Source organism: Streptomyces sp. NPDC093568, assembly GCF_044764945.1.
Taxonomy (GTDB): domain Bacteria; phylum Actinomycetota; class Actinomycetes; order Streptomycetales; family Streptomycetaceae; genus Streptomyces.
Genome location: NZ_JBIWJD010000003.1, coordinates 1 through 57,671, shown reverse-complemented (window position 1 = coordinate 57,671; position 57,671 = coordinate 1). Strand labels below are relative to the sequence as shown.

The following is a 57,671-nucleotide window of genomic DNA, read 5'->3' as shown; positions in this document are numbered from 1 at the left end:
ACGAAGGCCTCGCTGTGGACGTAGCCGGTGTGGCGCGGCGAGTCGACGAACTTCAGTCCGCCGGACAGATCGGGCCGGTCGGCGCGGATCATGCGGGCGAACCGCTCGGCCGTCGGCAGCCCGGCCTGCGTGTCCCGGATGAAGGAAGCGATCAACTGGGCCTGCCCGTCGAAGAGTTGGTAGGCACCGGAGTTGGTCTCCACGAACCCGACACCGAACAGGCCCTCGTGCTCGCGGGAGAACGAGGACAGGTAGAGGTCGGGGTGCTGCTCGTCGCCGAAGTACTTCTGCGCGACGGGGACTTTGTGGACGTATCCCGTGGCCAGCAGGATCAGATCGAAGTCGTCGCTGGTGCCGTCGGTGAAGTGCACCGTCCGGCCCTCGGTGCGCGCGATGCCGGGCTTGGCCGTGATGTCCCCGTGCTGGAGGTGGTGGATCAGCAGCGAGTTGAGGGCGGGGTGGGTCTCGAACAGCTTGTGGTCGGGCTTTTGCAGGCCGAGCCTGCGCGGGTCGCCGTTGAGGAGCCGCAGCAGCCCGCCGAACAGCTTCTGCTGCGCCCACATCGGCAGGTGGGGTCCGCCCGCGGCGATGGTGTCCACGGGCCGGCCGAACAGATGCTTCGGTATGAACCAGTAACCGCGGCGCATGCTGATCGCCGCGTGATCGGCGGCCCGCGCCGCGTCGCAGGCGATGTCCAGCCCGGAGTTCCCCGCGCCCACCACCAGCACCCGCTTGCCCCGCAGTTCGGCGCTGCTGCGGTAGGTGACCGTGTGGCGGACCTCGCCGGTGAAGTCGCCGGGCAGGTCGGGGAGGTTGGGGTGCCACTGCGCCCCCGTACACACCACGACCTGCCGGTGCATGCTGGCCCGGCCGTCGGCCCGGGTGACCGTCCAGGTGCCGTCCGGGTTCTTCGCCACGCCGCGGACCTCGGTGCCGAACTCGATCCGGTCCCGCAGTCCGTACGCCTCGGCGAACGACGTCAGGTAGGACAGGATCTGCCGGTGCGGCGGGTAGTCGGCGAAGTGGTCCGGCATCGGATAGCCACCGAAGCCGGAGAGCGTCTTGCTGGAGATGAAGTGGGCCGACTCGTACATCGGACTGCCCGGGTTGTCGATGTCCCACAGCCCGCCCGGTCCGGTGTGGCGCTCGATGTGCGTGTACGGCAGGCCGCGCTCGGCCAGCGCCCTCGCGACCGCCAGGCCCGCGGGTCCGGCACCGATCACACAGGTGTCGTACTGGTTCTCACTCACCAGTCCGCCTCCTTTCTGGGATGTCTCAGATGTTGTTTGCCGGGAACCTATGCACCCGGCGACCAGCGGGAACTGACCCCTGCGGCCACAGAGGGGACCGCAGCGGCCAGCGGCGGGCCGCTGATGCCCGGCCACGCCCTCGGCCGTGTCGGACGACCCGGCTGAAGTGCTCACCCGGTCTCGGTGGAGGAGAAGGGTGCGAGCCCCTTCTCGGGCGATGCCGCCGTGCCGGCCACCGTCATCCGGAGCAGGGGCAGGGAGGCGACGGCGGTGCCGAGTGCGAGGACGATGCCGAGTACGTCGGCCCCGGCGGCGTCGAGGACGGCTCCGACGGCCAGGGGTCCGATGCCGGTGCCCAGGGCGCCCGCGCCACTGAGGGAGGCGACCAGGCGTCCGGTCGGGTCGATGAGCGCGGCGGCGGCGAGCATCTGCACCAGGACGGCCAGTTGGCAGGCCTGCCAGAGGACAGCCGCGACGGTGAAGAGCACGGGGTCGTGAGTGAGGACCAGGAGCGCCATCGCGAGGGCCTGTGCCGTGACGAAGGCGGCCATGGACCGCATCCGCCCGAAGCGCCGAGCCGCAACCGGGCCCACCACCGCGCCGGCGAGCGCCACGACGCTGGAGATCGCGAGGACCGTCGACACGGCCGAGTGGGACATCCCGGTGTGCTGACGGCCGAGGACCGAGGCGTACGACCACGCGCCCTGGGTGACGGTCCACAGCAGCGCGGTCCCGAGGAGCAGCACCACGGACGGCTTGCCCGCGGTCGTCCCCGCCCTGCCGACGGGCCCGGTGTCCGCTGTGGCGGGACCGTCCGGGAGCCGTCGTACCAGTGGCCAGGCGGCGAGACAGCACAGCGCCATGAGCAGGAAGCCGGTGCCCTCCCCGACGTCGTGGTTGGCCGCGGGGACGCCCATGATCAGCAGTGCTGTCACGCCGACCACACCGCAGATGGTGACGGCGGACGCCTTGTCCGCGTCGTCGGTGGCGGCGAGCGCCGCCATGGCGGCCGCGTAGACCGCGCCGAGCCCCGCGCCGAGGGCCAGGTTGGCCAGGATCAGGGTCACCGGGTCGACGGCCGCCGCCGCTCCGAGGAAGCCGGCTCCCGCGAGGGCGAGGCCCAGGCGGGTCATCCGCACCCGGCCCGGCCGCGCGGCCCGCTTGGCCAGCAGCAGCGTCACCACCGCCGTGGCCATCAGTTGGGTCGCGGCCACGATCCCGGCGCCGGAGTCGGAGAGTCCGAAGCGGGTGGCGAAGTCGTCGACGAAGACGGGCATCACGTTCGCGCCGCCGTTGCCGAGGGTGACTCCGGCGATGAGCGCCACCGCCACCCCGAAGGTCAGGGCGGAGGCGCCACGCGCGTTCACCGGACGCTCCTCTGCGAGGAGTTGGGGACTACCGCCGTTCCTCTGCGCGGCGCCGAGTGTGCAACAAGCATGAGAGCCTCACGAGTCGGGTCGGGTTGGGTGTGATGGACGCCCTGCGGTGGTCAGCCGGCCCAGACGTCTTCCACGTAGTGGCCGGACTCGGTCAGAGCGGCCAGCCAGGCGGTGGCCTCCTCAGCGCCCGCGCCCGTGCGGTCGCGGTAGATCTCCCTGAGCGCCTCGCGCACCGCCGGGGCCATGCGACGGCCGTCTCCGCAGACGTGGACGCGCCCGCCGGCCTCCAGTACCGCCCAGACCTCGTCGCTCTCCTTCGCGATGCGGTCCTGGACGAAGCGGGCACCGTCCTCGGGGGCGCAAGAGAAGGTGGGTCGCATGCTGACGGCTCCGGCCGCCTCGGCCGTCTCCAACTCGGCACGGTGGAGGTAGTCGACGTCGGGGTGGTCGCAGCCGAAGTAGCACAGCAGCGTTCCGGTCGACCGGGTGTGGTGGCGGTCGAGGACGGCACCGCGGAAGGGCGCAAGACCGGTGCCCGCGCTGACCAGGATCACCGGCACCGACTGGTCCCGGGGCAGGCGGAAGTCCTCGGCGCAGGGCAGCACCCTGGCCTGGACGGTGTCACCGGCGTGCACGGTCTGGAGGTAGTGCGAGGCGATGCCGTGGAACGTGCCCTCGCCGCCCCGGTGCGGCGCGGCGAGCAGCGACACCATCAGGTCGACCTCGCCCGGTGCCGCTTCGGCGGACGAGGAGATGGAGTAGTGGCGCGGGCGCAGGACGGGCAGCAGTTCCAGGAAGCGTTCGAAGGGCAGCTCGCAGGCGCGGTAGCGGTCCAGCAGGTCCAGGACGCTGCGTCCGGTGGCGGTCACCTGCTCGCGGAAGGCCTCCGGGTCCGCCGCCGCGAGTTCGGCCAGGGGCCGCTTCTCGGGCGGGCAGGCGGTGTGCTCCGCGAGCACGGCGACCTGATCCTGGGTGGCCGCGTCCTGCAGTTCCACGAAGTCGGTCAGCAGGCGGCGCAGGGTCAGCGGCCGGTCGACGGGCAGGGCGCCCCGGCTGCGGCGACGGGCGCGCAGTCGCACCGTGCGGTCCAGGTCGAGGCCGAAGCGGTCGGCCACCCGCCGTACGAGGGCGTCCGGGTTGCTGGGCAGCACGGCCAGGTGGTCGCCGGTGCGGTAGGTGACGCCCTCGGGCAGCCGCAGCCTCAGGAATCGCTTGGAGCGGCCCAACCCGTTGTCCATGTCGACGAGTTCGTACGCGTCGAGCACCTCCATCGGCTGTACGCCGTGGCGTGCCGCGAGGCCGCCGATGACCGAGTCGGTCGCGTCCTCCAACTCGTAGAGTCCTGCCTCCTCGTCAGCGGCCGGCTCCTGCGCCGCTGCGGCGGCTCCGTACCGCTCCAGCAGGACGGTCCACAGGTCGCCGGTCCACCGGTCCACCGTGCCGGCGAAGTCACCGGCGGCGTCCGCGGCGCCGCGCTCCAGCAGCGGGGTGGCGCCCGCGGCGGTGAGCTTCTCGTCGATGAAGGTGGGGACGCGCTGGTAGGTGGCGGCCCAGTTGCGGTCGCCGACGCCGAGTACGGCGTACTGGAGGCCGTCGAGCGCGCCGGGCTCCAGGCCCTCCAGCCAGGTGACGAATTCCGTGGCGTCGTCGGTGGGCCTGCCGTTGTAGGAGGCGGCCACGATCACCACCGGTCCGTCGCCGGCGGAGAGTTTGCCCACGGCGTCGTCGAGGGGGGCGACGGACGGGGCGAAGCCGTGCTCGTCGCCGTCGGCCGCCAGGTCGCGGGCGATGCCGGCGCAGGTGCCCAGGTTGGAGCCGTGCAGGAGGGTCAGCGCGGTGCCGGTTGCGCGCCGGACGCCGGGTCCGTCCTGACCGGCGGGAGCGCTGCTCGCGACGACGGCCGCGGCGGCGGGCAGGCGGCGCTCCCCGGCGGCACGTCGGGCCAGGTTCAGGGTGAACTCGTCGGGCTTGAGGGTGAGCGACTGCTTGATCTTCAGCTGGTAGTTGGTGTGGTCGATCAGGCGGTAGCGGTGGATCAGCAGCGCGAGGACCAGCGTCGCCTCGTGCAGCGCGAACTGGCGGCCGATGCAGGCGCGTTCGCCGCTGCCGAACGGCTTGAACAGGTGGACCGGCCGCTCCTCCTCCCGCTCGGGCAGGAACCGGTCGGGATCGAACAGCTCGACGTTCTCGCCCCAGGCAGGGTCCCGGTGCAGTTGCGGGATGAGCACCTGGATCGACTCGCCCTTGCGCATGGCGTACTTCCCGCCGATGACGGTGTCCTGAAGCGGCTCCACGGCGTACGCGGGCGCCGTCGGCCACAGCCGCAGGCCCTCGTTGAGAACCTGGCGGATGTACGTCAGCTTGCCGATGTCCCCGTAGTCGGGCTCGGGGGCGTCCAAGTCGCCCCACAGCGCGTCGACCTCGGCCTGGGCGCGGGCGAGGACCTCGGGGTGCTTGGTCAGGTAGTACAGGGCGAAGGACAGGGCGCCGCTGGTGGTCTCGTGCCCGGCGATGAGGAACGTGATCGCCTGGTGACGGATGTTGACGTCGTCCAGGGGCTCGCCCGTCACCGCGTCCGGGGTGTGCAGCATGCGCCCGAGCAGGTCGTCGGTGCTCGGGTCTCCGGATGCCCGGCGCTCCCGGATCACGTCGTCGACCAGGTCCTTCATCAGACCCACGTCGGCGCGGAACTGCTCGGCCTGCTTCCACTTGAACAGCTCCGCGCCCGGGATGGACTCCCCCTTGGCCTGGGCGAAGCCGAGCGCTCGCGACAGGGCGGTGACGAAGGGGTGCGGCTCCTCGCGGCCGAAGGAGTCGAAGTCGTAGCCGAAGCCGCACAGGCCGATCGTGTCGAACGTCAGCCGCGTCATGTCGCCGGCCACGTCCACGGGCTCCCGCCCGGCCGCCCGGTCCCACTTCCCGATCAGCTCCCGGGCCACCTTGAGCATCGTCGCGTGGTAGCCGCGCATCGCGCCGAGCGAGAAGGCCGGCATCAGGATGTCGTGCGCCTTGCGCCAGTTGGGCTCGTCGTTGAACGCGGTGAAGAGCCCGTCGCCGCCGATCTCGCGAAGGATCACGAGGTCGGGGTGCACGTTCTTGCGGAACCGGCTCTCGTCCGCCAGCTCGGTGACCAGGTCGAGGCCGGAGGCGAAGTTGATCTCGTTGCCGAAGATGCGGAGCTTGAACAGCGGCCCCAGCTCCTTGGCCTCCTTCATCACGTAGAGCAGGCCGTCGGCGCCACCGGGGATGTCGAAGGCGTGGCCGACCAGGGGCAGGGCGGGACGCTGAGGGATCGGCTCGGTTCCGCACAGGATCTCGTGGGTCATGAGCTTGCCTTTCGTTCGGCGCAGGCTGTCGCTGGTCAGAACCGTACAGGCGACATTGTCACTCGACAATGTCGGTCGATCGTGTTGACCGACACAGTCGATTGACGGAACCATCGGAGACCTTGAAACGTCCGGCCGGTCCAGGGCCTGGAATCCGACCTTGTCGATCGACCTGTTCGCCAGACTGAGTCGCATAGGATGCCGACATGGCTCATGTGTCCGCGGCGGAGCGCCGCCCCCAACTGATCAAGGCCGCCATCGACCTCATGGCCAGGGAGGGCGTGGCGGCAGGCAGCACTCGCGCCATCGCGGCCGAGCTCGGGGTGGCTCAGGCGACCGTGCACTACACCTTCGGCACGAAGGAGGATCTGTACCGGGCCGTCATGGAGCAGCTCACCCAGGACCTGGTCACCCAGGTGGAGCGGGCGGCGCCCACGGACGCGGCCTTCGAGGACACGATCGTCACGCTTGCCGAGGCGCTGTGGCACACCGTGCTAGAACAGCCGGCGTCGTACCAACTGCTCACGGAACTGTCCATGTTCGCCCTGCGCACACCCCATCTCCAGGAGGCCCTGCAAGGTCACTACCGCGACGTCTTGACCATGACGGCGAAGCTGATCAGCGAGGCCGCCGCCCGCACCGGCCACCAGCTCGCCCAGCCCGCCGAGACGATCGCGAGGTTCTTCCTCGCGGGCTTCGACGGGCTGACGATGCAGCACCTGTCGCTGCCGGACGAGGACGCCGAAACGGTCTGCCTGCGGGCTCTGATCTCCGCCGTGCTGGCCATGGCCTGAGGACACCGGCGAACGACGCGGGGCGGCAGGCGATCACACGGCACCTGGCCGACGTGCGGAACCGCGCCCCGCACGCAGACTCGTACTGAATTCGAACCGCTCTACCGGGTCTTCAGTTCCCCGATACGCGCCACCGTCGTTCCGCGCTTGGGGCATACCCACACCGCCGCGTCCGCGCGGAGAGTCGCCGACAGCGGATGGGTGTCCGGGTGTGTCGGGCACTGTGGCCAGACCGCCGACACACCTTCGGACCACAGGGCCTCCACCGCCCAGTCCTGCACCTGATCCGCCAGGTGCGCGAGCAACTCCGCGGTGGTGCCGTCCGGATGTGGAGTCAGGCCCTGGCCTGAACCGTCCGGGGCCCAGAGCGTGATCCCGAACCCGTCATCCCAACGTATCTCCGGCTGCACCGCGCACTGTGCCCGGAGGTCCCGCAGAACCGTGTCCACGGCTTCGGCGAATTCCATCTTCCCTGGACTCCTCATCACCTCGGGGAGCACTCCCTCACAGCCTCCTCGGCCGTTGAAGCCTGCGGATGAAGGGGGCGCGCTACAACGTACAGGGCCTGTCCGATGAGTCCGACTCCCGCCCCGCGCAGGCAACTTGTCATCGCGTGGCGATGCCCACGTTCAGTCTTCTGCGGCCCGTAACCTTGCGGCGCGGTCCCCGCGGCCCACCTCTCCTCTGTCACCGAGGCAGAGACTGTTCGGCCCAGATCGTCTTGCCGGTGGCGGTGTGGCGGCTGCCCCAGCTCTCGGCCACCTGCGCGACGAGCAGCAGTCCGCGTCCGCCCTCGTCGAAGACCCTGGCCCGCCGCAGGTGCGGGGCGGTGCTGCTGCCGTCGGAGACTTCACAGATGAGCACGTCGGCGCGGATGAGCCGCAGGTCGATGGGGGCGCTGCCGTACCGGATGGCGTTGGTGACCAGCTCGCTGACGATCAGCTCGGTGGCGAACTCCAGCTCGGCCAGCCCCCAGTCCGCCAGCTGTTCGCTCGCCATCCGGCGGGCCCCGGCGACGGTCGCGGGGTCCACGGGCAGTCGCCAGACGCGGACCTGGTGCGCACCGAGACCGGAGGCGCGCGCCAGCAGCAGGACGATGTCGTCGGCCGGCGGGTCGGGCCGTACCTTGCGCATGACCTCGTCGCAGGTTTCCTCCAGGCCGGCGGCAGAGCAGCGCAGCGCTTCGGTGAGCAGCTCCAGTCCGACGTCGATGTCCCGGCCGGGCGCCTCGATCAGGCCGTCGGTGTAAAGGGCGAGCAGGCTGCCCTCGCCCACCTCGAATCGAGCTGCCTCGAAGGGCAGTCCGCCCAGACCCAGAGGTGGCCCGGCGGGCAGGTCCAGAACTCGTACGGTGCCGTCGGGGGTGACCAGTACGGGTGGAGGGTGCCCGGCGCGGGCCATGTCGCAGTGGCCGGCGACAGGGTCGTAGACGGCGTAGAGGCAGGTCGCCCCGACCTCTCCCGAGGCTCCTTCCGGCTGGCCCCGGGTGTCCGGGCCTTCCTCCCGGTCGAGCCGGATGACCAGGTCGTCCAGCCGGGTGAGCAGCTCGTCGGGCGTGAAGTCGGCGTCGGCGAGGGTCCGTACCGCGGTGCGCAGGCGGCCCATCGTGGCCGAGGCGTGCACGCCGTGGCCGACCACGTCGCCCACCACCAGCGCGACCCGTCCCCCGGACAGCGCGATGACGTCGAACCAGTCTCCGCAGATCTCGTCCCCCGCACCGGCGGGAATGTACCGGTAGGCAAGGTCCACCGCCTGCGCTCGTGGCAGCCGCTCGGGCAGCAGACTGCGCTGGAGAGTGATCGCGGTCCGGCGTTCCCGGGTGTAGCGGCGGGCGTTGTCGATACTCACCGCGGCCCTGGCGGCGATCTCCTCGGCAAGCACCAGATCGTCCTCGCCGAAGGGGTCCGCCGTACGGTGCCGCAGCAGGTGCATCACGCCCAGGGTGACGCCCCGGGCTCGCAGCGGCACCATCATCACCGAATGGATCCTGAACCGTCGCATGCTCTCGGCACGGGCCGGGGAGGCCGTCGCCCACCCGCGCAGCTCCGGGTCGCCGGCACGGTAGTGGGCACCCTGGCCGGTGCTCAGCGCCCGGGCAGGCGGGGAGCCGGGAGGGTAGGCGTCGAGGTCGCCCGCCCGCACCACGGATTCCGGGCAACCCGCGAGCACCGAGCGTTGCGCGATCCGACGGCATTGCACTTGCGTGTCGAGCGGGATCGGTTGCGGCTCGTGTCCCTGGACGACCGACTCCAGCAGGTCGACGGTGACGAAGTCGGCGAAGCCGGCCACCGCCACCTCGGCGAGTTCCTCGGTTGTCCGGGTCACGTCCAGGGAGCTGCCGATGCGCGTGCTGGCCTCGTTGAGCACCGCGAGGCGGCGGCGGGCCCAGTACTGCTCGGTGATGTCGATCACCACGGCCGACAGTCCCAGCACCGCGCCCGCCCGGTCCTTCAGCGGTGACAGATAGACCGACCACGCGTGATCGCGGACCTCCCCGGACGCCCGAAAAGGCTGCTCCTCGCGGAAGACCATCTCACCGGTGCGCACCACCTGCCGCTGGAGGCGGTCGATCTCGTCCAGCGGCGGGACGGGATAGATCTCCCACAGCGTCAGGCCCCTCATCTCCTCCTGCGTGAGCCCCATGGCACGGCTCATCACCTGGTTGCAGGCCACGAACCGTGCCTCGTGGTCGTATACCGCCACGGGCAACGGGAGCTGCGCGAGCGTGAGGTCCCACAGCTCCGCCGTCCCCGCATCGGCCGGCGCGGCGGGGTACGTCCACGCCGCCGGGCTGACGACCCAGTGGGTCCCACCTCCCCCGTCCGCCAGCGGGGTGCCCCGGAGCTGCAGCTTGACGTGGTCTCCGTCGCGTTTCCGCAGCGCCACGTCGCTCGTCCACGGCTCCCGGGCGGCAAGGTGGCGCCGCAACGCGATGGGCAGCTTCGCGGCCAGAAGGTAGGCGGCCGGCCGGCCGATCACCTCGTCGGCGTCGTACCCGAGCAGGCGCCCCGCCCCGGCGCCCCACGCCATGACGGCTCCGCGGGTGTCGATGACGACGGCGAAGTCCTCAGGTACTCCCGCACCCCTCGCTGCCGCGGTGGCGTCGGGCTCGTTATCCATGGCGGTACCACGACCTCGTTCATGCAGCCGCACAGCACAGCACTGCGTCGCCCCTCACGGGCGCTGCCTCCAGCATCCCGCCACCGCACACCCCCCTCAACCGGCCGCGTTCCGGAATCGTGCGGTCACGGTGTGCCGCTCCTTTGTCGCACCGCCCGCCGTGTGGACCGTCGAGGAAGCAGCACCGGTTGCACGAGCCGGCGCCGGTCCACGCCGCTGCGGGCGCCTGATGACGGCGATCAGCAGGTCGACCGCCGCGTCGCCCACCAGGTCCGGACGCAACGACGCTGGATCGCAGACGGGACGGGCCCGAGCCGAGGCGGCGACGCGCATGGGCGCACTGGGTGCGGGCCGGACCCGCGGTGGTTCCTGCTGCCAGGGGCACTGACCCCGCGCAGAGCGACGCGCCCCGGCCCCACACGAGGGGTCGGGGCGCGGTCGGCCGGTCAACGGTCGGCCCACGGCGACTTCGTGGACGATCCGATGTGGCTGCGGCCGCCGCACGGTGGCGTCCGTTCGCCGTGGACGATTCGGATCATCGCCGCCGCTCTGGTCGTCGGCAGCAGGAGCGTGCCGACCGCGGCCGAAGCCATGGCCAGGAACCGAGCCCGGCTGATTCTCATGTGCGCCCGCCTCCCCCTTCACCCCCGGGGCCGGTACCAGTGTGGGAAGCGGAAGGGCGGGACGGAATCGGCCGATGGTCCATGACTGGACGACGAAGGTGGGCGGCCGGCTAGACGGGCGTCGACGCCGACGGCACGAACGGTGCGCCGTGGCCCGGCACGATCAGCGCCGGGCCGAGGGCGAGGACCTTCTCCCTGGCGGCCCGCAGCAGCTCGCGATCGGGCGCGAAGGGGTCGTCGGCAGGCCCCTCGGCGGTCCACCACAGGTGGGTCAGGACCACCAGGCCCTCGTCGGAGGTGACCAGAGTGCTGACGTCCTCGGCGGTGTGTCCGGGGGTCGTCATGAGCGAGATCGACGGCGACACCTGGTATCCGTCGGCGGCGCGGTCCTCCCAGATGTCGTTCTGGTAGATCGCCATGTGGTCGTGGAAGCGGGCCTCGGGGAACAGGGCCGCGTTCAGCGTGTGGTCCGGATGGTGGTGACTGAAGATCACGTCGGTCACGTCCTCCGGGTTGAGTTCTTGGTGCGCGAGCGGGTCCAGGATGAGCCGGCGGTCCGCGACCATGCCGGGATCTACGATCACGACCTTGTCGCCGTCGACGAGCAGGGTGACGGTGCCGGCCACCCGCTCGTCGGCGTAGCCGGTGGTCAGGACGTGGAAGGCAGCGGTCATGGAGGGCTCCTCGGGGGAGGTGTCGGGTTGGGTGCGGGTGCCGTGCGCGGTTACGCCCCTGCCGCCTCGATGAAGTCGCGCACGGCGGTGCTCGGGTCCCCGGAGCGGACCAGTGCCTCACCGACCAGCACCACGTCGGCTCCCCAACCGCGGTACTCCGCCACGTCCTTGGGGCCCGTCACGCCGGATTCGGCGACCTTGACGGTGCCTTCTGGGATGGCCGGCGCGAGTTCGGCGAACACCTTGCGGTCCACGTCCAGCGTCGTCAGGTCCCGCGCGTTGATGCCCAGCAGCTCGGCTCCCGCGGCGACGGCGCGGCGCACTTCGTCGGCCGTGTGCGCCTCCACGAGCGGCGTGAGACCCAACTCCTTGCACAGTGCCATCAGGTCGGCGAGCTGGGCGTCGTCCAGCGACACGACCATGAGAAGGGCGAGGTCGGCGCCGTGGGCACGGGCCTCCCACAGCTGATAGGGGTCGACGATGAAGTCCTTGCGCAGGACGGGCACGTCGACGCGGGCCCGTACGGCGTCCAGATCCGCGAGGGAGCCGCCGAACCGCCTGCTCTCGGTCAGCACGCTGATCGCGGCGGCACCGCCGGCCGCGTACTGGGCCGCGAGGGAGGCGGGGTCGGGGATGTCCGCCAGCGCTCCCTTGCTGGGGCTCTTGCGCTTCACCTCGGCGATGACGGACACCCCGGGCGCCCGGAAACCGGGCAGCGGGTCGAGTGCGGGTGCCGCGTCCGCCGCCCGGGAGCGCAGCTCCGCCAGCGGCGTCGCGCGCTTACGCTCTTCCAAGTCCTCGCGAACTCCCGCGAGAATTCCGTCGAGAACGCTCATCGGCCTCTCCTTTGTCGAATCGTCTGCCGCCGCGGACGTCCCCCGGCTGGAGTGAGGCCGTGCCGTGCATCACCCACGTCCGAGTCCTGCTCGACGAAGGTTATTCGGATCGATCATGGCTTGCGTACCGGCCGCCCACGGGCGCGGAAGCCGAACTTCTCAGGCCAGGCCGAACCGCTCGGCGTGTACCTGCCGGTGCGGGACCTTCAGGCCGCGCAGCGCGCTGAGCACGACCGAGGTCCTCGCGGGCGGGCCGCAGACGTACACGTCGCGTTCGGCCATGTCGGGCACCGGGGCGCGGAGACCGTCCGGCTCGAACGGCGTGCTCCCCTCCCCCGTGCGGCCGGTCAGCAGGTGCAGCTCGCCACCGCGGTCCGCGACCAGGGCCCGTACCTCGTCGACGAGCAGGGCGTTTTGCTCGCTGCGCACCTGGTAGAGCACGACGACATCGCCGGCCGCCGCCTCCTCCTCCAGCAGTGCCCGCACCGGCGTGATCCCCACCCCTCCGGCGATCAGGAGCGCGCCGGGCCGCGTCCGGTGCAACGAGCTACATCAGCAGGTGCAGGCCGTGCCAGGTCTCCTGCCGCAGCCGCCGCCTCACCTTTCGGGCGGAGACCGAGGCGACCACGACGACGAGCGCCGCCGCCACCATCCCGAGCAGCGAGGCCGGCACTCCGGCCAGCGCGAAAAAGATCTTCAGCATTGACGCGTCGTCGAGCCTCGCGAAGAGCTTGGCGACCGTGAGCACCCCGTTCTGCCCGGTCCCGGCATTGAGGAACAGGACCTCGACGATCGCCAAGTTGGCGATGACAAAGGTCCACAGCACCCATCGCGCCGCAACGACCGGAGGGACGGTGCGTCGGCGCACCGGCACCTGCGAACTCGTCGCTTCCACCGCTTCCCTCATGTCCGACCTGACGGTCGGCCCGGCGGCCGTCGGCCAGAACGTTGAGTGATTAAAGCCTTAACCACAAGGCGGTTGCCGGAAGTATTGACGCCTCTCGCTGCCCACACTTAACGTCTGCCCGAACTTACGAACATCGTTCGATAAGTCGAACATCTCCGGAGCCGCAGAGCGTTCGCAGAACGACAGGAGTTGCCATGTCCGCGCTTCGTGCCCGGCTGTCGGCGATATTGATCGCCGTATGCCTCCTCTTCGCAGGCCAAGTCCTGACCACGCCGCAGCCTGCCGTCGCCGCTGACCCGGGCTACCTGATGGTGCACTTCACCGGGGAGGGGTCGACCGGTCAGCAGATGTACCTCTCGCACAGCACGGACGGCCTGCACTGGAACGACCTCAACGGCGGCGGCATGGTCCTGCGCTCCACGGTCGGCACGCGGGGGGTGCGCGACCCCGCACTCGTGAGATCCCCCGACGGAAGCAAGTACTGGATCGTCGCGACCGACCTGTGCATCGGCTGCGGGCAGAACTGGGATCAGGCCGTGAACAACGCCAGCCGCAACCTGGTGGTGTGGGAGTCGAAGGACCTGGTCACCTGGTCCCAGCCGTGGCTGCTCAACGTCGCCGGCGCGATCCCCGACGGCCGCAACGCCTGGGCACCGGAGGCGATCCGGGACCCGGCCACCAACGACTACGTCCTGTACTGGGCGACGAACGCGACGCTGAACGGCGTGCTGAAGCACCGCATCTACTACGCCCGCACCAGCGACTTCCGCACCATCACCACCCCGCAGCTCTACATCGACCGCCCCGGCACCCAGAACATCATCGACACCCAGATCATCGAGGTGCCCTCCGGAGTGGGCGACTTCCGCTACGTACGGGCCTCCGGCGACGGCCAGATCACCCTCGAAGGCAGCAACTCGATCCTGGGGACATGGACCAGGATCGGCGACCTCTCCGGCATCGGTCTGACCGGCTCCCAGGTCGAGGGCCCGATGTGGATGAAGTTCAACGGCACCGACAAGTGGGGGCTCTACCTCGACCAGTACGCGAGCAACGGCGGTTACCTGCCGGTCGTGACGACCGACCCGTCCGATCCCGCCGCCTACCAGAAGCAGGCGTCGGGAAGCTACAACATGGGCGGCACCAAGAAGCGCCACGGCTGGATCCTGAACATGACGGCCGCCGAGGAGAGCCGTGTGCTCGCCCGCTGGCCCAACACCGCGGCCAACCGGATCCAGTCGTTCAACTTCCAGGACCGGTACATACGGCACACCAACATGGACGTGCGCATCGACCCGAACGTCAGCCCCGCCGACGACTCCCGCTTCCGGCTGAGGCCCGGCCTCGCGGGCTCCGGCACCGTCTCCTTCGAGTCGGTCAACTTCCCGGGGTACTTCCTGCGGCACTCGAACTACGACTTCCAGTTGGTCCACAACGACGGCACTCCTCAGTTCGCCGCGGACGCCACCTTCCGCCAGGTCGCCGGGCTCGCCGACTCGAGTTGGTCGTCCTTCCAGTCGTACAGCCACCCCGACCGGTACATCCGCCACTACGCGTACGCACTGCGCCTGGACCCGATCACCACCGCGACGGGACGCGGCGACGCCACCTTCCGCGTGACGAGCTGACCCGACACGGGGAGCCATACATAGGACGTCAAAGGGGCCGCGTTGGCGCACCACCGGCCCGAACCTTCCCCCAGAAGTGGACCACTCCGACCGCGGGATGACTCCCGCTCCGAGAGGAATCGCCTTGCCCTACAGCATCCGCGCGGGCGGTCTGGAACGGCACACCGCCGAAGAGATCCTCCGTATCGAGGCCTGGGGCCCCCACGGCGTCCGGGTCCGGGCCGCTGCCGGGGCCCTCGACCCCGACGCCCCCGGCGCGTTGGAGAGCTCCTCCCCCGCCCCGCACGCCGAACTGTCCGCACGGGACGACGGATCCGCCCGCCTGGTCAACGGCCGCATCGCCGTCGAGGCCTCGGCCCACGGCCGGCTGCGGTTCCTGCACGCCGACTCGGGTCGTGAACTGCTCGCCGAGAAGGCTCCGTACCACCACCACGACGGTCCCCGCGTCCATGCGGCGGGCGGCCGTACGGAACAGCACTTCGAGGGGTACGACGGTGAACGGCTGCACGGCCTCGGACAGCATCTGCACGGGCTCCTGGACCAGAAAGGCTGTGTGATCGACCTGGTCCAGGGCAACACCGTGGCCGCCATCCCCTTCCTGCACTCCTCGCGCGGCTACGGACTGCTGTGGAACAACCCCGCCACCGGCCGTGTCGAGCTGGGCACCGACACCACCCGGTGGACCGCCGACGGCGGCGGGCGCGTCGACTACTGGGTCACCGCGGGCGACATCCCGGCCCAGATCATCGACGCGTACACCCACGTCACCGGACGGCCGCCCCTCCTGCCCGACTGGGCGTCCGGCTTCTGGCAGTCGAAACTGCGCTACCGCACCCAGGACGAACTCCTCGCGGTGGCACGGCAGTACAAGGAGCGCGGACTGGCGCTGTCCGTCATCGTCTGCGACTTCTTCCACTGGCCGAGCATGGGCGACTGGCGTTTCGAGGAGAGCGAGTGGCCCGATCCCGCCGCCATGGTCAAGGAGCTCACCGAACTCGGGGTGCGGCTGGCGGTCTCGGTGTGGCCGACCGTCGAGCCCGGCAGTGACACCTACGACGAACTGCGCGCGTCCGGGCACCTCGTGCGGGACGCGGACGGCGGCCTCCTCACCTTCCCATGGCCGTCGCGCAGCACCGAGGAACCGATGCGCCCGATGGCGTACTACGACGCCACCCACCCCGGAGCGCGCGCCGCACTGTGGCAGCGGTTGCGCGACAACTACCATGCACTGGGCGTGAGTTGCTTCTGGCTGGACGCCTGCGAGCCCGACCTGAGCCGGGAGGCCGCCGAGCGCGCCGTCTACGCCGCCGGGCCGGCCTCCGAAGCCGCGCACCTCTACCCCGTGCTGCACACCCGTGCCGTCGCCGAGGGCCTGGCCGCGGCCGGCGACGACCGGCCGCTGTCGCTGGTCCGGTCCGCGTGGGCCGGCAGCCAGAAGTACGGCTCCGCGCTGTGGTCCGGCGACATCCCCACCACCTTCGACTCCCTGTCGCGCCAGATCAGGGCCGGACTGAACGTCGCGATGAGCGGCATCCCGTGGTGGAACACCGACATCGGCGGCTTCGGCGGCGGCGACCCGGACGACCCCGCCTACCGCGAGGTGCTGATCCGGTGGTTCCAGTACGGCACCTTCAGCCCCGTCATGCGCCTGCACGGCGACCGTGAACCCAACCACCCCACGTTCTCCGCGGACATGAGCGGCGGGCCGAACGAGGTCTGGTCCTACGGCGAAGAGGCTTACGGCATCCTCCGGGAGCACCTGCGGTTGCGCGAGCGGCTGCGCCCGTACCTGAGGGAGCTGTCGGAGGAGGCCCACCGCACGGGCGCGCCGCCGATGCGCCCGCTGTTCTTCCAGTTCCCCGACGACGAGCGGGCCTGGGACGTGGACGACCAGTTCCTGCTCGGTCCGGATGTGCTGGTCGCGCCCGTGTACGAGGCGGGCGCGCGGACCCGTCGGGTGTACCTGCCGTCCGGAGCACACTGGCTCGATCCGGTCACCGGGCGCACGGTGGCGGGCGGTACGACACTCGACGCCGACGCTCCGCTGGAGCGCGTCCCCGTCTTCGTACGCGAGGGGGCGGCCGTCGCGGCGCGGTTCGGCTGACCGGACGTACGCCCGTCACTTCTCCTTGGTCGTCCCGAAGGGCAGGGGTTCGCCCGAGCGCAGGTGCTCCTTCAGCCACTGCTCGGTGTTGTTCACGTGCAGCAGGGCCGCGGCCTGGCTGAGGGCGGCGTCGCGGGCGGACAGGGCGTTGAAGATCGCCTCGTGCTCGGCCAGGGTGCGGCCTCCGGCCTTGTCGTCGACCAGACCGCGCCAGATACGGGCGCGCAGCGTGCGGCCGGAGATCCCTTCCAGGAGGGTGAGGAGGGTCTCGTTGCCGGTGGCCGAGACCACGGCGCGGTGGAAGGCGGCGTCGTGGACGTTGAGCCGTTCGACGTCGTCGCGGGCCTCACGCATCGCGTCCAGGTGCCGCTTCACCTCCGCCAGCTGCTCATCGGTGATCCGCGTGGCGGCGAGTGCCGTGGCCATCGGCTCGAGGAGGCGCCGAACCTCCATGAGGTCCTGCAAGGCGACCGAGTCGCCCTGCAGCAGTTCCACCGCACCGCCGAGCCCCTCAAGCAGCAGGCTCGGCTGGAGACTGGTCACATACGTGCCGTCGCCCCGCCTGACCTCCAGGACCCGCGCGACGGCCAGCGCCTTGACCGCCTCGCGGGCGAGGTTGCGGGACAGCCCCAGCTGCGCGGCCAGGTCCGGCTCCGGCGGGAGCTTCGAGCCCGGGGGCAGGGCACCGGTCCGGATCAGCTCACGGATCTGCTCGATGGCCTTGTCCGTCAGAGACACCGCACACCCCTCCCCCCATCGTGCTCCCAGAGCACGTCCGACCTGATCAGCCCTTGCGCGCGCAGATCGTCCCAGAGGCCGTCCGGAACGCGCTGACCATGGAGTTCCACGTTCTGTTCGACCTGTTCCGGAGTCCGCATGCCGAGGGTGACGTTGATGATACTGGGGTGGGTATGCGGGAAGGCGATCGCGGCCGCGGGCAGGGTGGTCCCGTGTGCGGTGCAGACCTCTGCGATCGCCCGGGCACGGGCGACCATGGCCGGCCGGGCGTCCTGGTAGTCGTACTTCATGCCCTCGGTCGGCCGGTCTCGGGAGAGCAGTCCGGAGTTGAAGACGCCGACGGCGACGACGCTCTTGCCGTGTTCCCGCGCCGCGGGCAGGACGTCGTCCAGTGCGGACTGGTCGAGGAGCGTGTAGCGGCCGGCGAGCATCACCACGTCGGCGGCGGTCTCGCGCAGGAAGCGGGCGAGCATCGCCGACTGGTTCATGCCGGCGCCGATCGCGCCGACCACGCCCTGGTCGCGCAGGTCGGCGAGTGCGGGCATGGCCTCCTCGGCGGCCTGCCGCCAGTGGTCGTCGGGATCGTGCAGGTAGACGATGTCGAGGCGGTCAAGGCCGGTGCGCTCCAGGGTGTCCTCGATGGAGCGCAGTACGCCGTCGCGGCTGAAGTCCCACTGCCGGCGCAGGTCGTCCCGTACGACGAAACCCTCGCTGTCCATGCCGCGTGGCCGCTCGTTGGGCACCAGCAGCCTGCCCACCTTGGAGGAGACGACGTACTCGGCGCGCGGGCGGCCGCGCAGGGCGGCGCCCAGGCGGCACTCGGAGAGGCCGAGGCCGTAGTGCGGTGCGGTGTCGAAGTAGCGGATGCCGGCGTCCCACGCCGTGTCCAGGGCGGCGTTCGCGTCGTCGACCGGGGTGACGCGGTAGAGGTTGCCGATCACGGATGCCCCGAAGCCGAGCCCGGTGAGTGAGACGGCCGTGTTCTGGATCTTCCGCTGGTGCAAGTCGTGCTCCTGGGTACGGGCGGTGGGGGCGCCGGTCAGCGTCTGACGTGGGGCGAGCCGCCCGCGACGAGCGCCTCGACCTCGGCGAGCGAGGCCATGGAGACGTCTCCGGGCGTGGTCATGGTGAGCGCGCCGTGCGCGGTGCCGTAGGCGAGGGCGCGTTCGAGGCCGGTGCCGGCGAGCAGGCCGTGGATCAGGCCGGCGGCGAAGCCGTCGCCGGAGCCGATGCGGTCCAGGACGTGCAGGCCGGGCATCCGGGGGCCGGTGACGCATCCCGTTTCGGCGGACCAGGCGGCGGAGGACCAGTCGTTGACGCCGGCCGAGGGCACCTCGCGCAGGGTGGTCGCCAGCACCTTCGCGTCGGGCAGGAGGGCGGCGAGGGAGGCGAGTGCGTCGGGCACCTCGTCGGCACCGACCCGCACGTCGCCGGGGTGCGTCCCGGACAGGCCGAGGGCGCCCACCACGACGTCGGCGTGCCGGGCCAGGCGCAGGTCGACCTCGCGGGCCCGGTCGGCTCCGCCCCGGCCGGCCCAGAGGCTGGGGCGGTAGTTGGGGTCGTAGGAAACGGTGACGTCGTGGCGGCGGGCCGCTGCCATGGCCTCGTCGGCGACGTCCGCCGTGGTGTCGGACAGGCCCGCGAAGATGCCGCCGGTGTGGAACCAGCGCACTCCGGCCGAGAACACCGCGTCCCAGTCGACGTCTCCCTTCCGCAGCTGGGAGACGGCGGTGTGGGCGCGGTCGCTGACACCCAGCGCGCCGCGGATGCCGTAGCCGCGCTCAACGAAGTTGAGGCCGTTGCGGGCGGTGCGGCCGATGCCGTCGTCGGGTGTCCAGCGGATCAGGGAGGTGTCGACGCCGCCCTGGAGGATCAGATCCTCGACGAGCCGGCCCACGGCGTTGTCGGCGAGGGCGGTCACGACGGCTGTGCGCAGCCCGAAGCAGCGCCGCAGTCCGCGTACGACGTTGTACTCGCCGCCGCCCTCCCAGACCTGGAAGGAACGGGCGGTGCTGATCCGTCCCTCACCCGGGTCGAAGCGCAGCATCACCTCACCCAGGGCCACCACGTCGATCACGTCACGCTCCTCTCCACCGCTTCGGCGGTCAGCCGGCGGATCTCCTCGTAGTCGCCCCGCCGCAGGTGTTCCGCGGTGGCCATCCAGCTGCCGCCGACGGCGAGGACCGCCGGGTGGGCGAGGTAGGCGGCCAGGCGGGAGGCTCCGATCCCGCCGGTCGGCACGAAGCGCGTACCGGGGAAGGGAGCCGCGAGCGCGCGCAGCGTCCGCAGGCCGCCGAGCGGCTCGGCTGGAAAGAGCTTGACCGTGTCTAGGCCCGCCTTCAGGGCGCGCATCAGCTCGGTGGCGGTGGCGACGCCGGGCACCACCGGCACGTCCAGCTCGCGGCACTTCGCGACGACTTCCTCGTCGAAGCCGGGCGAGACCACGAACCGGGCCCCGGCCCACACGGCCCGCTCCGCCTGCTCGGCGGTGAGGACCGTGCCGGCGCCGACGGTCAGGCCACCGTGTGCCGCCATCTCCTTGAGCACCTGCTCGGCGTCCGGCGTGCGGAAGGTGACCTCGGCGCACCGGGCACCACCCGCCGCCAGCGCGTCGGCCAGCGGGCCGGCTGTCGGGACGCGCCGCACCGTCAGGACCGGCATCAGGCGGGCGCCGGCCAGTACGGCGCTCAGGTCGCCGCCGCTCATCGGCCGAGCCATCCGCCGTCGACGGGCAGGGTGACGCCGTGGACGTAGGCGGCGGCGTCCGAGGCGAGGAACACCGTGGCGCCCCCCAGGTCGTCGGCGTCGCCCCAGCGTCCGGCCGGGATGCGGTCGAGGATCGCCTTGCTGCGCACGGGGTCGTCCTGCAGCGCCTGGGTGTTGTCGGTGGCGATGTAGCCGGGCGCGAGCGCGTTGACGTTCACCCCGTGCGGCGCCCACTCGTTGGCCAGCGCCTTGGTCAGCCCGGCGATGCCGTGCTTGGCCGCGGTGTAGCCGGGGACGGTGATGCCGCCCTGGAAGCTGAGCAGCGAGGCGGTGAAGATGACCTTCCCCTGTCCGCGGGCCACCATCGGGGCGCCGACCGCACGGGTCAGCGCGAACTGCGCGTTGAGGTTGACCTGGAGCACCAACTCCCAGTCCGCGTCGGTGTGTTCGGCGGCCGGAGCGCGGCGGATGGTGCCCGCGTTGTTGACCAGGATGTCCACCGGCCGCTCACGCCCGGCGAGGTCCGCGCCCAGTGCCCGTACGGCCTCGGGGTCGGCGAAGTCCGTCCGGATCGCCTCGAACGTACGGCCCGCGGCGAGGACGTCCTTCTCCACCGCGCTGCCGGACTCCTCCAGCGAGGCGCTCACTCCGATGATGTCGGCGCCGGCCTCGGCGAGCGCGCGGGCCATGGCCCGGCCGATGCCGCGCCGGGCCCCGGTGACGACGGCGAGCTTCCCGGTGAGGTCGAAGGCGGTCATGCGGTGGCTCCCTGGGTGTCGTCGGTGCAGTCCACGAGGATCTTCATCACGTTGCCACCGCCCTCCAGCGCCTCGAACGCGGCGGGCGCCTCGGTGAGCGGGACGACCTTGCTGATCAGCCGCTCGGCCGGGATGGTGCCGTCCGCGACCAGGGCCACCGCATTCTCGAAGTCGGAGCGGTCGTACAACCGGGCGCCGATGAGGGTGAGTTCGCGCCAGAAGAAGCGGTGCAGGTTGATCTCACGGGGCCGGGGGTGGATGGCGACCAGGCACAACCGGCCCCGCACACCCAGCACGTCCACGGCCGTGTCCACGCCACCGGCCGCGCCGGACACCTCGAAGGCGACGTCCGCGCCCGCGTCCCCGGTCCACTCACGGACCAGCTCGGGCACGTCAGTGGCCGCCGGATCCCAGGTGGCCAGCCCCAACTCTTCGGCAAGCAGCCGACGGTGCGGGCTCAGCTCCACCACCCGGACCTCGGCGCCAGCGGCCCGCGCGACCAACGCGATCAGGATGCCGACCGGCCCGCCGCCGACCACCACGACCTTCTCGCCCTCGGCGACCTTCGCCCGGCCCACGTCGTGCACGGCCACCGCGGTCGGCTCCACCAGCGCGGCCCGGTCCAGCGCGAGCGACTCCGGCAGCCGGATCAGCGTCGAGGCCGGCACCGTCCAGCGCTGCTGCATCGCACCCGGGGAGTCGATGCCGATGAAGTCCAGGTGCTGGCAGACGTGTTGATGGCCGGCGCGGCAGGCCGGGCAGGTGTCGTCCCAGCGCAACGGCATCACCGTGACCGCGTCACCGGGCGCCCAGCCCTCCACTCCCGGCCCGACCCGCACGACCCGGCCGGACATCTCATGCCCCAGAACGGCGGGCGTCCGGACCCGCGCGTCCATGTCGCCGTGGAAGATGTGCAGATCGGTACCGCAGATACCGACGAAGGCGGGCGCCAGCTCCACCTCGCCGGGTCCCGGCGGGAAGGGCTCGACGGGAGCCGTGTCCAGGGTGCGGGCGGACGTGTAACGGGCGGCGAGTGTCATCGTGTCGTCAGGGTCCCTTCAGCGCGGACGCCGATGGTCAGCAGCAGGTTGGCGTAGGTACGGGTGTCGGCGGTGACGATCGCCAGCGCCAGGTCGGGCGAGCGGGCGGCGTCGTAGAACTCGAAGCGGCCGAGCGTTTCGACGGGGACGGGCGCCAGCATCGAGCGGTACTCGGCGATGGCGGGCGGCTCCGGTTCGCCCTCGGGCGGCACCATGACGTGGGCCGACTCGACGGGCAGGGCGCGCAGCAGGACGTCGAGGACGGTGGTGACGTCGAGCAGGCCGGGGGCCAGGTTGAGGTGGACGGTCCGGGCGCGCTCGCCGGTGGCGGTGCTCGCGGGGTAGTGGCCGTCGGCGAGCAGTACGCGGGCGCCGTGGCCGGCTCCGGCCAGGGATTCGAGGCTCCCGGGGTGCAGCAGTTCCGTCAGGAGCACGACGTCCCCTCCTTCGTCGGGTCAGGGGTCAGGCGGTAGAAGGCGGTCGCGGTACCGGCGAGCACCGCGTGGATCTCGGTGCCGGAGCAGCCGTCGAGGAGTTCGTCCACGGTGGCGGCCCAGCGGTTCCAGCCGCCCGCGAGGTTGGCGACCGGCCAGTCGGAGCCGAACATCAGGCGATCGGGGCCGAAGGCGGAGAGCAGTACGTCCCACACGGGGCGGATGTCGTCGACGGTCCACCTCTCGTGGTCCGCCTCGGTGATCAGCCCCGACACCTTGCAGACCACGTGCGGGTGAGCGGCCAGCAGACGCACCTGGCGTTCCCAGTCGGCCAGTTCACCGCCGGCGAGCGGCGGCTTGCCTGCGTGGTCCAGCACGAGTGGCAGCTCGGGGAGCCACCGCGCGAGACGGATCGCCTGCGGGAACTGGTGGCTGCGGATCAGCACGTCGTATCCGAGCCCGCGCTCCGCGACCGCCCGCAAGCCCCTTTCCACTTCCGGCCGCCCGAGCCACTGCGGGTCGGACTCGTCCTGCACGACGTGGCGCAGGGCCCGCAGATACCGGCCCGCGTGCCCGGTGCGCAGGTCGTCGAGTACGTCGCCGATCACGGGGGACGTCAGGTCCGCCCAGCCGACGACCGCGCCGATCAGGGGGTCGCTGTCGGCCAGGACGAGCAGGTCGCGGGTCTCGGGCACGGAGGCGACGCACTGCACGACCACCGTGCTCGTCAGCCGCCGTCCGGCGATCGGCCGGGTCGCGGCCGATCGCAGGGCGTGCGAGCTGAAGTTGCGGCGGATCGGCTCGTGCGCGGGCTCGTCCAGCCAGGGCTGCGGCCGGACGTCCAGGTCCCAGACGTGGTGGTGGGCGTCGACGAGGGCCTCGGCGTCAGGCACGGGCGGTCCAGACGGGGCCGTCGGGGTAGGCGTACTCCTTGAGGGACTCGGGGTGCATCTGCGCGCTCAGCCCCGGCAGCGTGGGGGCGAGGTAGTGGCCGTCGACGATGCGGACCGGGTCGACGAAGTGCTCGTGCAGGTGGTCGACGTACTCGATGACGCGGTCCTCGGTCGTGCCGGAGACAGCGACGTAGTCGAACATCGACAGGTGCTGGACCATCTCGCACAGGCCCACGCCACCGGCGTGCGGGCAGACCGGGACGCCGAACTTCGCGGCGAGCAGCAGGATCGCGATGTTCTCGTTGACTCCGCCGACCCGCGCGGAGTCGATCTGGACGATGTCCACCGCGCCGGCCTGGAGGAGCTGCTTGAAGACGACGCGGTTGGCGACGTGCTCGCCGGTGGCGACCTTGATGGGGCTGACGGCCTTGCGCACGGCGGCGTGGCCGAGGATGTCGTCGGGTGAGGTGGGCTCCTCGATCCAGTACGGCTGGTAGGGGGCCAGGGCGCTCATCCAGTCGATCGCGGGCTGGACGTCCCACCTCTGGTTGGCGTCCACGGCGATGCGGATGCCGTCGCCGACGGTCTCGCGCGCGGTGCGCATGCGGCGTACGTCGTCCTCCAGGGACGCGCCGACCTTCAGCTTGATCTGGGTGAAGCCGTCGGCGACGGCCTGGCGGGCGAGGCGGGCCAGCTTCTCGTCGGAGTAGCCGAGCCAGCCGGGGGTGGTGGTGTAGGCGGGGTAGCCCTGGTCGATGAGGCGGCCGATGCGCTGCTCGCGGCCGGGCTCGGCGCGGCGCAGGATGTCCAGCGCCTCCTCGGGGGTGAGGGCGTCGGACAGCCAGCGGAAGTCGACCTGGGCGACCAGGTCTTCGGGCGACATCTCGCCGAGGAAGCGCCATACGGGCTTGCCGGCCCGCTTGGCGGCCAGGTCCCAGGCGGCGTTGACGACCGCGCCGGTCGCCATGTGGATGGCGCCCTTCTCGGGGCCGAGCCAGCGCAGTTGGGGGTCGTGGACGAGGGAACGGGAGAACGAGCCGAGGTCGGCGCAGACTTCGTCGACCGACAGGCCGACCACGTGCGGGGCGAGCGCGGCGATGGCGGCGGCCTGGACGTCGTTGCCGCGCCCGGTGGTGAACGCCAGGGCGTGGCCTTCGTGGCCGTCGCCGGCGTCGGTGCGCAGGACGACGTAGGCGGCGGAGTAGTCGGGCTCGGGGTTCATCGCGTCCGACCCGTCCAGGTGCTCGGACGTCGGGAAACGCACGTCCAGGACGTCCAGGGCGATGATGCGGGCGGTGGCAGGTGCGGCGGACAGGGCGGATGACATGGCGGCGACTCCGGTGAAGGCAGGGGCGGGTAGGGCCCTTGCGACGAGATGGGGGTGCGGTGGGGGGTGAGGGGCGGCCGGACCGGCCGCCCGGTTCACTCCTGGACCTTGCCGCCCGTGATGCGCGAGATGGTCAGCGCGACCAGGATGATCAGGCCGTTGAGGGCGCCGATCCACTGGGCGGGGACGCCGGCCAGCGTCAGCACGTTCTGGATCATGAAGAGCAGCAGGATGCCGCTGAACGCGCCGAACATGGTGCCCTTGCCGCCGTTGAGGCTGATCCCTCCGATGACGGCGGCGGCGAAGACGGTGAAGATGTAGCCGTTGCCCTGCGCCGAGGCGACGGAGGCCAGACGGCCGGAGAGCATCAGTCCGGCGAGGGCGGCGAGCACGCTGCCGGTGACGATGACGATCCACAGCACCCGGTCGGTGCGGATGCCGGCGGCCTTCGCCGCGTCGACGTTGCCGCCGATGGCGTACAGCGAGCGCCCGAAGCTCGTCCAGCCGAGGAGCACGATCGCGACGGCGAACAGCGCCAGGCAGATCCAGATCGACGCGGGCATCCCGAACCACTGTGCGGTGCCGAGGTAGAGCATCGACTCCGGCAGCTGGAAGAAGGTCTGGCCGCCGGATATGCCGGTGAGGATGCCGCGCAGGACGATCAGCATGCCGAGGGTGACGATGAAGCCGTTGAGACCGAAGCGGATGATGAGCAGGGCGTTGATCACACCGACGAGCGCGCCCACGGCGAGGGTGAGGGGGACGGCCCACGCGCCGGGGAGCAGTCCGAGTCCATGGGTCGCGCCGGCGGGCACCACCAGCCAGGCCGCGACACCGGGCGCGAGGCCCATGGTGGACTCCAGTGACAGGTCCATCTTCTTGACGATCAGGACCATCGTCTGGGCGAGGACCAGCAGGGCGATCTCGGACATGGTCTGCAGGACGTTGATGAGGTTGTCGGCCTGCAGGAAGACCGGGTTGACGATCTGTCCGACGATCGCGATGACCACGATGGCCGGAACGAGCGCGAGGTCGCGCAGGCGGGCCAGGGGGATCCGGCCGCCGAGCAGCGCGGTCCGCTTCGGCCGCGGAGCATCCGGGGCCTTGGCGGCGGTGTCCGCGAGGACGGTCTCAGGCATGCAGGTCCACTCCTTCCATCGCGGCCACGAGGTCGTGGTCGTGCCAGCCGCGGGCGATCTCTGAGGTCACTCGGCCCTGGAACATCACCAGGACCCGGTCGCACATGCGCAGGTCGTCGAGTTCGTCGGAGGCGATGAGCACTCCGGTGCCGGTGTCCGCGGTCTCCTCGACCTTGCCGAGGAGGAACTCCTTGGAGCGCACGTCCACGCCCGCGGTGGGGTTGATCAGGACCAGCAGCCGGGGGTCGTCGGCGAGGGCGCGGGCCATGACGACCTTCTGCTGGTTGCCTCCGGACAGGGCGGAGACGGGCAGGTCGGGGCCGGGGGTCTTGATCGCGAGGTTCTCGATCATGCCTTCGGCGAGCCGGTCCCGGCGGCCGCGGTCGAGGAAGCCGTTCTTGCCGAGCCGCTTCGGCACGGACAGGGTGGCGTTGTCGGCGATCGACATGTCGGGAACGAGGCCCTGGTGGTGCCGGTCCTGGGGCACGAACCCGGCGCCGGCGGCGAGCGCCGCGGGCACGCTGCCCGGCCGGGGGCGTTTGCCGGCGATCTCCACCTGGCCGGCCGTCGCCGCCCGCAGTCCCACGACGGTCTCGGCGACCTCGGTACGGCCGCTGCCGGCCGCCCCCGCGAGCCCGACGATCTCCCCGGCACCCACCCGGAAGGTGACGCCGTGGTAGGTGTCGCCGTCCAGGCCGCTGACGTCCAGGGCCGCCGTGGCACCGGAGTCCAGCGAACTCCTGCGTTCCTCGCGGCTGTCGGCGGCGGCCTCGCCGGTCATGGCCGCGACGAGTTCGGTGCGGGGGAGCTCGCCGACCGGCGCGGTCACGATGTGCCGGGCGTCCCGGAACACCGTCACCATGTCGCAGATCTCGTAGACCTCCTGCAGGTGGTGACTGATGAACAGGAAGGTCACGCCCTGCCGTTGGAGGTCGCGGATGCGGTCGAAGAGCCGGTTGATCGCCGCGCCGTCGAGCTGGGCGGTCGGCTCGTCGAGGATGATGAACCGCGCCCCGAAGGACAGGGCCCGGGCGATCTCGACGAACTGCCGCTGCTCGACGCTCAGGTCACCGGCCGGGGTCTGCGGGTCGACGTCCACGGACCAGGTCGACAGCAGGTCCTGGGCCCGGCGGCGGGTGGCCTGCCAGCTGATGAGCCGGCTCTGTCCGCGGTCGTGCCGGTTCAGGAAGAGGTTCTCGGCCACGGTCAGCGTGGGGATGATCGTCGACTTCTGGTAGACGCAGGCCACACGCTGCCGCCATGCGTCGCGGTCCGACAGCCGGGGAGCCGGGGCGCCGCCGAAGGTGACCGTTCCCTCGTCCGGGGACTGGAGGCCGGTGAGCACGGACACCAGGGTCGACTTGCCGGCTCCGTTGCGGCCGACGAGCGCGTGGGTCTCGCCGGGCCTGATGGTGATCCGGGCGCCGTCCAGGGCCACCGTCGGACCGAATCGTTTGACTATGCCCGCCGCCTCGACGACGGGCGGGCCGGAAAGGACCCGTCCGTCGTCCGCCGGGGCGGGCGCGGGGGTGACTGCTCGCTCCCCGTCGCTCATCTCAACCGCCTTGTGTGCGTACGCCGTTGCCGTACCGGATGGGCCGTCATCCGAGGTTGTTGCCCCACAGCGACTTGTCGTCGCTCTTGACGCTGGGGACGCCGCCGTAGGTGCCGCCGTCGGCGGTGACCAGCGGCGCGGACAGCTGGTCCTCCAGCAGACCGTCACGGACCTGGATGATCGTGCTGTCGTGGTCGGTCTTGCCGGGCTTGAACGTCTTCCCGTCGATCGCGGCCTTCAGGTAGTACAGGGCGTACTTGGCGTAGAGGTCGGCCGGCTGGGAGACCGTGGCGTCGATCTTGCCCGCGGCGATGGACTTGAGCTCCTCGGGGATGCCGTCGTTGGAGACGACGAAGACGTGCTTCCTGTCCTTCGGGTCGACCAGCAGGCCCTTCTGCTTGAGGACCTGGAGCGTGCCGGACAGGGCGAAGCTGGACTGCATGTAGATGCCCTTGATGTCCGGGTGGGCGGTCAGGTCCGTCTGGAGCTTCTGCGCGGCGACCGCGCCGTCCCAGTTGGTGGCCTCACCGAACACCTTGACGTCCGGGTAGTTCTTCTTCATGCACTCGTTGAACGCCTCGGTGCGGTCACGGCCGTTGATGGAGTCCAGGCCGCCCTGGAGCATGACGACCTTGCCCTTGCCGCCCAGCTTGGTGCCCAGGTACTGACAGGCCTTCTCGCCGTACGCGCGGTTGTCGGCGCGCACGACCATGAACACGTTGCCGGTGTCGGGGCGGGTGTCCACGGTGACGACCGGGATCTTCTTCGCCTCCAGCTGCGCCAGCGTCGGCGCGATGGCGGCCGTGTCCTGCGGGGCCATCGCGAGGCCCTTGACGCCCTGGCTGATGAACGTCTGCGCGTTGGCGGTCAGCTTGGCGACGTCGTTCTGCGAGTTGGTGGTCTTCAGGTCCAGCCCCAGCTCCTTGCCGTACTGGGGCGTGTACTTGATGTAGGAGTTCCAGAAGTCGGTGTCGGAGCGGGGGTAGTCGACGCCGACCAGCGGCGCACCACTCGACGACGCCGAGGTGCTGGAGCCACCGCCGCAGGCGCTGAGCAGCGCCAGTGCGGAGAGGGCGGAGACAGCGGAACAGAGGGCGGTTCTGAGTCTCATCGGTGCTTCCTCGCGCCGGTCCCGTAGTGGGAGTTGTTTCGCATCGACGACATCTGCGTATCGCCGGTGCGATAGAGATGGGATGTTTATAGGCGGGTCCCCGGAGCGCTGTCCAGACCCTCGTTGGCGTTAGTAACGAAATGCCAGCTCAGCACTCACCCAGGGGCAGGGAATTTCTTCGCGCGAGCAAGATCCATCCCATCAATCCCGGCCGTGGGGCGCCCGTGAACGGCCGCAGGATCCTCACAGACATGCCATGTTTGTGGAGTCTCAAATCGCCCCAAACATGGATCGAGATGCCTCAACTGCCCGACCGAAAGGCGCTTTTCATCCCTGCACGCCGGTTGACATGTCGGGGACACATGGCGGACCTTCATGCGTAACAAGCGGCGCCCTGTGCACAACGGGTCACGCCGCCTCGTGTCCCCTTGCAGCCCCCTCTGTCCCCTCCTGCACAAGGGATGTCTCTCCATGTCGAGTTCGATCAACAGACGCCACTTCATGGCCGGCGCCACCTGTGTGGCCGCGGCCGCCGTTGCCGGAGGTGTCTTCGGCTCCGGTGTCGCCCACGCGGCGCCCAGCACCTACACGCCCGACTGGAACTCGGTCGACCAGCATCCACCGGCCCCGGAGTGGTTCCAGGACGCGAAGTTCGGGATCTACTTCCACTGGGGCGTCTTCAGCGTCCCCGCCTACGACAACGAGTGGTACCCGCGGAACATGTACCAGGCGGGGAGCAACGCCAACCAGCACCACATCGCGACCTACGGCCAGCCGTCGGCGTGGCCGTACCACAACTTCATCAACGGAGCGCGGGACCTGGCGGGCAACGCCGTGCAGTTCGCGCCGAAGCTGAAGTCGGCCGGCGGGAAGTTCGACCCCGAGGAATGGGTGCAGCTGTTCGTAGACGCCGGCGCGAGGTTCGCCGGCCCGGTCGCCGAGCACCACGACGGCTTCTCCATGTGGGACAGCCAGGTCAACGAGTGGAACTCGGTGAAGAAGGGCCCGGGCCTGGACCTGCTGAAGCTCTTCTCCACGGCCGTCCGCGCGAAGGGCCTCAAGCTGCTGGTGGCCATGCACCACGCGTACAACTTCACCGGCTTCTACGAGCATGCCCCCGCGCAGACGGACCCGAGCCTCAAGAAGCTCTACGGGCAGCTGGGGTCGGCCGCGGAGAACCAGCTCTGGTTCGACAAGCTCAAGGAGGTCGTCGACCGCGCCCAGCCCGACATCCTGTGGCAGGACTTCAATCTGGACGCCGTCGACGAGCAACAGCGCCTCAACTTCCTTGCGTACTACTACAACCAGGCGGGCAGCTGGGGCCGTGAGGTCGTCACCACGTACAAGGACGGCATGAACGGCAAGGGCGAGGTCTTCGACTACGAGCGCGGCGGCCCGGCCGACATCACCAAGCCGTACTGGCTGACCGACGACAGCATCTCCAGCAGCAGTTGGTGCTACACCCAGGGGATCGGCTACTACACGCTCCAGCAGATGCTGCACTCGTTCCTCGACCGGGTCAGCAAGAACGGCAACGTGCTGCTGAACATCGCGCCCATGGCCGACGGCACCATCCCCCAGGCGCAGAAGGACATCCTGCTCGGCATCGGCGACCACCTGAAGCGCTTCGGCGAGTCGGTGTACGCGACCCGCGCCTGGACCGAGTACGGCGAGGGCCCGACGAAGATGGGCGGCGGCTCGTTCACCACCCCGCACGCCGGTACTCCGCAGGACATCCGCTTCACTCGCAACAAGTCCGGCAACGTCCTGTACGCCACCGTCCTGGGCTGGCCGGGCAGTTCACTGACGATCAAGACCCTCAGCTCGGACCGGATCAACCTCTCGTCGCTGACCTCGGTCAAGCTCCTCGGCTCCACCGCCGGCACCTACCTCGACCTGCCCACGCCAGCCCAGAGCTCCTCCGGCCTGACGGTCACCCTGCCCTCCTCCACGCCGTACAGCGCGAACGCCTACGTCCTGAAGCTGACCTTCTCCGGCACGATCCCGGGGCTGCGGCCGCTCGCCGGAGCCGTCGCCTTCGGGGACGTCAACTACAGCGGCTCCTCGGCCGTACTCACCGTCGGTGACTACACCACGGCCGACCTCACTTCGGCCGGGCTGGGCGCGGGCAGCATCTCCTCCCTCCGGCCGGCCCTCGGATACCGGGTGACCGGCTACTCCGGGGACAACTTCACCGGCACCTCCTGGACGTTCACCGCCGACAACCCCGACCTGCGGGTCACCGGCAACAACGACCAAATCGCCTCCCTGCGGGTCCAGTTCAACCCGGCGACGTACTTCCGGATCACCAACGCCACCAACGGACTCGCCCTGGACAGCGGCGGCGGCGTGGCCTCCGGGTCCAACCTCAAGCAGTGGACCTGGAACGGCAGCAACAACCTGCAGTGGCAGGCGGAGGCCGTCGGCGGCGGCTACTACCGGCTGGTCAACCGGACGAACGGCATGGTCGCCGACGGCTGGGGCGCCACCTCCGACGGCTCTCCGGCCCGCCAGGCCCCCTGGAACGGCGGCACCAACCAGCAGTGGAAGATCACCCACCGGGGCGGCGACCGCTACTCGATCGCCAACCGCACCACCGGCCTGGTCCTCGACGGCGGCGGCAACGTCGAGTCGGGCTCCGTCGCCAAGCAGTGGACGTACGGCGGCAGCACCAACCTGCTGTGGAGCTTCACGGCCGTCTGATCCCCTGTCTCCCCCGACTCCCGCCGCCGCCCGGATTCCGTTCCAAGCCGGCCGGGCGGCGGTGGGTCACCACGACAGGCGGACGGTAGTTGGTCCACGGCCACGTCGAACGCGAGCGAGCCTCCCGGCGTGACCTGGCAGCCGGCCGTGACCGGCTGCCCCAGCCGGGCGACGCCCAGGGTGGACAACCGGGTTCGCCGCCGCGGACCGGCCGCGGCCGTCCTCGACCGGCCGCCTCGCTCCGGCCGGAGGTCCGTGAACAGGCGGCGATGTGTTCGGGGCGGAAGCGCTCGGAGCTCCGCCGAGCCGCTGCGCCCATCCGCCCGCGCTCGAACTCGTTCTCGATCAGACGGCACAGCGCGTCGGCGAGCGCGTCCTGCGCCGACCAGCGGGAGCACCCCCGCCGACAGGCTGGACTCGGACGAGCCCGGTGAGAAATCCTCGGCATCGGCGGCAACCTTTCCGCTCCCGGCGACCACTGGGCAGTGCACCATCGGCTCGATCTTCCGAACGGACAGGTATGCAGACAGCAAGGCAGGCCGCGCGGCAGCGCAGGCACAGACGCCGGCTCATACTGGGCACCACGTTGGCACTGACCGCCGCGAGCGCGCTCGCCTACCTGGTCATGGGGGTACTCCCCGACGACCGGGCGGACACGGTCGCGGTCGCGCCCACACCCGTCGCCACCACCCAGGTGACGACCGCCACCCCGACCAGGACGAGCACCCCGACCGCGTCGGGGAAGCCGACGCCCACCAGCAGCCCCAGTCCGAAGGCCACCGCGGCCACCGCGTCGCCACGCCCGTCGGCAACTGGAACCCCACAGCCCCGGCGAACGGCGTCCACCACGGCGGTATCGGCGGGGCGGATCCGGCCCGGCACCAGCTACACCGGGGTCGCCACCGCCTACGAGGCCGCGGACGGAAACGGCGCCTGCCTGTTCGGCCCGAGCCCCGACCTCATGATCGCGGCCATGAACACCACGGACTACGAGACGTCCAGGGCGTGCGGCGCGTACGTGCTCGTGCGCGCGGCCAACGGCAAGTCGATCACCGTACGGATCACCAACGAATGCCCGTCACCCTGCGCACCCGGGCAGATCGACCTCAGCCAGCAGGCCTTCGCCAAGCTCGCCGACCTCAAGGTCGGCCGGATCCCGATCACCTGGCGGCTGCTGAGCCCCAGCACCTCCGAGACGATGTCCCTCAGGTACAAGACCGGGTCCAGCCCCTATTGGTGCGCCATCCAGGCGATCGGCCACCGCAACCCGGTCGCCCGCCTGGAGGTCCAAGCCGGCGGCGGCTGGCGGCAGTTGCCCCGCACGGAATACAACTACTTCATCTCCGCCGACGGCAGCGGGTGCGGCGGCTCGATCAGAGTCACCGACATCTACGGGGAACGCCTGACCGTCAACGGGATCGCACTACGGCCGGACGTCAAGCAACTGACCGGGGTGCAGTTCGCCAGGCACTGACGCGGCCAGTTCGAGGGCCCTGGCGGGCGCTCACTGCTCGTAACGCAGCTCGGCCCTCCCCCGCCCCGCAGCATTGGCGTACACCGTGCCACCAGGCCCGCCGACCCGCAGTCGCCAGGGATGCGGGCTGTCGGTCGTGACGCTCAGGCGGTCTCCCTCGCGGTGGACGTCGAAGTGGGTCGTCTCGCCGAGGGCGTCCGTGCGGGGGATCGCCACCGTGCGGCAGGCGCCGTCCGTGAAGGCGTGGATCCGCAGTTCGATGTCGTCCGCCCAGGCCGACACCGGGTGCTGGTCGTCGGCGGCGAGGGGGATGACGGAGTCGGGGCGGGCGAGCAACGGCAGGGTGTGGAAGCCGTGTTGTTCGCGCACCCAGCGGGGGCCGGTGACCTGGGTGCCGGTGAGGATATTGGTCCACGTGCCCTCGGGCACGTAGTACTCGACCGTGCCGTCGTCCGTGAAGACGGGCGCGACGAGCAGGTCCTCGCCGAGCATGTACTGCCGGTCCAGCACCGCGGCGGTCGGGTCTTCGGGGAACTCCAGGACCATGGCCCGCATCACGGGGATGCCGGTGGTGTGGGCCTGCTGGGCGGCGCGCTGGAGGTAGGGGGCGAGGCGGTTCTTGAGGAGGGTGAACTCGCGGGTGACCTCGACGGCTTCCTCGCCGTAGTCCCACGGCACGCGGTACGAGTTGCTGCCGTGCAGGCGGCTGTGCGAGGAGAGCAGGCCGAACTGCACCCACCGCTTGAAGACGGTCGGCGTCGGGGTGCCCTCGAAGCCGCCGATGTCGTGGCTCCAGAAGCCGAACCCGGACAGGCCGAGCGAGAGTCCGCCGCGCAGTGACTCGGCCATGGCTTCGAAGGTGGAGTAGCAGTCGCCGCCCCAGTGCACGGGGTACTGCTGGCCGCCGGCGGTGGCCGAGCGGGCGAACAGCATCGCCTCGCCCTCGCCGCGCTCCTCGCGCAGCAGGTCGAAGACGGCCTGGTTGTAGAGGTGGGTGTAGTAGTTATGCATCCGCTCCGGGTCGGAGCCGTCGTGCCAGACGACGTCGGTGGGGACGCGTTCGCCGAAGTCGGTCTTGAAGCAGTCCACACCCTGGGCGAGCAGGGTGCGCAGCTTGTCGATGTACCAGTCGCGGGCGGCCGGGTTGGTGAAGTCGACCAGGGCCATACCCGGCTGCCACAGGTCCCACTGCCACACGCTGCCGTCCGGGCGGCGCAGGAGGTAGCCCTCGCGCATGCCCTCCTCGAACAGCTCGGACTTCTGGGCGATGTAGGGGTTGGTCCAGGCGGAGATCCGCAGTCCCCGGTCCTTCAGCCGGGTCAGCATGCCCGCCGGGTCGGGGAAGGTCTCGGCGTCCCACTCGAAGTCGCACCACTGGTAGGCGCGCATCCAGAAGCAGTCGAAGTGGAAGACGCTCAGCGGGATGCCGCGCTCGGCCATGCCGTCGATGAAGCGGCCCACGGCGGCCTCGTCGTAGTCGGTCGTGAACGACGTGGTCAGCCACAGGCCCAGTGCCCAGGCGGGCGGCAGCGCCGGGCGGCCGGTGAGCGCGGTGTAGCGCTCCAGGACCTGCTTCGGGGTCGGCCCGTAGACGACGAAGTACTCCAGCGACTGGTCCTCGACGCTGAACTGGACCTGCCCGACGGCCTCCGAGCCGACCTCGTAGGCGACCTTGCCGGGGTGGTTCACGAAGACGCCGTAGCCGCGGTTGGTCAGGTGGAACGGGATGTTCTTGTAGGCCTGTTCGCTGCTGGTGCCGCCGTCGGCCTGCCAGATGTCCACCACTTGCCCGTTCTTGACGAACGGGGTGAAACGTTCGCCCAGGCCGTAGACCAACTCTCCTACGCCCAAGGCGAGTTGGCCGACCATGTGGTGGCGGCCCTCGGCGTCGGTGACGAAGCCGGTGCCGCGCTCGCCGACCGAGGTCAGCACGCGTCCGCCGGCGGTGAACTCCAGCCGCCACGGCACTTCCGCGTCCACCCGCAGCGTCAGTTCGCCGGAGGACAGCTCCAGCGCCGCTCCGTCCCGGCGCACCTTGCCGGCGTCCGCTCCGGCGCCGGCGCCGGGCAACGCGAACTCCGGGCCCGGGCGCACCGATCCGGCGTGGTGGGTGGTCCGCACGCCGATGATCCCCTCGGCCGGGGACCAGCACTCGACCGTCAGCAGCGGGCTGTTGAGGGTCTGCCCACGTCGGACGACGTGTTTCACGGGTGCGTACAGGGTCATCCGGTGGTCGTCGGCGCGAACGTCGGCGACCTCGGTGGCGTAGCGGGCGGTGCAGCCCGGCCGCATCAGCCAGTAGCCGTCCGTGAACTTCATCGGGCAGGTTCCTCCGTCCCCGCGCGGTGCGCGGTGATCAGCCCTCGGTACCAGTGGTAGCTGTCCTTGGGGGTGCGGGTCAGGGTGGCGTAGTCGACATGGACGAGCCCGAAGCGCTGGTCGTAGCCTCGCGCCCACTCGAAGTTGTCCAGCAGCGACCAGGCGTAGTAGCCGCGTACGTCCACACCGGCGGCGACGGCGTCGGCCACTGCGGCGAGGTGGTCGGCGAGGTAGGCGATGCGGTCGGGGTCGTGGACGCGGCCGTCGGGTGAGACCGTGTCGGCCTCCGCGGAGCCGTTCTCGGTGATCCAGATCGGCGGCAACTGCGGGTAGCGGGCGTGGAGGTCGCGGAGCAGTTCGGTGAACGCGGACGGAACGACCGGCCAGCCCATGGTGGTGTGCCGGGTGCCGTACGGGTCCAGCTCGGTCACGCCGATGTCGACGGCGGTGCGCTGCTCGGGGTCGGCCGCTTGGTGCGGTGCGGCGGCCACGGTGAGGGGCCGGTAGAAGTTGAGGCCCACGAAGTCCAGCGGGGCGCCGATCAGTTCCAGGTCGCCCGGCCGCCGCCAGGGGCCGTCGGCGAGCCCGGCCCAGGTCTCGGTCTCGTCGCGGGGATGGCGTCCGGCGAAGAGCGGCTCGGTCCAGATCTCGTTGTGCAGGGTCTCGGCCCGGCGCAGGGCGGCGCGGTCCTCGGGACGGTCGGAAGCGGCGTGGATGCGGTCCAGGTTGAGGGTGATGCCGATCTCCCGGGCCCCCGAGGCGCGCAGGGCGCCCACGGCGAGACCGTGGCCGACGAGCAGGTGGTGGGCGGCGGCCAGGGCGCCCCGCCCCTCCCGCGCGCCGGGTGCGTGCCGGCCCTCGGCGTAGCCGACGAAGGCGGAGCAGTAGGGCTCGTTGAGGGTGATCCAGCGCTCCACCCGGTCGCCGTAGCGCTCGGCGGCGAGCGCCGCGTAGGCCGCGAAGGCCTCGGCGGTCTCCCGCACGCGCCACCCGCCACGGTCCTCCAGGGCCTGCGGAAGGTCCCAGTGGTAGAGGGTGACGGCTGGTGCGACACCGGCGGCCAGCAGGTCGTCGATGAGGCGGTCGTAGAAGTCCAGCCCCTTGGGGTTGACCGGTCCGACGCCCTCGGGCAGCAGCCGGGACCAGGCGATCGAGAAGCGATAACTGTCGACGCCGAGTTCGCGCAGCAGTGCCACGTCCTCGCGGTGGCGGTGGTAGTGGTCGGCGGCCACGTCGCCGGTGGCACCCGCGTGGGTGCGCCCGGGGGTGTGGCTGAAGGTGTCCCAGACGGACGGTCCGCGGCCGTCCTCGTCATGGGCGCCCTCGATCTGGTAGGCGGACGTGGCCGCGCCGAAGCGGAACCCGGCGGGCAGCTTCGGGAAAGGCGGGGTGCTCACTCGGAATCGTCCTCGCTGCTCTGGGTCGGCGCGTCGCGCACAACCGCGTCGTCGGTCGCGGTGAAGCGGAAGGAGGCCAGTCGGAAGTCGCCGCGCAGGGCGAGGCACAGGTCGTGGTGACCCTCGCCCGGTATCGCCGTCGCGGCGGTCACGGTCGTCCAGCTGCGGCGGTCGCCGGTGGCCGGTACGGCGATCTCCGCGAGGAGGTGGGCTCCTGCCCGTACCTCCAGCAGCGCCTCCCCCGGTCCGGTGGACTCGCGGGCGACCTCGGCCTCGAAGCGTGCCGCCCCGGACAGGTCGACGGAGCGGAAGTGCACGGTAGCGGGCCGCGCGGGATCCGCCGGGGCGACGGCGTCGCCCCGCTCGCGGGTGGCGTCGACCAGGGTGATGCCGGAGTAGTCGTCGAAGTCGACGGCGAGGGTACGCCGGCCCACGAGTGCGCGCGGTGCGGGTGCGGTGCCGCTGACGGTGAGTGGTGCGCGAAGGACGATGTCCTCGGCCGAGCGGGCGACGAGCACCTCGTAGCGGCCGGGATCGACGGTGAAGGCGCCCGCGGCCACGTCCCAGTGCGCCAGTCGTTCGGCGGGCAGGCGGAACGCCACCTCGCGGCTCTCCCCGGAGTCGAGCCGCACCTTGCGGAAGTCCGCGAGCCGCAGCCGGGGCGCCTCGTGGCGGGCGTCGACCGCGCGCACGTAGAGCTGGACCACCTCGCTCCCGTACATCGGGCCCGTGTTGACCAGGGTCACCGTGACGTCCACCGTCCCGTCCTGGGCCATGGCCGGCGCGGAGATCCGCAGGTCACGGTGGGCGAAGTCGGTGTAGGACAGGCCGTGTCCGAAGGGGTAGAGGGGCGCGGACCGGTGGTACTGGTACGTCCAGCCCGCCTTGATGATGTCGTAGTCGAGCTGGTGGGGCAGTGCGTCGTCGCCCCGGTACCAGGTCTGCGGCAGTCGGCCGGCGGGGTCGGCAGCGCCGAGCAGGACGGCGGCCAGCGCGTGACCGGTGTCCTGCCCGCCGTGGGACGTCCACACCACGGCGGGCAGGTGCTCTTCGGCCCAGTCGACCGCGTAGGGGTAACTGCTCATGACGACGAGGGCGGTTTCCGGGCGGACGGCGGCGACGGTGCGCAGCAGCGCTTCCTGCGTCTCCGGCAGGGCGATTCCGGTACGGTCCTCGGTCTCCCGGCCGTTGATCATCGGGTGGTTGCCGAGGACGACGACCGCCACGTCGGCCCGCTCGGCGGCAGCCCCGGCCTCTGCCGCACCGTCGCGTAGCAGTTCGCGATGCCAGCGCTCGGCCGCCTCGGGGTTCTCGGCGGTGACCCGCACCCGGCCGTCGGCGGGGTCGAGGGCCGCGTAGCGACCGGTGCGCACATGGCGGAGCACGACGTTGTCGCCCTCGCCGTCCGGGGCGGGCTCCAGAAGGAAGGTCTCGTCGACGAACCAGGACTTGATCAACGTCCGGTCCGCGACCAGCGCGGCGTCGTCAGCCATGGCCAGGTAACGGCCGGTGTCGGCGTCGCGCAGGGTGAGGACGCCGTCGCCCCACTCCTGGACGTCGAACGAGGTCCCCCCGAGGGGCTTGCCGGAGGTGCGGGAGAGCAGCGAGATCCGGTCGGCGCCCGAGACGCGGACGACCTCGCCGTGCCCTTCGAGCGCGCCCCGCAGACCGGTCGCGATGCCGACCTGGTACGGCAGGGTCCCGCTGTACCAGTCCTCGTACACGGCGTCGGCGTGCGGCCCGATGACGGCGATCCGCGGTGCGCGCCGTGGGTCCATGGGCAGCAGGCCGTCGTTCTTGAGCAGCACGACCGACTCGGTGGCGGCGCGCAGGGCGAGGGCACGGTGCTCGGGGCTGTCGATCACCTCCGGGCCGATTGCGGCGTACGGGTCGAGGTCGGGATCGAACTCACCGAGGCGGAACCGCAGTTGCAGCTGGCGCCGCACCGCCCGGTTCACGTCCTCCTCCTCGATCAGTCCGCCCTCCAGCGCCTGGCGCAGCCGGCCGATCACGGTCGCGCTGTCGTCGCGGTGGTCGGTGAAGCTGTCGATGCCGGCCTTCAGCGCGGCGGCGTGCGACGTGGGGTGATCGTCGAAGTAGTGCTCCAGCTCCACCAGGTTGCACGGTGCTTCCTCGTCGCTGACCACGAACAGTTCATGACCGGTCGGCCGCGCCCAGCGCCGCAGTTCGTCCTCCAGGAGGGGACTGACGTGACAGGGGCGGCCGTTGACCAGGTTGTAGGCGGCCATCGCGCCGGTGGCCGCGCCGGAGGCGATGATCGGGCGGAAGGCGGCCAGGTCGTACTCGTGCAGCACGCGTGGCCGCAGGCCGGAGGAGGTGACGGCGCGGCCGGTCTCGTTGTTGTTGGCGAGGAAGTGCTTGAGCACCGGGGCGGCGCGCAGGTAGTCGGGATGGTCGCCGGCCAGGCCCCGGCAGTAGGCGGTACCGAGGCGCGCCGTGTGCAACGGGTCCTCGGAGTAACCCTCCTCGTTACGGCCCCACCTCGGATCGCGCAGCAGGTTCACCACGGGCGACCAGATCTGCAGGCCGTTGGTGCCCGACCCCCACGGGGTGGGCCGGTGCCGGTGGAAGGCGCGCACCTCGACCGAGACCGCCTCGGCGACGGCGCGCACCAGATCCTCGTCCCATGTCGCCCCCAGCCCCACGGCCTGGGGAAACACGGTCGCCACACCCAGCCCGGCGACGCCGTGCAACGCCTCAGTCCCGGTGCGGAACGAGGCGATGCCCAGGCGCGGGACGGCCGGGACGTACTGGTGCAGCATGGCGAGCCGCTCGTCCAGGGTGAGCCGGTCCAGCAGGTCGTCGACACGCTTGCTCAGCGCGAGCGCGGGGTCGCGGAAGGGCGGCCGGGGAGCGCTGGAGGACGGAAGAGTCACTGGACAGTTCCCTCGGCAGTCGGGCGTGGACGGGCGGTGAAGGCGGGAATGGAGAACGAATTGTCGAAGCGCATCGACGCTGTCATTCTCGCTCACCGCCTGTCAATGGCCCAGTAGAGACAAAGTTTCCTCTCGCACAGCCCCTTGTTTCGCTCGAAACATGTCCGTTAACTTCCCTCGGAAGTGAAGCGCTTCGACAGCCACAGGAAAGGCTCACCCGCCATGACGGCACGTAGCGTCACCGACCGCCTGGGCGGTCTCGCCTTCGGCGGCGCCTACAACCCCGAGCAGTGGGACGAGCCGTCTGGAAGGAGGACGACGAACTCATGCGCCGGGCCAGGGTCAACCTGGCCACTCTCGGAGTCTTCTCCTGGGCCCTGCTCGAACCGGAGGAGGGGCGTTAGCTGCCGGACCTGCCGACCGGTGTCGAAGCCGTCACCCGGCACGCGGCCGACGGCCGCCGCTGGCACGTCCTGATCAACCACACCGAGAACACCGGGCCCCTGCCGGATCCCGCCCACGACCTGCTCACCGGCAGCGCGGCGCACGAACTCCCGCCCGGCGCCTGCGCGGTCCTGCGCGGCCACTGACCCGGAGAGGGCCACCATGGAAACGGAACAGCGGAACTTTCGCTGGGGTCACGAGGCCCTGCACCTCGAGTTCACTCTCGGCGACGACGGCAGTGCCCGTCTGACGCACCTCGGACGTCCGGGCGAGGCGGGCAGCGGCACCCGTGGGTCCCTGCCTCTGGTGGAGGTGACGGCCACGGGTCACGGGCGCAACTGGTCGGGCAGCCGTCTGGTCCAGACGGCTCTCGGCGAGCGGCTGCGATACCGGACCCACAGCGCGGCCCGCGACGGTGACTGGCACATCCTCACCGTCCACCTCCACGACCCGGGCACGGGTCTGGTCGCGGAGGTGACCTACCGGTCGCCGGACGGCCTACCCGTGCTCCGCAGCGAGGTGACGCTTCGCAACGAAGGGCAGGACACACTCCACCTGGAGTCGGTCAGCTCGTTCACGACAGGATGTCTCACCACGCCGGACCCAGCGGACCTGGACGCCGCCGACCTGCTGTGGGCGGAGAACGACTGGCTGGCCGAGTGCCGCTGGCAGCGACAGCCGATGCGCCTGACCACACCCGCCCTCAGCGGACGCGTGCACTACGGGCATGGCAAGGCCGGCTTCGCCCTGAACGGACAGGGCACGTGGTCCAGTTGCGGACACCTGCCCATGGGCGGCCTGACGGACCGTCACTCCGGCCGCGGTTGGGTGTGGCAGATCGAGCACAACGGCGGGGGCTGGCGCTGGGAGTGCCAAGAGCGCGACCAGGCGGCCTACCTGGCACTGTTCGGGCCCACCGACACCCATCACGGCTGGCGGCACCCCCTGGAACCTGGTGCCGCCTTCCGCACCGTACCGGCCGCGCTGGCTTTCGCCGACGGCGGCCCCGACGCCGCGTTCGCCGCGCTGACCCGCTACCGCCGCGCCCAGCGCCGTCCGCATCCCGACCACCAAGCTCTGCCCGTCATCTTCAACGACTACATGAACTGCCTGATGGGAGACCCCACCACCGACAAGCTGCTGCCGCTGATCGACGCGGCCGCCGACGCGGGCGCCGAGTACTTCGTCATCGACGCGGGCTGGTACGACGACGATGACGGCGGCTGGTGGACCAGCGTCGGCGCCTGGGAACCGGCCGCCTCCCGATTCCCCGGCGAGAAGGGGATCCACGAGGTGCTGGACCGCGTCCGCGAACGCGGCATGGTCCCCGGGCTGTGGCTGGAGCCGGAAGTCATCGGCGTCCACAGCCCCATGGCCAAGTCCCTGCCCGAGGAGGCGTTCTTCCGTCGCGACGGCGTCCGCATCTCGGAGGTGGGCCGGTACCACCTGGACCTGCGCCACCCGGCCGCCCGCGCCCATCTCGACCAGGTCGTGGACCGCCTGGTCGGCGAATGGGGCGTCGGCTACCTCAAGCTCGACCACAACATCGACCCCGGCTCCGGCACCAGCGCCCACCCCGGCGAGAGCGCGGGCGCCGGACTGCTCGGCCACAACCGCGCCCACCTGGACTGGCTCGACGGCATCCTGGACCGCCATCCGCACCTGGTGGTGGAGAACTGCGCATCGGGCGGCATGCGTTGGGACCACGCCCTGCTCTCGCGGCTGCAACTGCAGTCCACCAGCGACCAGCAGAACCTCCACCACTACGCGCCCATCGCGGCCTCCGCGCCCACCGCCGTCACTCCCGAGCAGGGTGCCGTGTGGGCCTATCCGCAGCCGGCGGACTCACTCGACGAGGTCGCCTTCACCATGGCGAGCGCTCTTCTGGGCCGTATCCATCTCTCCGGCGGCCTGCTGGAGTTGGGGCCCGAGGCCCGCGCCCTGGTCCACGAAGCGGTTGCCACGTACAAGTCCATCCGTGCCGACCTGCCGCAAGCCGTGCCCTCCTGGCCGCTCGGCCTCCCCGGCTGGGACGACCCCTGGATCGCGCTCGCCCTGCACACCCCCGCCGCCACCTACCTCACCGTCTGGCGGCGCGCGGGCGCCGAGGCCACCACCACCCTCCGGCTGGCTGAACCGGCGGGCGGCGCGGCCCGTGCCGAGGTGCTGTACCCCGCCGCAGGTCAGGCGGTCGCCGTCTGGAACCCGGACACCGCCGACCTCACCGTGACCCTGCCCACCGCGCCGTCCGCGGCGCTGCTCCGCATCACCCGCACGGCACCGGACGCTCCCTGAGCGCCGACCCCGCCACCCACCCGACGAAAGGACGACCGAGGGTGCCCGCTCAGAACCCGCCCGCCCACGCCACCAACCCCGTGCTCCCCGGGTTCCACCCCGACCCGAGCATCTGCCGCGTCGGCGACGACTACTACCTCGCCTGCTCCAGCTTCGAGTACTTCCCGGGCATCCCCCTCTTCCACAGCCGCGACCTGGTGAACTGGCGGCAGATCGGCAACGTCCTGGACCGGCCGGAACAACTGCCGCTGGCGCAGGCGTGGTCCTCCGGCGGCATCTACGCCCCCACCCTGCGCCATCACGACGGCCGCTTCTGGCTGATCGTCACCAACTGCGCCGAGGGCGGTGGCAACTTCATCGTCACGGCCACCGATCCCGCCGGACCGTGGTCGGACCCCGTCCGGGCCCCGGGCGTGCCCGGCATCGACCCCGACCTGGCCTGGGACGAGGACGGCACCTGCTGGTGCACGGTCGCCGGGGTGTCGCAGGTCCGCATCGACCCGTCCACCGGACAGACGTACGGCACTCCGCACAAGCTCTGGTCCGGTGGCCCCGGCGCGAAGGCTCCGGAGGCGCCGCACCTGTACCGGATCGGCGACTACTGGTACCTGCTCATCGCCGAGGGCGGCACCGAGCGCGGCCACGGCGTGTCGATCGCCCGCGGCCTTTCACCGACCGGTCCGTTCGAGCCGCACCCGGCCAACCCGATCCTCACCCACCGGGGCACCGACCACCCGGTCCAGAACACCGGGCACGGGGACCTGGTCCAAGGCCCCGACGGCTCGTGGTGGATGGTCTTCCTCGGCGTGCGCCCGCGCGGCGGCACCCCCGGCTGGCACGTACTCGGCCGGGAGACCTTCCTGGCTCCCGTGACCTGGGAGGACGACTGGCCGGTCGTCGGCGAGGTCGCCCTGGACATGCCCGCGCCGCCCTGGCCGATCTCCCCCGTCCCCGCCGAGGAGCGGCGCGAGGACTTCGAGCTCAGCGAACTCGCGCCGGCCTGGATCTCCCTGCGGGACCGCCCCGCCGAGCTCTGCACCACCAAGGAGCGCCCCGGCTGGCTGACGCTCCGCGCGCGGGGCGCCTCCCTGGACGAGCCCGACGTGGTGTTCACGGGCCGGCGTCAGCGGCACTTCTCCTGCCGGGCGCGCACCCTGGTCGACGCGGGGCAGGGGCGCGGCGGCCTCGCCGTACGGCTGGACGAGCGGCACCACTACGCGATCGAGGCGTGCGGCGCGGAGGTGCGGGTGATCGCGCGCGTCGGCTCCCTGCGCACGGTCGTGGCCGCCCAGTCCGTGCCCGCCGGGCCGGTGACCCTTGCCGTCGCCGTCACCGACCCGCCGTCACCGCACGGACCCTGCACCGGACCCGACGTCGTCTCGCTGGGGATCGAAGCCCCGGACGGAACGTTCACCGAGCTCGCGACCCTCGACGGCCGCTACCTGTCGACGGAGGTCGCCGGCGGCTTCACCGGCCGGGTCATCGGCCTGTACGCCACGGCAGGCACCGTCCACTTCGACTGGTTCGACTACGAGCCCCTCGACGGCTGAACCCCCACCTCCACGACCGACCAAAAGACACGTCGCAAAACGCACAACCGAACCGCACGACCGAATCGCAGGACCTAACCGCAGGACCGAACGAAAGGCAAGAACATGGACGACTTACGGCAACCCGCCCGCCACCACAGACGCGGCCCTGGACGCCTCGCCGGCCTGCTGATGGCGCTGCTCGTCGTCCTGGGCCTGGCCGGCAGCACGGCTGTCGCCGCGCCCGGCGACACGGCACCGCAGGTACTCCCCACCGTCAAGGTTCCGTCCCGGGCCATGGACGCCGTCGCCGCGATGCAGCCCAGCTGGAACCTGGGCAACACCCTGGACGCGATCCCGGAGGAGACGTCCTGGGGCAACCCCAAGGCCGCCAGGGAGCTGTTGAAGACCGTCCGGGAGCAGGGCTTCCGCAGCGTCCGCATCCCGGTGACCTGGAGCAACTACCAGAAGGACACCGCGCCATACGCCGTCGACGCCGCGTACATGAACCGGGTCAAGGAGGTGGCGGACTGGGCGCAGGCCGAGGGCCTCTACGTCGTGCTCAACGTGCACCACGACTCCTGGCAGTGGGTGTACAAGGTCTCCATCGACCGCGACGAGGTGCTCGCCCGCTTCGACTCCCTCTGGAAGCAGATCTCCGCCGCGTTCCGCGACGAGCCGCGCACCCTGCTCTTCGAGAGCATCAACGAACCGACCTTCGGCGATGTCACGGACGCGCGGAAGGCCGAGTTGGTGCATGAGCTGAACACCTCGTTCCACAAGGTCGTCCGCGCTTCGGGCGGCGGGAACAAGAACCGTCTGCTCGTTCTGACCACACCGGGTGGCACCCCGTCCCAGGACTTCATGGACAGCCTGCACACCACGATCAGCGGGCTGAGCGACAAGAACCTCGTCGCCTCCGTGCACTACTACAGCTACTTCCCGTTCAGTGTGAACATCGCCGGCGGCACCCGGTACGACGACAAGGCCCAGAACGACGCGGAAGACGTCTTCGCCCGGATGAAGCACATCTTCACCGACCAGGGCATCCCGGTCTACGTCGGTGAATACGGCCTGCTCGCCTACCCCGACGACAATCACCCCTCCCGCATCGAGCGGGGCGAGGCGCTGAAGTACTACGGGCACATCGGGTACCTGGCGCGCACCGCGGGTGTGACCACCGCCTTGTGGGACCCGGGCTTCGCCTACCTGAACCGCGCGACCCTGAAGTGGCGCGACCCCGCGCTCTTCGCGTGGATCAAGTCGAGCTGGACCACTCGCTCCGGAACCACCTCCTTCGACCGCATCTACCTGAAGAAGTCCGGCCAGATCGAGGGACAGTCGCTCACCCTGAACCGCAACGGCCTGACGTTCCGCGGGCTGTGGCACGGCGCCACCAAGCTGACCGAGGGACGGGACTACACCCTCTTCAAGGACCGGATCGCCCTGAGGGCATCGACGTTGACCAAGCTGGCGGGTGACCGTGCGTACGGAGTCAACTCGACGCTCCAGGCCCGACTCTCGAAGGGTCTGCCCTGGCAGATCGACGTGATCACGTACGACACCCCGGTCCTTTCGGACACCACGGGCACGAAGGACGCGTTCGCCATTCCCACGAAGTACCAGGGAGACGACCTGGCGACGATGGAGGCCACGTACGCCGACGGCACCAACGCCGGCCCGACGAGCTGGACTCCGTTCCAGGAGTTCAACATCGCCTTCCGGCCGGACGTCCCGAACGGCACGATCATCCTGACCGCCGACACACTCAAGTCCCTGCGTGACGGCGACACGGCGACGCTGACCTTCCACTTCCACAGCGGCGCCACGGTGAAGTACAAGGTCACGAAGTCCGGAGACTCGGTCACCGGCACGGTCGTCAAGGAATCCTGACCCACAGTCCCTCGCACCGGTCGCCCCTTCCAGGGCAGCCGGGGCGGCGGCGTCCCCGCGCGCCGCCTCACTCCTCTTTCGGCGGTGCCGTGCTCTCCCGGACCGAACACAGCCTCCGCACACAGGCTTGTCAGGGGCATGCAAATTTCCTACAGTCCGTCAGAAAGCACATGGGAGCGCTCCCATTCACATGGGGAGGCGGGAGCGCCCCACCCCACACCCCGTCCGGCCGTACCTCCGAAAGAGGTCCCGCATGCGACCGTTACAGCACCTTCCCCTTTCCCTGCGCGGCACTTGGGCCGCGCTCGTCACCACGCTCGCCACCGTCGCCGCGCTCTTCGCCGCCACACCGCCGGCCCAGGCCGACACCACGGTGTGCGAACAGTTCGGCTCGACTGTCGTCCAAGGGCGCTACGTCCTCCAGAACAACCGCTGGGGCACCAGCGACCCCCAGTGCGTCACCTCCACCGACACCGGCTTCCGGCTCACCCGGGCCGACGGCTCCGTGCCCACCAGCGGCGCGCCGAAGTCGTACCCGTCCCTCTTCAACGGCTGCCATTACACCAACTGCTCGCCGGGCACCAACCTCCCCGCGCAACTCGCCCGGATCTCCAGCGCACCGAGCAGCATCTCCTACGGCTACGTCGGCGACGCCGTGTACAACGCCTCGTACGACATCTGGCTGGACCCGACGCCCCGCACCGACGGCGTGAACAAGACCGAGATCATGATCTGGTTCAACAAGGTGGGCCCGATCCAGCCGATCGGCTCCCAGGTCGGCACGGCCACCGTGGGTGGACGCACCTGGCAGGTGTGGTCGGGCGGCAACGGCTCCAACGACGTGCTCTCCTTCGTCGCCCCGTCGGCGATCGGCGGCTGGAGCTTCGACGTGATGGACTTCGTCCGGCAGGCCGTGGCCCGCGGGCTGGCGCAGAACAACTGGTATCTGACCAGCGTGCAGGCCGGCTTCGAGCCCTGGCAGAACGGCGCGGGGCTGGCCGTGAACTCGTTCTCGTCGACGGTCAACACGGGTGCTGGACCGGGTGGGCCGGGCGGAGTCACGACCTGCGAGGTGTCGTACGCCACGAACGTGTGGCAGGGAGGCTTCACCGCGAACGTCACCGTCTCCAACACCGGTTCGGTGCCCGTCGACGGATGGCGCCTCGCGTTCACCCTGCCCTCCGGCCAGCTCATCACCAGTTCCTGGAACGCCTCCGTCTCCCCGTCCTCGGGATCCGTCACGGCGAGCGGCCAGACGCACAACGCGGCCATCGCCCCCGGCGGCAGCCAGACGTTCGGGGTCCAGGGCACCTACAGCGGCGCCTTCGCCGCACCGGCCGGTTTCAGTCTGAACGGAACCGCCTGCACCAAGACGTGACGTGATGCGACCGGCGCCGGGCGGCCGCTTGCCGCCCGGCGCCTTGTCAGCCGTACGCCCGGTCACTCCAGTGGCACTCGAAGTGGAGGCCGAGCATCCCGAGTGGGTGGTGACCCGGTGCGTCCGGCTGCCCTGTGCCGGCTCGGGCGGGTTCTGGGGAGTGCAGGCGTTGTTCCTGACGAACCTGTCCCGCAGGGCACGTCCGCCGAGATGCCGAGGACGTTGTCCCTGAGCCCGTGCACGCCGAGGCAGGCGATCGGCTGGGTGCCGCCGCCGCATCCGCTGAGCTGCCCGCCGCTCAGGACCGCGACCGCGTGGAAGACCGTCGCGCGGGAGCACGCGAGGGAGTACCTCCGACGACAACGGGCACCTGTACCGCTCCCAGACGAGCCTCGGCCAGTTCCCGAACGGCTTCACCAACACCGTCATCGCGGCCCAGGACTCCAAGTACGCCCTGTTCGAAGTGAGAAACGTGTACAAGGTGGGAGGCACCAACCAGTACCTGCTCCTGGTCGAGGCCATCGGATCGGGCGGCCGGCGCTGCTTCCTCTCCTGGACCTCGGCAGGATCGCCGGCTCCTGGACACCCTGGCCAACGCGGGCAGTGACTACAACCTCCTCCCTCGCGGCTCGCCCTCCTCACCCAGACCGATTCGACCTGCTGACCAAGTGGGCCCCGCGCCGGTGGTGCGGGGCCCACGGCCGGGTCAGCCGCCGCTGACGGTCAGGTTGTTGGTGGTGAAGTTGAGTCCGCCGGGCGAGGAGGTGATCTCGTAGCCGAACTGCACCTCACCGATGGTCTCGTTGCCGGCCATCCAGCGCTTGTTGTAGGCGAGCCACTGGAGGATCGGCTTGATGTCCACGGTGCCGGTGTTGGAGTCGGACGTCCGCAGGAACGAGAAGACCTCGTTGGACCCGTTGGTGCCCTTGTAGACGTTCCAGTTGTGGCCGCCGAGGGAGACGTTGCCCTCATAGCCGCCGATCGGGCCGACGGCTCCGTTGTAGTTGACCCAGAGCATGATCTCGTAGTCGTGGTCGGTGTCCCAGATGTCGTACGACGTGTTGTACGCGCCGGACGACGGGACACCGACGTTGTAGTCGCTCGTGAGCCGGCCGAGGGAGTCGATCGTCTTGTTGATCGCCTTCGTCGAGTTGGGGTACGACTTGATGCCGCCGGTTCCCGGGTGGTCGGCCCAGACACCCCAACTGGTCCCGGAGTTGGCCCATATGCACTGGCTGCCGGCGCCGGAGCCCCAGATGTTGTTGTAGAGCGTGTAGCCGTTCAGGTTGGTGCCTGCCCACTGGTCGCACGAGTTCCAGACTGCGGCCGAAGCGGGGGCGGAGGCCAGTCCGACGGTGGCACCGAGAGCCATCGTCGGCGCGAGCACAGCCATGGCGATCCTGCGGATGCTGCTTTTGACCATGGTGTCCCTTCCACGGGTGGGGGGAAATGTGGGGGATGTGCCACCACGCCCCCGTGCTGAGGGCGTGGCCCTCTCCGGCGACGAGGTGTTCGGCTCCGCGTCGCCGGAGGAAGTCCTGACCGCGAAGGGGCTCAGCCCTTGATGGCTCCGGTGAGCATGCCCTTCTTGAAGTGCCGCTGGACGAAGGGGGAGGCGACCGCGACGGGGATCAGCGCGAGGACCATGACGGCCATCTGCAGTCCCAGGGCGGAGAGTTCGCCGGTGCGGACCGCCTGCTGGAGGCCCGTCGGCGCCTCGGTGTTCTTCTGGACCAGTTGGATGAGCACGTTCTGCAGCGGCATCATCTGCTGGTCGCTGAGGTAGATGGAGGCGTTGAACCAGGCACTCCAGTAACCGACCGCGTAGAACAGCGAGATGACGGCCAGCACCGCACGCGACAGCGGCATGATGATGGTCAGCAGGATGCGCAGGTCACTCGCCCCGTCGATGCGGGCGGACTCGGTGAGTTCGGGTGAGATCCCCATGAAGAAGGCCCGCAGGACGAGGATGTTGAAGACGCTGACCGCGCTCGGCAGGATCAGGGACAGATAGGTGTCCGTGAGGCCCAGCGTCTGCACCAGAAGGTACGTCGGGATGAGCCCGGCCCCGAAGAACATCGTCGCCATCATGGTCATCAGGAAGAAGCGATGGCCCAGACTCCCCGGCCGCGACAGGCCGTAGGCCGCCAGCACCGACACCGCCATCGAGAACAGCGTGCCGACGAGCGTGACGCCGACCGAGACCATGATGGCCCGGCTGACCTGGCCGCCGCCGAGCAGTTCGGTGTAGTTGACGAACGTGATGCCCTGGGGGATCACGACGAGGCCGCCGACCCGGTCGATCACGGGCTTGGGAGAGAGGCTGGTGACGATCACGATCCACAGCGGACCGAGCACCCCCAGGCAGCAGAGCAGGAGGAAGCCGCTCTTGGCAGTGATTCCGGCCTTGCTCGGCGGCTCCTCCCACACCGGGCGTGCGGGCGCCTTGAGACTGCGGATGAGCTGCGTGTTGAGGCTCACTTCTTGTACACCCCCTGCTCGCCCAGCAGGTGCGCGAACTTGTTCGCGCCCAGGACGAGGCACACTCCGATGAGTCCCTTGACGAGGCCGACCGCGGCCGCATAGCTGAAGTCGCCGTTCTGGATGCCCATGTTCCACACGTAGGTGTCCAGGACCTCACTGGCCCCGGCGCCGACCGCGTGCCGCTGGAGCAGGAACTGCTCGAAGCCCACGCTCAGGGCGTCACCCACCCGCAGCACCAGCAGCAGCGCGATCACCGGGCGCAGCGCGGGCAGCGTCACATGCCACATCCGCCGCCAGCGTCCCGCGCCGTCCATCGCGGCGGCCTCGTACAGGTCGGTACTCACCGCGGACAGAGCGGCGAGGAAGACGATGATCCCCCAGCCGGCGTCCTTCCACACGGCCTGTGCGGTGACCAGGTACTTGAACAGGTCCGCGTCGGTCATCAGGTCGAAGCCGCTCCAGCCGTGCTGCTCCAGGGTCTGCGCGATGATGCCCGCGCCGCCGAGGATCTGCTGGAAGACGGTGACGACGAGGACCCAGGAGAAGAAGTGCGGCAGGTACATGATCGCCTGCGCCACGGCCCGCACCCGGGGCCTGATCACACTGTTGATGACCAGCGCGAGGGCGATGGGGACGGGGAAGAACAGCACCAGTTGGAGCACGAACAGGACGAGGGTGTTCTTCGTGGCGCTCCAGAACAGCGGGTCGTCGAACATCCGCGAGAACTGCTCCACGCCCACCCAGGGGCTGTGGAAGATCGCCATGATGCCGTTGCTGGAGACGTACGGGTCGTACTCCTGGAAGGCGACGACGTTGCCGAGCAGGGGGACGTAGTTGAAGATCAGGAGCAGGACGATGCCGGGCAGGGTCATCAGGATGAGCGCGCGGTCGCGGCGCAGCCGGATCCGCCAGGCCACGTTGCCCGCCTTGCTCGTCCTGCGTGGCACCCGGTCCTTGGCCGCCGCCGCGGCGGCCGCGGCCGTCGGTTCCTCGACGGCTGCGGGCGGACGAGTCCCATCGGGCCTGCTCCCGGCCGTGATGGACATCAGTTGCCGCTGCCGTTCTTGTCGAGGAGCTCCTTGTACCAGTCGCGCAGCTTGTCGCCGCCGGAGGACTTCCAGGTGGAGATGGCCTGCTGTATGTCGGACAGCCTCTTGTTGCCGCGCACGAAGTCGATCTCCAACTGCTCGAACTGGCTGGCGAGGGTGGCGTAGCGGGCCGGCTCGACGATGTTCATGCCATAGGTGGACGTCTTCTTGACGAAGGCGCCCTGCCGCTGCTGCCACTCGACCTGCTCGCGGGCGATGTCGGGGAAGTCGGGGTGGGCGAGGTAGGGAGCCGGGGCCGCCAGCAGCACCCAGGCGTTGTTCACCTCCTGGATGCCCTGGTCGTTCTTGATCGGGACGCCGTCCTTGACCGAGTAGTGGGTGCCCTCGACGCCGTAGTCGACGAACATCCGCTCCTTGGTTCCGTAGGGTGCTGCCGCGAAGTTGGCGGCGGCCAGCGCGTTCTCGACCGTCTCCTTCGAGGCGCCCTTGCGGATCATCGACCAGATACCGGCGGGCTGGCCGGCGTACAGCGTCGGGGTGCCGCCGTCGGCGCCGAAGTAGTCCATGCCGTCGATCTCGAAGTCCGGGTTGGACTTGGCCTGTTCGGTGGTCTTGCCGTACCAGGCCGACATGTCGCCGTTGAAGACCAGGATCTGTCCGGCGCTGAACCGCTGGCTCGCGTCGCCCGTGTTCGCCTTGTCGTCGGGATGGACGACGCCCGCGGCGAACAGCTTGCGGACCCACTCCAGGTGTTCGAGGTACTCAGGATGCTCGATGCGGTACGTCAGCTTGCCGTCGTCCCCGATGTTCCAGCCGAGCGACCCGGCAGGCTGGACACCGAAGAAGCCTGCCGCCGACCACCTCATGTCACCACAGGCCCACACCTTGGCCTTGGCGCTGGTGGCCTCCTTGGCCCAGCTGAGGAACTCGTCGGCAGACTTGGGGACGGTGTAGCCCTTCTTGTCGAAGACGTCCTTGCGGTAGAAGGGCACGATGTTGGGCACGGCGGCGGCGGGCATCGGGATGCCGCGCAGCGCGCCGCCGAAGATGCTCATGCGCCAGGAGTCGGAGGGGATCGCGGCCAGGTTCGGGTACTTCTTGACCTTGTCGCCCGCCAGATAGGGGCCGAGGTCCATGAACTTCGCGCTGACCGCGTTCGCGATCTTGCCGACCAGTTCCCAGCTGGGCACGACCACCATGTCGGGTATGGCACTGGAGGCGAGGACGGCACCGAGCTTCTCCCCGTAGGTGTTGCCGTCCTGGTTCTGCCAGGTGATCTTGGTGCCGGCCGCCGCGTCGAGTGCCTTGTAGTAGGCGCACCCGGGCTTCGGCGGGGTGCCCCAGAGGGGGGACATGATCTTGAGGGGAGCGCCGGTACCGAGCTTTTTCGGGACCGAGGCGACGAAGGCCGCAAGGTCGACCTTGCCGGTGTAGCCGGCCGCCGAACCGTTCTTCGACGGCAGATCCGGCTGGGCGGCCGTGCTGGCGACGTAGGTCGGTATCAGCTTGTCGGCGGCCTTGCCCGAGGTGGCGCCCTCGCGCCTCTCGCTGTCCGATCCGCCGCAGGCGGTGAGCAGAGGCATCCCGCCGGCCACCGCTGCGGTGGCCACCGCCGTGGAGGCGAGGAAGCTTCTCCGGCTTGGTCCTGAGGAGATGGAGGCGACGTTCGGCGTCATTGCGTCAACCCTTCATGGCGCACCTGGACACCCGGCGGGGGGCGTCGGTTGCGGTGTCGTGACTGGAACCGGCTGAGCTGAAAGGGGACATCCCACTACTGCGGCGTGCTTCGCAGTCGAAGCGCTTCGATGTTGCAGTGAGGTTAAGTGAACACCCAGGGACGCACAAGGGTCGCATCCAAGATTCCTGTACAACGCCGGTGAGGACGCTCGGCATGTGCTGCTTGAGGAAACCGCGTCTACCTCTTGACACTCCTGCTGGGATGCCACTCGTATCGAAGCGCTTCGAAAGAGTCCACCGCTACTCCTCGTGGAATCCCATGTGTCTGCCACATCGGCCATGCACACCACCGTCTTTCCCGAACGCACCAACCGGAGCGCCGTGGAGCGGTGACCGATCTAGGCTGGAAGCAGCCGCTGGAAACCAGCCCTGACGGGTACGGCTGTCCGGACGGAGGCGTGGCGGTGGAGATGGCCGGCAAGCAGGACGAGCCCACTGCCGTTGCCCTGGTGGACCCGGACGGCACGGTCAGCGGCTGGAGCGAGGGGGGCCGACTCCTGTTGGGCTGGACGGCTGAGGACGTCGTCGGCCGACCCGTGACCGACCTGCTGGTCGATCCCCCGCCACCCGGCTTCCCCGAGGGCTACGGCGCCGGCCCCAACGGCATCAGCCCCCTGCGCCACCGGGACGGTTCCACGGTGGACGCCGTGCTGACGGCTCATCCGCTCTCCGGCCCCGACGGGCGCGCACTGGGGCACGCGGTGACCCTCCAGCGCTGGGGAAGCCGCCCGGTGATCGCCGACCGGGCCTTCGAGCAGTCGCCGTTCGCCCTGGGCGTCTACGACCCCGATCTGCGGTTTCTGTGGATCAACGCCTCTTCGGGCCGGGTGATCGCGCACTCCGAGGAGCAAGTGCTCGGTAAGAAGTACCGCGAGGTGTTTCCCGAGTTCGACCGCTCGCTGTTTCCCGAGCGGGACGACAAGCCCTACACGGACGCGCTCGCCCAAGTGGCGAGGACGGGCGAACCCACGCGTCTCATCACCGTCTTCCATCCTCGCGGCAGTGACTACGCCAACGCCTGGGCCACCAGCATCTGGCCCGTCCGGGATGCCGGGGGCAGGGTCCGCGCGATCGCCAACTGGGGATTCGACATGAGCGCCGAGTACTGGGCTCGGCAGCGCCTGCTCATCCTCAACAAGGCCAGCGGCGGCATCGGCCGGACCCTCGACGTGATCGGCACCGCCCTGGAACTGGCCACGACCCCGGTGCCGGGATTCACCGACCTCGTCACCGTGGATCTCTTCGACGAGGTGCTGCGCGGAGAGGAACCCCCCTCCGTGGCCGCGTTCACCTCCCGCGAGCCCATCGTGCTCAGCCGCGCCGCCCGGCACAGCGCGCAGGACGACACCGACCGAACTCCCGGGCCCACGACACCGGTGAGCCACCCTCCCGATTCCGTCGCCGTCCGCTGCCTGGCCACCGGCAGGTCCACGGTCGAGCTAGCCGCCGAACCCGGCGAGGGCGGCGAATGGGCCTTCGGGCCCGGGCTCGCCGCCGACCCGGCCCACTGGCCACCGGGCAACCCGGTGATCGACGGGTCCCTCGCCGCGGACGGCCTGACCGGCCGGATCACCGTGCCGCTCAGGGCGCGTGGTGCGCTCCTCGGGGTCGTCGCCTTCTCCCGGCTCGACCGGCCAGAGGCCTTCACCGCCGACGACCTGATCCTCGCCGAGGAGCTGACCGCCAAGGCAGCCGTCGCCATCGACAACGCCCGCCGCTACTCACGCGAGCGCACGACCGCGCTGACCCTCCAACGCAGCCTGCTGCCGCAGGGACTGCCGAACCATGAGGCGGTCGAGGTGGCCTCCCGCTATCTGCCCGGCGGGGCCGGTGCGGAAGTGGGCGGAGACTGGTTCGACGTCATTCCGCTGTCCGGCGCCCGGGTCGCCCTGGTCGTCGGCGATGTCGTCGGCCACGGCCTGCACGCCTCGGCCAGCATGGGCCGGCTGCGGACGGCGGTCCGCACCCTGGCCGACGTGGACCTGCCGCCGGACGAACTGCTGACCCACCTGGACGACCTGGTCCTCCACCTCGCCGGCGACCTCCAGCCCACCGGCCACTTCCAGCCGACCGGCGAGACCGGGGCCACCTGTCTCTACACCGTCTACGACCCGGTGTCCCGGCGGTTCACGCTGGCGAGCGCCGGCCATCCCCTGCCGCTGATCATCTCCCCGGACGGCACCAGGACCCCGGTGACCGCCCAGCCGGGACCTCCGCTCGGCATCGGCGGGCTGCCGTTCGAGGCCACCGAGCTCGAACTGCCCGAGGGCAGCCTGCTCGCCCTTTACACCGACGGGCTGCTGGACGGCCGCGCACGCGACGTCGACAAGGGAATCACCGACCTGCAGCGGGTCCTGAACCAGTCGGCCACCTCACTGGAGTCCTTGTGCGACACGGTGCTCGACGCGGTGCTTCCCGATCGACGCACCGACGACGCGGCCCTGCTGCTCGCTCGCACGCACGCGCTGGCCGCCCACCACGTCGCCGACTGGGACGTCGAGCCGGACCCCGCACAGGTGCCGCGCGCCAGGAAGTTCGCCGTCGACCAGGTGGACGCCTGGGGCCTGGAGGAGGCCTCCTTCGTCACCGAACTGGTCGTCAGCGAACTCGTCACCAACGCCATCAGATACGGGGAACCGCCGATCAAGCTACGGCTGATCCGCGACACCTCCCTGATCTGCGAGGTCTCCGACTCCAGCAACACCGCTCCGCACCTGCGCCGGGCCCGCGCCTTCGACGAGGGTGGCCGGGGCCTGCTGCTCGTCGCCCAGCTGACCCAGGGGTGGGGCACCCGGCACACCACGAACGGCAAGACGATCTGGTGCGCGCAGACCCTCCCTCAGGCCGAGCCTTACTGAGCTGTGTCTTGCTGGACATGACCGGCGATGAAACAGCTGGTTGGCATTGTCGGTACGGGCCCACTGCGTCAGGCCCGCCCCCCACGGAAATATGGTTGTCATCGCTGGTCGTCCTCCACCTTCTCGAAGAAGAACTCGTGCTTGAGGAAGGAGACGTCGTACTCGTGACCGGCCTGCGGCGGCAGCAGTTGGGAGGCCTGGAACAGGCGCCACCCGTCGAGCAGTGCGGCAAGCCCCGTGGGGTACGGCGGCTCGTCGCTGTCACCGGTCGTCGGGCGGGTCCTGCCGGTCCCGTCGTACCGGGACCAGCCCACGACGTGGGAGTCCAGCGCCGACGTGGACAGGTAGAGAACCAGAACCTGCTGCCTCATGCGTGACTCCTCAGGGTCGGCCGGTTGCTGACGCGCGTGACCCAGAACTCGACGTCGAACGAGTCGTCACCGGTAAGGGCCCGCCACAGCTGGACCCGGTTGTAGATCTCCAGTCGGCCCGTGGCCTGCTCGTACCAGGGGAAGTACGTGTTCAGTTCCGCGGTGACCGCGGGGTCGTGCAGGTCGGACACGTCCCACAGGCGCACCTGCGGCACGGTCGGGTTGAGCCGGAGCTTGTACATGAAGCGACGAGCCGCGGTGTCGTTGCGGCGGCCGCCGTGCCAGATGCCGTGGTGCAGAAGAACGACCGTGCCCGCCGGGCAGGTCAGACGGGTCTGCCCCCGGAGGTTCTGGACGCGGCCGACGTCCGTCTCGTTGATCCTGCGCAGATGGCTTCCCGGCACGCTGAGGGTGCCGCCCATCTCGGCGGTCACCTCGTGCGGGTAGTACATGAGCTGGATGTCGAAGGCGTCCGGCCGTACGTCGATGATCGCGTCTCCGTGGAGCGGCTGCGCGTGTCCCTCGTGCGGCTCGCGCACGTGAACCGCATGGTGGTCGACGGTCGGTCCGGGACCGACCAGGCTCTCTACGGCGCCCGCGACGACCGGCAGGTCGAGCAGTTCGTGGACGAAGGTGTCCGACGCGAACGCCCCATTCAGCGGGGTGCCGTAGGCGACGTCCGGCAGACCCTCGGTCAAGGTCGCGATGGCCCGTTCGTTGATCTCCTGCGGCACCACCCCGTCCAGGCGCAGGAATCCCTGCGCGACGAAGCGCGCCACCTGAACCGATGTCAGGAGTTGCTTGCTGGTTGACATGCGCCGAACGTACGGGCCCGATCTGGATCGGTCGTGGGCTGAATTCGTCCAGTGCTGGTAATTTTCCATCCTCGTGAAGCACGTAACAGTACGGCTCGACGAGGCGCCCACCGTGGTCAACGCCGGCATCGGGGTGCACGGCGTCTCCACCGACCATGACGTCTTCCGGCTGCCCGACCTGTGGCAGCTGCACCTCTACCACTACGAGGGTGCCCTGGCCCTCGGGGAGTCGGTCCACCCCATACGCCCCGGCCACGTCAGCCTCGTCCCGCCGAACACGGAGGTGCACTTCCACTACCGGGGCAGGTCGGAGCATCTCTACGTCCATCTGCGGCTGCCCGACGGCGGAGCCGCGCGCGTGGTGCCGGTGATGCAGGACGCCGCCGCCGAGAGCACAGGCCTGGCCCATCTGCTCCGGAGCGCCGTGACGGCCATGCCGACCTCTCCCCCGCGAGCCACGGCCGAGGTCTGGACAGCTCTGTGGCGCATCGCCGAGTTGCCGAAGGGCGTCGAAGCCGGGCGCCGCCACCCCTTCGTGGCCGCCGCACAGGCCTACGTCGAGCAACACCTGGCCGGCCCGCTGTCCGTACCGGACGTCGCACGCGTCGTCGGCATCTCCCACACACACCTGACGCGGGTGTTCCGTGCCGAGACCGGCCTCACGGTCGTGGCGTACATCCGGCACCGGCGCCTTCAACGCGCCCTCCACCTGCTGCTGTCCTCCACCCTGTCCATCACCGCCATCGCCGCGGCCGTGGGCATCGCCGACCTCCAGGCCTTCAACAAGGCCTGCCGCCGCGAGTTCGGCGCGAGCCCGCGTGACGTGCGTGCGGCCGGCCCGGTGGGGCTGGACGGCCGGAGACGGTGAGCGGTGCCGGCGGCCGTACTTGCCTCCGCTCAGGCCCAGAAGACCTCGGACCAGGCGGTGAGCAGATCCTTGCCCGCCAAGGAGTTGGCGCGTGAAATCGAGGTGCCGGAACCGGGCGCCCCTCCTTACCCTCGTCGCCATGCGCCACGAATCGTCCCTGCTGAACGTCATTGATGTGGAAGCCACTTGCTGGGATGGACAGCCGCCGCCCGGCTCCGTGAACGAGATCATCGAGATTGGTCTCACCGTCGTTGACGTGTCGGCGCAGCGCCGCGTGTCCCGGCACCGCGTCTTGGTCCGCCCTGTCCGGTCGTCGGTGAGCGACTTCTGCACCGAACTGACGGGCCTGACGCAGGCCGAGGTGGAACGGGGCGTCCCCTTCGCCGAGGCATGCCGGATTCTCGTCGAGGATTACGCGGCCGGGGAGCGCCCCTGGGCGAGCTGGGGCGAGTACGACCGTCTGCAGTTTGCCCGGCAGAGCCAGGCCGACGGGGTGGCGTACCCGTTCGGCTATCCCACGGAACGCACCCACACCAACGCCAAAGCCGCATTCGCCGCGGCGTACGGACTGCGGAAGAAACCCGGCATGAGCCACGCTCTGCAGATCGCCGGGCTGCCGCTCGAGGGACGCCATCACCGCGGCGAGGACGACGCATGGAACATCGCTGCACTCGTCCTCGACTTGGTGGGCCGCGGGGCATGGCCAGTCACCACTGCAGCCGTCTAGAGGTTGTCCCGTATGGGGCGTGAGTTATCCGGTGAGGGCCAGGTTGTGGAGCCGGGCGATGCCGAGCATGGCCTGGTGAACGCCGTTGCCC

The 57,671-nt window shown here is 70.3% G+C and carries 44 protein-coding genes and 3 pseudogenes (1 of these 47 running past the window's edge); 15 read left to right on the top strand and 32 right to left on the bottom strand.

The genetic code is table 11. The features are described 5' to 3' along the window. The 3 genes from ACIRD7_RS14380 to ACIRD7_RS14370 all read right to left on the bottom strand — a co-directional run. Window positions 1-1,250, bottom strand: partial view of a flavin-containing monooxygenase gene (locus ACIRD7_RS14380; protein WP_403453130.1) — the 5' portion only. The gene continues 97 nt to the left of window position 1, outside the view; the window shows 1,250 of its 1,347 coding nt (coding positions 1-1,250); it begins with the start codon at window positions 1,248-1,250; the stop codon falls past the left edge of the window. A 170-nt stretch (window positions 1,251-1,420) separates the two neighbouring features. Continuing rightward, a complete protein-coding gene (locus ACIRD7_RS14375) occupies window positions 1,421-2,617 on the bottom strand; it encodes an MFS transporter (RefSeq protein WP_403453129.1) in 1,197 nt (398 codons plus the stop codon). A 122-nt stretch (window positions 2,618-2,739) separates the two neighbouring features. Continuing rightward, window positions 2,740-5,955 (bottom strand): bifunctional cytochrome P450/NADPH--P450 reductase, encoded by a 3,216-nt coding sequence (locus ACIRD7_RS14370; RefSeq protein WP_403453128.1) that lies wholly within the window; start codon window positions 5,953-5,955, stop codon window positions 2,740-2,742. Window positions 5,956-6,161: 206 nt separating this feature from the next. On the opposite strand from ACIRD7_RS14370, the gene ACIRD7_RS14365 reads away from it, so the two are divergent. Next, entirely contained in the window at window positions 6,162-6,749 is a 588-nt protein-coding gene (locus ACIRD7_RS14365; RefSeq protein ID WP_403453127.1) for a TetR/AcrR family transcriptional regulator, read from the top strand. Window positions 6,750-6,850: 101 nt separating this feature from the next. Here ACIRD7_RS14365 and ACIRD7_RS14360 read toward each other — a convergent pair whose 3' ends face one another. The 7 genes from ACIRD7_RS14360 to ACIRD7_RS14330 all read right to left on the bottom strand — a co-directional run bounded on the left by ACIRD7_RS14360 (window position 6,851) and on the right by ACIRD7_RS14330 (window position 12,909). Next, window positions 6,851-7,216 (bottom strand): hypothetical protein, encoded by a 366-nt coding sequence (locus tag ACIRD7_RS14360; protein ID WP_403453126.1) that lies wholly within the window; start codon window positions 7,214-7,216, stop codon window positions 6,851-6,853. A gap of 220 nt (window positions 7,217-7,436) precedes the next feature. Next, window positions 7,437-9,869 (bottom strand): SpoIIE family protein phosphatase, encoded by a 2,433-nt coding sequence (locus ACIRD7_RS14355; RefSeq protein ID WP_403453125.1) that lies wholly within the window; start codon window positions 9,867-9,869, stop codon window positions 7,437-7,439. Between the two features lie 446 nt (window positions 9,870-10,315). After that, window positions 10,316-10,492, bottom strand: coding sequence for a hypothetical protein (locus ACIRD7_RS14350; protein WP_403453124.1), 177 nt, complete (start codon window positions 10,490-10,492; stop codon window positions 10,316-10,318). Window positions 10,493-10,602: 110 nt separating this feature from the next. Beyond that, window positions 10,603-11,166 carry an MBL fold metallo-hydrolase gene (locus ACIRD7_RS14345; protein WP_403453123.1) on the bottom strand — a complete coding sequence of 188 codons (564 nt, stop codon included), beginning with the start codon at window positions 11,164-11,166 and terminating at the stop codon, window positions 10,603-10,605. Window positions 11,167-11,216: 50 nt separating this feature from the next. Beyond that, window positions 11,217-12,002, bottom strand: a complete 786-nt coding sequence (gene trpC, locus ACIRD7_RS14340; RefSeq protein WP_126398594.1) for an indole-3-glycerol phosphate synthase TrpC — start codon at window positions 12,000-12,002, stop codon at window positions 11,217-11,219. Between the two features lie 159 nt (window positions 12,003-12,161). Further along, entirely contained in the window at window positions 12,162-12,545 is a 384-nt protein-coding gene (locus tag ACIRD7_RS14335; protein ID WP_403453122.1) for a hypothetical protein, read from the bottom strand. 4 nt (window positions 12,546-12,549) lie between these two features. Continuing rightward, complete coding sequence (locus ACIRD7_RS14330; RefSeq protein WP_403453121.1) at window positions 12,550-12,909, bottom strand: hypothetical protein; 360 nt, start codon at window positions 12,907-12,909, stop codon at window positions 12,550-12,552. Between the two features lie 194 nt (window positions 12,910-13,103). Here ACIRD7_RS14330 and ACIRD7_RS14325 point away from each other — a divergent pair, with 194 nt between their 5' ends. Both ACIRD7_RS14325 and ACIRD7_RS14320 read left to right on the top strand, forming a co-directional pair. Next, window positions 13,104-14,537, top strand: a complete 1,434-nt coding sequence (locus ACIRD7_RS14325) for a glycoside hydrolase family 43 protein (protein ID WP_403453120.1) — start codon at window positions 13,104-13,106, stop codon at window positions 14,535-14,537. 124 nt (window positions 14,538-14,661) lie between these two features. Further along, window positions 14,662-16,641, top strand: coding sequence for a TIM-barrel domain-containing protein (locus tag ACIRD7_RS14320; protein WP_403453119.1), 1,980 nt, complete (start codon window positions 14,662-14,664; stop codon window positions 16,639-16,641). A gap of 15 nt (window positions 16,642-16,656) precedes the next feature. On the opposite strand, the gene ACIRD7_RS14315 is transcribed toward ACIRD7_RS14320, so the two are convergent. From ACIRD7_RS14315 to ACIRD7_RS14260, 12 genes are all read right to left on the bottom strand, one after another. Beyond that, entirely contained in the window at window positions 16,657-17,379 is a 723-nt protein-coding gene (locus ACIRD7_RS14315) for a FadR/GntR family transcriptional regulator (protein ID WP_403453118.1), read from the bottom strand. Beyond that, window positions 17,370-18,383: an aldo/keto reductase gene (locus ACIRD7_RS14310; protein WP_403453117.1), complete on the bottom strand. Its 1,014-nt coding sequence runs from the start codon at window positions 18,381-18,383 to the stop codon at window positions 17,370-17,372. Before ACIRD7_RS14310 ends, ACIRD7_RS14315 begins: the two co-directional genes overlap by 10 nt. A gap of 35 nt (window positions 18,384-18,418) precedes the next feature. Beyond that, window positions 18,419-19,456: a PfkB family carbohydrate kinase gene (locus ACIRD7_RS14305; protein ID WP_403453116.1), complete on the bottom strand. Its 1,038-nt coding sequence runs from the start codon at window positions 19,454-19,456 to the stop codon at window positions 18,419-18,421. Next, window positions 19,453-20,085 (bottom strand): bifunctional 4-hydroxy-2-oxoglutarate aldolase/2-dehydro-3-deoxy-phosphogluconate aldolase, encoded by a 633-nt coding sequence (locus ACIRD7_RS14300; RefSeq protein WP_403453115.1) that lies wholly within the window; start codon window positions 20,083-20,085, stop codon window positions 19,453-19,455. Before ACIRD7_RS14300 ends, ACIRD7_RS14305 begins: the two co-directional genes overlap by 4 nt. Continuing rightward, on the bottom strand, window positions 20,082-20,843 hold the full coding sequence (locus ACIRD7_RS14295; RefSeq protein WP_403453114.1) for an SDR family oxidoreductase: 762 nt from the start codon (window positions 20,841-20,843) through the stop codon (window positions 20,082-20,084). The genes ACIRD7_RS14300 and ACIRD7_RS14295 overlap by 4 nt, the downstream gene beginning before the upstream one ends. After that, entirely contained in the window at window positions 20,840-21,883 is a 1,044-nt protein-coding gene (locus ACIRD7_RS14290) for a zinc-binding dehydrogenase (RefSeq protein ID WP_403453113.1), read from the bottom strand. The genes ACIRD7_RS14295 and ACIRD7_RS14290 overlap by 4 nt, the downstream gene beginning before the upstream one ends. Continuing rightward, window positions 21,880-22,317, bottom strand: a complete 438-nt coding sequence (locus ACIRD7_RS14285) for an RbsD/FucU domain-containing protein (protein ID WP_403453112.1) — start codon at window positions 22,315-22,317, stop codon at window positions 21,880-21,882. The genes ACIRD7_RS14290 and ACIRD7_RS14285 overlap by 4 nt, the downstream gene beginning before the upstream one ends. Next, the gene (locus ACIRD7_RS14280) at window positions 22,308-23,210 is read right to left on the bottom strand and encodes an amidohydrolase family protein (RefSeq protein ID WP_403453111.1); all 903 of its coding nucleotides are present in this window, start codon (window positions 23,208-23,210) and stop codon (window positions 22,308-22,310) included. Before ACIRD7_RS14280 ends, ACIRD7_RS14285 begins: the two co-directional genes overlap by 10 nt. Continuing rightward, window positions 23,203-24,537: an L-fuconate dehydratase gene (locus ACIRD7_RS14275; protein ID WP_403453110.1), complete on the bottom strand. Its 1,335-nt coding sequence runs from the start codon at window positions 24,535-24,537 to the stop codon at window positions 23,203-23,205. The genes ACIRD7_RS14280 and ACIRD7_RS14275 overlap by 8 nt, the downstream gene beginning before the upstream one ends. A gap of 95 nt (window positions 24,538-24,632) precedes the next feature. Next, window positions 24,633-25,676 (bottom strand): ABC transporter permease, encoded by a 1,044-nt coding sequence (locus tag ACIRD7_RS14270; protein ID WP_403453109.1) that lies wholly within the window; start codon window positions 25,674-25,676, stop codon window positions 24,633-24,635. Continuing rightward, window positions 25,669-27,231 (bottom strand): sugar ABC transporter ATP-binding protein, encoded by a 1,563-nt coding sequence (locus tag ACIRD7_RS14265; protein ID WP_403453108.1) that lies wholly within the window; start codon window positions 27,229-27,231, stop codon window positions 25,669-25,671. The genes ACIRD7_RS14270 and ACIRD7_RS14265 overlap by 8 nt, the downstream gene beginning before the upstream one ends. Window positions 27,232-27,277: 46 nt before the next feature. Continuing rightward, on the bottom strand, window positions 27,278-28,342 hold the full coding sequence (locus ACIRD7_RS14260) for a sugar ABC transporter substrate-binding protein (protein ID WP_403453107.1): 1,065 nt from the start codon (window positions 28,340-28,342) through the stop codon (window positions 27,278-27,280). 471 nt (window positions 28,343-28,813) lie between these two features. Between ACIRD7_RS14260 and ACIRD7_RS14255 the strand changes: the two genes are divergently transcribed. After that, window positions 28,814-31,045: an alpha-L-fucosidase gene (locus ACIRD7_RS14255; protein WP_403453106.1), complete on the top strand. Its 2,232-nt coding sequence runs from the start codon at window positions 28,814-28,816 to the stop codon at window positions 31,043-31,045. Window positions 31,046-31,565: 520 nt separating this feature from the next. After that, entirely contained in the window at window positions 31,566-32,519 is a 954-nt protein-coding gene (locus ACIRD7_RS14250; RefSeq protein WP_403453105.1) for an expansin EXLX1 family cellulose-binding protein, read from the top strand. A 30-nt stretch (window positions 32,520-32,549) separates the two neighbouring features. Here ACIRD7_RS14250 and yicI read toward each other — a convergent pair whose 3' ends face one another. From yicI to ACIRD7_RS14235, 3 genes are read right to left on the bottom strand one after another with little or no spacing between them, the layout of a single operon-like run. Further along, window positions 32,550-34,838, bottom strand: coding sequence for an alpha-xylosidase (gene yicI / locus ACIRD7_RS14245; RefSeq protein ID WP_403453104.1), 2,289 nt, complete (start codon window positions 34,836-34,838; stop codon window positions 32,550-32,552). Next, entirely contained in the window at window positions 34,835-36,235 is a 1,401-nt protein-coding gene (locus tag ACIRD7_RS14240; protein ID WP_403453103.1) for a GH1 family beta-glucosidase, read from the bottom strand. Before ACIRD7_RS14240 ends, yicI begins: the two co-directional genes overlap by 4 nt. Continuing rightward, complete coding sequence (locus tag ACIRD7_RS14235) at window positions 36,232-39,132, bottom strand: glycoside hydrolase family 3 C-terminal domain-containing protein (RefSeq protein ID WP_403453102.1); 2,901 nt, start codon at window positions 39,130-39,132, stop codon at window positions 36,232-36,234. The genes ACIRD7_RS14240 and ACIRD7_RS14235 overlap by 4 nt, the downstream gene beginning before the upstream one ends. A gap of 222 nt (window positions 39,133-39,354) precedes the next feature. Between ACIRD7_RS14235 and ACIRD7_RS14230 the strand changes: the two are divergent. The 6 genes and pseudogenes from ACIRD7_RS14230 to ACIRD7_RS14205 form a co-directional block, all read left to right on the top strand. After that, window positions 39,355-39,533: pseudogene (locus tag ACIRD7_RS14230) on the top strand (beta-galactosidase); the annotation flags it as partial. A 3-nt stretch (window positions 39,534-39,536) separates the two neighbouring features. Beyond that, a complete protein-coding gene (locus ACIRD7_RS14225) occupies window positions 39,537-39,722 on the top strand; it encodes a Beta-galactosidase C-terminal domain (RefSeq protein WP_403453838.1) in 186 nt (61 codons plus the stop codon). A 16-nt stretch (window positions 39,723-39,738) separates the two neighbouring features. Then, the gene (locus ACIRD7_RS14220; protein WP_403453101.1) at window positions 39,739-41,871 is read left to right on the top strand and encodes an alpha-galactosidase; all 2,133 of its coding nucleotides are present in this window, start codon (window positions 39,739-39,741) and stop codon (window positions 41,869-41,871) included. Window positions 41,872-41,912: 41 nt separating this feature from the next. Next, the gene (locus ACIRD7_RS14215) at window positions 41,913-43,421 is read left to right on the top strand and encodes a glycoside hydrolase family 43 protein (RefSeq protein WP_403453100.1); all 1,509 of its coding nucleotides are present in this window, start codon (window positions 41,913-41,915) and stop codon (window positions 43,419-43,421) included. A 105-nt stretch (window positions 43,422-43,526) separates the two neighbouring features. Then, window positions 43,527-45,293 (top strand): cellulase family glycosylhydrolase, encoded by a 1,767-nt coding sequence (locus ACIRD7_RS14210; RefSeq protein ID WP_403453099.1) that lies wholly within the window; start codon window positions 43,527-43,529, stop codon window positions 45,291-45,293. Between the two features lie 253 nt (window positions 45,294-45,546). Further along, entirely contained in the window at window positions 45,547-46,671 is a 1,125-nt protein-coding gene (locus ACIRD7_RS14205) for a cellulose binding domain-containing protein (RefSeq protein WP_403453098.1), read from the top strand. Window positions 46,672-46,758: 87 nt separating this feature from the next. Here ACIRD7_RS14205 and ACIRD7_RS14200 read toward each other — a convergent pair. Beyond that, window positions 46,759-47,021, bottom strand: a pseudogene (locus ACIRD7_RS14200) (hydrolase); the annotation flags it as partial. Between ACIRD7_RS14200 and ACIRD7_RS14195 the strand changes: the two are divergent. After that, a pseudogene (locus tag ACIRD7_RS14195) lies at window positions 47,021-47,259 on the top strand (non-reducing end alpha-L-arabinofuranosidase family hydrolase); the annotation flags it as partial. The pseudogenes ACIRD7_RS14200 and ACIRD7_RS14195 sit on opposite strands and share 1 nt — an antisense overlap. A 118-nt stretch (window positions 47,260-47,377) precedes the next feature. On the opposite strand, the gene ACIRD7_RS14190 reads toward ACIRD7_RS14195, so the two are convergent. The 4 genes from ACIRD7_RS14190 to ACIRD7_RS14175 all read right to left on the bottom strand — a co-directional run bounded on the left by ACIRD7_RS14190 (window position 47,378) and on the right by ACIRD7_RS14175 (window position 51,880). Beyond that, window positions 47,378-48,094 (bottom strand): hypothetical protein, encoded by a 717-nt coding sequence (locus tag ACIRD7_RS14190; protein ID WP_403453097.1) that lies wholly within the window; start codon window positions 48,092-48,094, stop codon window positions 47,378-47,380. Window positions 48,095-48,225: 131 nt separating this feature from the next. After that, a complete protein-coding gene (locus tag ACIRD7_RS14185; RefSeq protein ID WP_403453096.1) occupies window positions 48,226-49,152 on the bottom strand; it encodes a carbohydrate ABC transporter permease in 927 nt (308 codons plus the stop codon). Further along, a complete protein-coding gene (locus ACIRD7_RS14180) occupies window positions 49,149-50,201 on the bottom strand; it encodes an ABC transporter permease (protein WP_403453095.1) in 1,053 nt (350 codons plus the stop codon). Before ACIRD7_RS14180 ends, ACIRD7_RS14185 begins: the two co-directional genes overlap by 4 nt. Further along, a complete protein-coding gene (locus ACIRD7_RS14175; RefSeq protein WP_403453094.1) occupies window positions 50,201-51,880 on the bottom strand; it encodes an extracellular solute-binding protein in 1,680 nt (559 codons plus the stop codon). Before ACIRD7_RS14175 ends, ACIRD7_RS14180 begins: the two co-directional genes overlap by 1 nt. 471 nt (window positions 51,881-52,351) lie before the next feature. Here ACIRD7_RS14175 and ACIRD7_RS14170 point away from each other — a divergent pair, with 471 nt between their 5' ends. Further along, window positions 52,352-54,799, top strand: coding sequence for a SpoIIE family protein phosphatase (locus tag ACIRD7_RS14170; RefSeq protein ID WP_403453835.1), 2,448 nt, complete (start codon window positions 52,352-52,354; stop codon window positions 54,797-54,799). Between the two features lie 98 nt (window positions 54,800-54,897). Here ACIRD7_RS14170 and ACIRD7_RS14165 read toward each other — a convergent pair whose 3' ends face one another. After that, window positions 54,898-55,170 carry a hypothetical protein gene (locus ACIRD7_RS14165; protein ID WP_403453093.1) on the bottom strand — a complete coding sequence of 91 codons (273 nt, stop codon included), beginning with the start codon at window positions 55,168-55,170 and terminating at the stop codon, window positions 54,898-54,900. Next, complete coding sequence (locus ACIRD7_RS14160) at window positions 55,167-55,985, bottom strand: phytanoyl-CoA dioxygenase family protein (RefSeq protein ID WP_403453092.1); 819 nt, start codon at window positions 55,983-55,985, stop codon at window positions 55,167-55,169. Before ACIRD7_RS14160 ends, ACIRD7_RS14165 begins: the two co-directional genes overlap by 4 nt. 73 nt (window positions 55,986-56,058) lie before the next feature. Here ACIRD7_RS14160 and ACIRD7_RS14155 point away from each other — a divergent pair, with 73 nt between their 5' ends. Then, on the top strand, window positions 56,059-56,853 hold the full coding sequence (locus ACIRD7_RS14155; RefSeq protein ID WP_403453091.1) for a helix-turn-helix domain-containing protein: 795 nt from the start codon (window positions 56,059-56,061) through the stop codon (window positions 56,851-56,853). Window positions 56,854-56,992: 139 nt separating this feature from the next. After that, entirely contained in the window at window positions 56,993-57,580 is a 588-nt protein-coding gene (locus ACIRD7_RS14150; RefSeq protein WP_403453090.1) for an exonuclease domain-containing protein, read from the top strand. Window positions 57,581-57,671: the final 91 nt, after the last annotated feature.

Bases quoted from the DNA above. Each gene is read 5' to 3' on its own strand.
- ACIRD7_RS14370 (WP_403453128.1), bottom strand. From the start codon at position 5,955: ATGACCCACGAGATCCTGTGCGGAACCGAGCCGATCCCTCAGCGTCCC.
- ACIRD7_RS14365 (WP_403453127.1), top strand. From the start codon at position 6,162: ATGGCTCATGTGTCCGCGGCGGAGCGCCGCCCCCAACTGATCAAGGCC.
- ACIRD7_RS14360 (WP_403453126.1), bottom strand. From the start codon at position 7,216: ATGGAATTCGCCGAAGCCGTGGACACGGTTCTGCGGGACCTCCGGGCA.
- ACIRD7_RS14355 (WP_403453125.1), bottom strand. From the start codon at position 9,869: ATGGATAACGAGCCCGACGCCACCGCGGCAGCGAGGGGTGCGGGAGTA.
- ACIRD7_RS14350 (WP_403453124.1), bottom strand. From the start codon at position 10,492: ATGAGAATCAGCCGGGCTCGGTTCCTGGCCATGGCTTCGGCCGCGGTC.
- ACIRD7_RS14345 (WP_403453123.1), bottom strand. From the start codon at position 11,166: ATGACCGCTGCCTTCCACGTCCTGACCACCGGCTACGCCGACGAGCGG.
- trpC (WP_126398594.1), bottom strand. From the start codon at position 12,002: ATGAGCGTTCTCGACGGAATTCTCGCGGGAGTTCGCGAGGACTTGGAA.
- ACIRD7_RS14330 (WP_403453121.1), bottom strand. From the start codon at position 12,909: ATGAGGGAAGCGGTGGAAGCGACGAGTTCGCAGGTGCCGGTGCGCCGA.
- ACIRD7_RS14325 (WP_403453120.1), top strand. From the start codon at position 13,104: ATGTCCGCGCTTCGTGCCCGGCTGTCGGCGATATTGATCGCCGTATGC.
- ACIRD7_RS14300 (WP_403453115.1), bottom strand. From the start codon at position 20,085: ATGAGCGGCGGCGACCTGAGCGCCGTACTGGCCGGCGCCCGCCTGATG.
- ACIRD7_RS14295 (WP_403453114.1), bottom strand. From the start codon at position 20,843: ATGACCGCCTTCGACCTCACCGGGAAGCTCGCCGTCGTCACCGGGGCC.
- ACIRD7_RS14290 (WP_403453113.1), bottom strand. From the start codon at position 21,883: ATGACACTCGCCGCCCGTTACACGTCCGCCCGCACCCTGGACACGGCT.
- ACIRD7_RS14275 (WP_403453110.1), bottom strand. From the start codon at position 24,537: ATGTCATCCGCCCTGTCCGCCGCACCTGCCACCGCCCGCATCATCGCC.
- ACIRD7_RS14270 (WP_403453109.1), bottom strand. From the start codon at position 25,676: ATGCCTGAGACCGTCCTCGCGGACACCGCCGCCAAGGCCCCGGATGCT.
- ACIRD7_RS14265 (WP_403453108.1), bottom strand. From the start codon at position 27,231: ATGAGCGACGGGGAGCGAGCAGTCACCCCCGCGCCCGCCCCGGCGGAC.
- ACIRD7_RS14260 (WP_403453107.1), bottom strand. From the start codon at position 28,342: ATGAGACTCAGAACCGCCCTCTGTTCCGCTGTCTCCGCCCTCTCCGCA.
- ACIRD7_RS14255 (WP_403453106.1), top strand. From the start codon at position 28,814: ATGTCGAGTTCGATCAACAGACGCCACTTCATGGCCGGCGCCACCTGT.
- ACIRD7_RS14250 (WP_403453105.1), top strand. From the start codon at position 31,566: ATGCAGACAGCAAGGCAGGCCGCGCGGCAGCGCAGGCACAGACGCCGG.
- yicI (WP_403453104.1), bottom strand. From the start codon at position 34,838: ATGAAGTTCACGGACGGCTACTGGCTGATGCGGCCGGGCTGCACCGCC.
- ACIRD7_RS14220 (WP_403453101.1), top strand. From the start codon at position 39,739: ATGGAAACGGAACAGCGGAACTTTCGCTGGGGTCACGAGGCCCTGCAC.
- ACIRD7_RS14210 (WP_403453099.1), top strand. From the start codon at position 43,527: ATGGACGACTTACGGCAACCCGCCCGCCACCACAGACGCGGCCCTGGA.
- ACIRD7_RS14205 (WP_403453098.1), top strand. From the start codon at position 45,547: ATGCGACCGTTACAGCACCTTCCCCTTTCCCTGCGCGGCACTTGGGCC.
- ACIRD7_RS14190 (WP_403453097.1), bottom strand. From the start codon at position 48,094: ATGGTCAAAAGCAGCATCCGCAGGATCGCCATGGCTGTGCTCGCGCCG.
- ACIRD7_RS14180 (WP_403453095.1), bottom strand. From the start codon at position 50,201: ATGTCCATCACGGCCGGGAGCAGGCCCGATGGGACTCGTCCGCCCGCA.
- ACIRD7_RS14175 (WP_403453094.1), bottom strand. From the start codon at position 51,880: ATGACGCCGAACGTCGCCTCCATCTCCTCAGGACCAAGCCGGAGAAGC.
- ACIRD7_RS14170 (WP_403453835.1), top strand. From the start codon at position 52,352: ATGGCCGGCAAGCAGGACGAGCCCACTGCCGTTGCCCTGGTGGACCCG.
- ACIRD7_RS14165 (WP_403453093.1), bottom strand. From the start codon at position 55,170: ATGAGGCAGCAGGTTCTGGTTCTCTACCTGTCCACGTCGGCGCTGGAC.
- ACIRD7_RS14160 (WP_403453092.1), bottom strand. From the start codon at position 55,985: ATGTCAACCAGCAAGCAACTCCTGACATCGGTTCAGGTGGCGCGCTTC.
- ACIRD7_RS14150 (WP_403453090.1), top strand. From the start codon at position 56,993: ATGCGCCACGAATCGTCCCTGCTGAACGTCATTGATGTGGAAGCCACT.